The 57,671-nt window shown below is 42.6% G+C and carries 44 protein-coding genes and 1 pseudogene (1 of these 45 running past the window's edge); 27 read left to right on the top strand and 18 right to left on the bottom strand.

Features of this window, described 5'->3' with window-relative positions; genetic code table 11:
* Positions 1 to 282 precede the first annotated feature (282 nt).
* Positions 283 to 1,986: an NAD+ synthase gene (locus JMX13_RS04520; RefSeq protein WP_201610060.1), complete on the bottom strand. Its 1,704-nt coding sequence runs from the start codon at positions 1,984 to 1,986 to the stop codon at positions 283 to 285.
* A gap of 957 nt (positions 1,987 to 2,943) precedes the next feature.
* Between JMX13_RS04520 and JMX13_RS04525 the strand changes: the two genes are divergently transcribed.
* The 3 genes from JMX13_RS04525 (at position 2,944) to epmA (ending at position 6,479) form a co-directional block, all read left to right on the top strand.
* On the top strand, positions 2,944 to 4,104 hold the full coding sequence (locus JMX13_RS04525; RefSeq protein WP_201610062.1) for an AI-2E family transporter: 1,161 nt from the start codon (positions 2,944 to 2,946) through the stop codon (positions 4,102 to 4,104).
* A gap of 129 nt (positions 4,105 to 4,233) precedes the next feature.
* Complete coding sequence (locus JMX13_RS04530) at positions 4,234 to 5,346, top strand: 4-phosphoerythronate dehydrogenase (protein WP_201610407.1); 1,113 nt, start codon at positions 4,234 to 4,236, stop codon at positions 5,344 to 5,346.
* A 107-nt stretch (positions 5,347 to 5,453) separates the two neighbouring features.
* Complete coding sequence (epmA, locus tag JMX13_RS04535; RefSeq protein WP_201610064.1) at positions 5,454 to 6,479, top strand: EF-P lysine aminoacylase EpmA; 1,026 nt, start codon at positions 5,454 to 5,456, stop codon at positions 6,477 to 6,479.
* A gap of 131 nt (positions 6,480 to 6,610) precedes the next feature.
* Here the strand turns inward: epmA and JMX13_RS04540 are convergent, their stop codons facing one another.
* From JMX13_RS04540 to JMX13_RS04565, 6 genes are all read right to left on the bottom strand, one after another.
* The gene (locus JMX13_RS04540; protein WP_201610066.1) at positions 6,611 to 7,249 is read right to left on the bottom strand and encodes an NAD(P)H-binding protein; all 639 of its coding nucleotides are present in this window, start codon (positions 7,247 to 7,249) and stop codon (positions 6,611 to 6,613) included.
* Positions 7,250 to 7,513: 264 nt separating this feature from the next.
* Positions 7,514 to 7,963 (bottom strand): YaiI/YqxD family protein, encoded by a 450-nt coding sequence (locus tag JMX13_RS04545; RefSeq protein ID WP_021814375.1) that lies wholly within the window; start codon positions 7,961 to 7,963, stop codon positions 7,514 to 7,516.
* Positions 7,963 to 9,327, bottom strand: a complete 1,365-nt coding sequence (locus JMX13_RS04550) for a 5-(carboxyamino)imidazole ribonucleotide synthase (RefSeq protein WP_201610068.1) — start codon at positions 9,325 to 9,327, stop codon at positions 7,963 to 7,965. Before JMX13_RS04550 ends, JMX13_RS04545 begins: the two co-directional genes overlap by 1 nt.
* Before the next feature lie 290 nt (positions 9,328 to 9,617).
* On the bottom strand, positions 9,618 to 10,178 hold the full coding sequence (purE, locus tag JMX13_RS04555; RefSeq protein WP_201610070.1) for a 5-(carboxyamino)imidazole ribonucleotide mutase: 561 nt from the start codon (positions 10,176 to 10,178) through the stop codon (positions 9,618 to 9,620).
* A gap of 99 nt (positions 10,179 to 10,277) precedes the next feature.
* On the bottom strand, positions 10,278 to 11,243 hold the full coding sequence (locus JMX13_RS04560; RefSeq protein WP_201610072.1) for a metallophosphoesterase: 966 nt from the start codon (positions 11,241 to 11,243) through the stop codon (positions 10,278 to 10,280).
* A gap of 170 nt (positions 11,244 to 11,413) precedes the next feature.
* Entirely contained in the window at positions 11,414 to 12,022 is a 609-nt protein-coding gene (locus JMX13_RS04565) for a rhomboid family intramembrane serine protease (protein WP_201610080.1), read from the bottom strand.
* Positions 12,023 to 12,521: 499 nt separating this feature from the next.
* On the opposite strand from JMX13_RS04565, the gene JMX13_RS04570 reads away from it, so the two are divergent.
* Positions 12,522 to 14,189, top strand: a complete 1,668-nt coding sequence (locus JMX13_RS04570; RefSeq protein WP_201610082.1) for a hypothetical protein — start codon at positions 12,522 to 12,524, stop codon at positions 14,187 to 14,189.
* Between the two features lie 562 nt (positions 14,190 to 14,751).
* A complete protein-coding gene (locus tag JMX13_RS04575; RefSeq protein ID WP_201610084.1) occupies positions 14,752 to 16,431 on the top strand; it encodes an OmpA family protein in 1,680 nt (559 codons plus the stop codon).
* A gap of 126 nt (positions 16,432 to 16,557) precedes the next feature.
* On the opposite strand, the gene nagZ is transcribed toward JMX13_RS04575, so the two are convergent.
* Positions 16,558 to 17,628, bottom strand: coding sequence for a beta-N-acetylhexosaminidase (gene nagZ / locus JMX13_RS04580; protein WP_201610086.1), 1,071 nt, complete (start codon positions 17,626 to 17,628; stop codon positions 16,558 to 16,560).
* A 661-nt stretch (positions 17,629 to 18,289) separates the two neighbouring features.
* Here nagZ and JMX13_RS04585 point away from each other — a divergent pair.
* On the top strand, positions 18,290 to 20,500 hold the full coding sequence (locus JMX13_RS04585) for a carboxy terminal-processing peptidase (protein ID WP_201610088.1): 2,211 nt from the start codon (positions 18,290 to 18,292) through the stop codon (positions 20,498 to 20,500).
* A gap of 530 nt (positions 20,501 to 21,030) precedes the next feature.
* Here JMX13_RS04585 and JMX13_RS04590 read toward each other — a convergent pair.
* Positions 21,031 to 21,516 (bottom strand): FKBP-type peptidyl-prolyl cis-trans isomerase, encoded by a 486-nt coding sequence (locus tag JMX13_RS04590; protein WP_149490575.1) that lies wholly within the window; start codon positions 21,514 to 21,516, stop codon positions 21,031 to 21,033.
* Between the two features lie 352 nt (positions 21,517 to 21,868).
* On the opposite strand from JMX13_RS04590, the gene JMX13_RS04595 reads away from it, so the two are divergent.
* Positions 21,869 to 23,773: a M61 family metallopeptidase gene (locus tag JMX13_RS04595; protein ID WP_201610090.1), complete on the top strand. Its 1,905-nt coding sequence runs from the start codon at positions 21,869 to 21,871 to the stop codon at positions 23,771 to 23,773.
* 167 nt (positions 23,774 to 23,940) lie between these two features.
* Here JMX13_RS04595 and JMX13_RS04600 read toward each other — a convergent pair whose 3' ends face one another.
* From JMX13_RS04600 to JMX13_RS04610, 3 genes are all read right to left on the bottom strand, one after another.
* The gene (locus JMX13_RS04600) at positions 23,941 to 24,306 is read right to left on the bottom strand and encodes a glutathione S-transferase N-terminal domain-containing protein (RefSeq protein WP_201610093.1); all 366 of its coding nucleotides are present in this window, start codon (positions 24,304 to 24,306) and stop codon (positions 23,941 to 23,943) included.
* Positions 24,307 to 24,439: 133 nt separating this feature from the next.
* The gene (locus JMX13_RS04605) at positions 24,440 to 25,231 is read right to left on the bottom strand and encodes a DUF305 domain-containing protein (protein ID WP_201610095.1); all 792 of its coding nucleotides are present in this window, start codon (positions 25,229 to 25,231) and stop codon (positions 24,440 to 24,442) included.
* 245 nt (positions 25,232 to 25,476) lie between these two features.
* Positions 25,477 to 26,103, bottom strand: a complete 627-nt coding sequence (locus JMX13_RS04610; RefSeq protein WP_201610097.1) for a pseudouridine synthase — start codon at positions 26,101 to 26,103, stop codon at positions 25,477 to 25,479.
* A gap of 473 nt (positions 26,104 to 26,576) precedes the next feature.
* On the opposite strand from JMX13_RS04610, the pseudogene JMX13_RS04615 reads away from it, so the two are divergent.
* Positions 26,577 to 26,870, top strand: a pseudogene (locus JMX13_RS04615) (isocitrate/isopropylmalate family dehydrogenase); the annotation flags it as partial.
* Positions 26,871 to 27,099: 229 nt separating this feature from the next.
* On the opposite strand, the gene JMX13_RS04620 reads toward JMX13_RS04615, so the two are convergent.
* Positions 27,100 to 29,319, bottom strand: a complete 2,220-nt coding sequence (locus tag JMX13_RS04620; RefSeq protein ID WP_201610099.1) for an NADP-dependent isocitrate dehydrogenase — start codon at positions 29,317 to 29,319, stop codon at positions 27,100 to 27,102.
* Between the two features lie 903 nt (positions 29,320 to 30,222).
* Between JMX13_RS04620 and JMX13_RS04625 the strand changes: the two genes are divergently transcribed.
* The 3 genes from JMX13_RS04625 to glyA all read left to right on the top strand — a co-directional run bounded on the left by JMX13_RS04625 (position 30,223) and on the right by glyA (position 33,801).
* Complete coding sequence (locus JMX13_RS04625; protein WP_201610101.1) at positions 30,223 to 31,566, top strand: GNAT family N-acetyltransferase; 1,344 nt, start codon at positions 30,223 to 30,225, stop codon at positions 31,564 to 31,566.
* A 77-nt stretch (positions 31,567 to 31,643) separates the two neighbouring features.
* Positions 31,644 to 32,144 carry a chorismate--pyruvate lyase family protein gene (locus JMX13_RS04630; protein WP_201610103.1) on the top strand — a complete coding sequence of 167 codons (501 nt, stop codon included), beginning with the start codon at positions 31,644 to 31,646 and terminating at the stop codon, positions 32,142 to 32,144.
* Between the two features lie 400 nt (positions 32,145 to 32,544).
* Positions 32,545 to 33,801: a serine hydroxymethyltransferase gene (gene glyA / locus JMX13_RS04635; protein WP_201610105.1), complete on the top strand. Its 1,257-nt coding sequence runs from the start codon at positions 32,545 to 32,547 to the stop codon at positions 33,799 to 33,801.
* Between the two features lie 110 nt (positions 33,802 to 33,911).
* Here glyA and JMX13_RS04640 read toward each other — a convergent pair whose 3' ends face one another.
* From JMX13_RS04640 to JMX13_RS04655, 4 genes are all read right to left on the bottom strand, one after another.
* Positions 33,912 to 35,183, bottom strand: a complete 1,272-nt coding sequence (locus tag JMX13_RS04640; protein WP_201610107.1) for a sodium/glutamate symporter — start codon at positions 35,181 to 35,183, stop codon at positions 33,912 to 33,914.
* 78 nt (positions 35,184 to 35,261) lie between these two features.
* The gene (locus JMX13_RS04645) at positions 35,262 to 35,654 is read right to left on the bottom strand and encodes a barstar family protein (protein WP_201610109.1); all 393 of its coding nucleotides are present in this window, start codon (positions 35,652 to 35,654) and stop codon (positions 35,262 to 35,264) included.
* Between the two features lies 1 nt (position 35,655).
* On the bottom strand, positions 35,656 to 36,426 hold the full coding sequence (locus tag JMX13_RS13750) for a ribonuclease domain-containing protein (RefSeq protein WP_201610119.1): 771 nt from the start codon (positions 36,424 to 36,426) through the stop codon (positions 35,656 to 35,658).
* A 176-nt stretch (positions 36,427 to 36,602) separates the two neighbouring features.
* The gene (locus JMX13_RS04655; RefSeq protein WP_201610121.1) at positions 36,603 to 37,904 is read right to left on the bottom strand and encodes a glutamate-5-semialdehyde dehydrogenase; all 1,302 of its coding nucleotides are present in this window, start codon (positions 37,902 to 37,904) and stop codon (positions 36,603 to 36,605) included.
* 520 nt (positions 37,905 to 38,424) lie between these two features.
* Here JMX13_RS04655 and JMX13_RS04660 point away from each other — a divergent pair.
* The 9 genes from JMX13_RS04660 (at position 38,425) to JMX13_RS04700 (ending at position 47,720) form a co-directional block, all read left to right on the top strand.
* On the top strand, positions 38,425 to 38,757 hold the full coding sequence (locus JMX13_RS04660; protein WP_201610123.1) for a hypothetical protein: 333 nt from the start codon (positions 38,425 to 38,427) through the stop codon (positions 38,755 to 38,757).
* Between the two features lie 358 nt (positions 38,758 to 39,115).
* Positions 39,116 to 39,913 (top strand): ABC transporter ATP-binding protein, encoded by a 798-nt coding sequence (locus JMX13_RS04665; RefSeq protein WP_201610133.1) that lies wholly within the window; start codon positions 39,116 to 39,118, stop codon positions 39,911 to 39,913.
* A 284-nt stretch (positions 39,914 to 40,197) separates the two neighbouring features.
* The gene (locus JMX13_RS04670) at positions 40,198 to 40,998 is read left to right on the top strand and encodes a transporter substrate-binding domain-containing protein (RefSeq protein WP_201610135.1); all 801 of its coding nucleotides are present in this window, start codon (positions 40,198 to 40,200) and stop codon (positions 40,996 to 40,998) included.
* Positions 40,999 to 41,119: 121 nt separating this feature from the next.
* Complete coding sequence (locus JMX13_RS04675) at positions 41,120 to 42,058, top strand: transporter substrate-binding domain-containing protein (protein WP_201610137.1); 939 nt, start codon at positions 41,120 to 41,122, stop codon at positions 42,056 to 42,058.
* Between the two features lie 130 nt (positions 42,059 to 42,188).
* Entirely contained in the window at positions 42,189 to 43,142 is a 954-nt protein-coding gene (locus JMX13_RS04680) for an ABC transporter substrate-binding protein (RefSeq protein WP_201610139.1), read from the top strand.
* Positions 43,143 to 43,607: 465 nt separating this feature from the next.
* Positions 43,608 to 44,357 carry an ABC transporter permease gene (locus JMX13_RS04685; RefSeq protein WP_201610141.1) on the top strand — a complete coding sequence of 250 codons (750 nt, stop codon included), beginning with the start codon at positions 43,608 to 43,610 and terminating at the stop codon, positions 44,355 to 44,357.
* Positions 44,358 to 44,369: 12 nt separating this feature from the next.
* Positions 44,370 to 45,095 carry an ABC transporter permease gene (locus JMX13_RS04690; RefSeq protein WP_201546203.1) on the top strand — a complete coding sequence of 242 codons (726 nt, stop codon included), beginning with the start codon at positions 44,370 to 44,372 and terminating at the stop codon, positions 45,093 to 45,095.
* An 85-nt stretch (positions 45,096 to 45,180) separates the two neighbouring features.
* Positions 45,181 to 45,906: a fumarylacetoacetate hydrolase family protein gene (locus tag JMX13_RS04695; RefSeq protein ID WP_201610142.1), complete on the top strand. Its 726-nt coding sequence runs from the start codon at positions 45,181 to 45,183 to the stop codon at positions 45,904 to 45,906.
* 344 nt (positions 45,907 to 46,250) lie between these two features.
* Entirely contained in the window at positions 46,251 to 47,720 is a 1,470-nt protein-coding gene (locus JMX13_RS04700) for an alpha/beta fold hydrolase (RefSeq protein ID WP_201610145.1), read from the top strand.
* A 145-nt stretch (positions 47,721 to 47,865) separates the two neighbouring features.
* Here JMX13_RS04700 and JMX13_RS04705 read toward each other — a convergent pair whose 3' ends face one another.
* Complete coding sequence (locus JMX13_RS04705; protein ID WP_201610153.1) at positions 47,866 to 48,846, bottom strand: Hsp33 family molecular chaperone HslO; 981 nt, start codon at positions 48,844 to 48,846, stop codon at positions 47,866 to 47,868.
* A 408-nt stretch (positions 48,847 to 49,254) separates the two neighbouring features.
* Between JMX13_RS04705 and JMX13_RS04710 the strand changes: the two genes are divergently transcribed.
* The 7 genes from JMX13_RS04710 to JMX13_RS04740 all read left to right on the top strand — a co-directional run.
* Positions 49,255 to 50,238 carry a glutamate/aspartate ABC transporter substrate-binding protein gene (locus JMX13_RS04710; RefSeq protein ID WP_201610155.1) on the top strand — a complete coding sequence of 328 codons (984 nt, stop codon included), beginning with the start codon at positions 49,255 to 49,257 and terminating at the stop codon, positions 50,236 to 50,238.
* Positions 50,239 to 50,346: 108 nt separating this feature from the next.
* Positions 50,347 to 51,093: an amino acid ABC transporter permease gene (locus JMX13_RS04715; protein ID WP_201546208.1), complete on the top strand. Its 747-nt coding sequence runs from the start codon at positions 50,347 to 50,349 to the stop codon at positions 51,091 to 51,093.
* The gene (locus JMX13_RS04720) at positions 51,090 to 51,761 is read left to right on the top strand and encodes an ABC transporter permease subunit (RefSeq protein ID WP_201546209.1); all 672 of its coding nucleotides are present in this window, start codon (positions 51,090 to 51,092) and stop codon (positions 51,759 to 51,761) included. Before JMX13_RS04715 ends, JMX13_RS04720 begins: the two co-directional genes overlap by 4 nt.
* Positions 51,762 to 51,941: 180 nt before the next feature.
* A complete protein-coding gene (locus JMX13_RS04725; RefSeq protein ID WP_201546288.1) occupies positions 51,942 to 52,661 on the top strand; it encodes an amino acid ABC transporter ATP-binding protein in 720 nt (239 codons plus the stop codon).
* A gap of 207 nt (positions 52,662 to 52,868) precedes the next feature.
* Entirely contained in the window at positions 52,869 to 54,125 is a 1,257-nt protein-coding gene (locus JMX13_RS04730; RefSeq protein WP_201610157.1) for an FAD-dependent oxidoreductase, read from the top strand.
* 356 nt (positions 54,126 to 54,481) lie between these two features.
* On the top strand, positions 54,482 to 56,236 hold the full coding sequence (locus JMX13_RS04735; protein WP_201610166.1) for an AMP-binding protein: 1,755 nt from the start codon (positions 54,482 to 54,484) through the stop codon (positions 56,234 to 56,236).
* A gap of 125 nt (positions 56,237 to 56,361) precedes the next feature.
* Positions 56,362 to 57,671: the 5' portion of a carboxyl transferase domain-containing protein gene (locus JMX13_RS04740; RefSeq protein WP_201610168.1), read on the top strand. It continues 301 nt past the right edge of the window; only the first 1,310 of its 1,611 coding nucleotides appear in the window; its start codon is at positions 56,362 to 56,364; its stop codon lies off the right edge, out of view.

The raw sequence follows: 57,671 nt of genomic DNA on the forward strand, positions 1-57,671 counted from the left end.
GTAGAGAGCCATGTTTGAAATAGTCTCTATATTTTAAGGCTTTTGAACTTACTTTTCCAGATTAGGGACACGCCCTAGTAGATAATGAAAATATTTATCGATAAAAACTAAAAAAGCTGGGTAAGAAGCACCCAGCTAATTATAAAACACTTGAATGATATTATATAAAATTATATAAAAACTGAAAGTTATCCAACCTTTTAGTTTGTCATTTAAATAGACGTTACTCTAAAAAATAACGGCATATCTAAAAGGTTGTAATGATAAATCAGTGGTTAAAGCCTAGCCTTTGATTGACCATTTATTCACCAGTGGATAACGGCGCTCACGACCAAAAGCTTTATGGCTAATTTTGGTACCAATCGGTGCTTGCGAGCGTTTGTACTCGCTGTTATCAACCATTTTAATGACTTTGGCGACCAGGTCAGCATCAAAGCCTTTATCGACGATATCTTGATATCCCATATCTTCATCGATATACGACATTAAGATACCATCTAAAACATCATAATCAGGCAGGCTGTCTTGGTCTTTTTGATCAGGACGCAGCTCAGCCGATGGTGGACGCGTAATCACGCGCTCAGGGATAACCGGCGTATCTTCTAAGCGGTTACGGTAGCTAGCAAGTTTATATACTTGCGATTTATACACGTCTTTTAGCACATCAAAACCGCCAGCCATATCACCGTATAATGTTGAATAACCAACAGCTAACTCTGACTTATTACCCGTGGTGATAACCAAATGACCGAATTTATTAGACAGTGCCATTAGCACCACACCGCGTGCGCGCGCTTGGATATTCTCTTCGGTAGTATCAGCAGGTGATTTATTAAATAATGGCGCTAAGGTATGACGGATGCCTTCGACCGCATCAAAAATTGGGCAGACCGTATAAGAAACGTTTAAGCGACGGGCCTGTGCTTGCGCATCTTCTAAGCTGATTTGTGAGGTATATTCGTATGGCATCATCACCGCATATACTTTATCAGCGCCTAGCGCATCGACAGCGATACACAAGGTCAAGGCTGAATCAATACCGCCTGATAAGCCAACAATAATGCCAGTGAATCCCGAAAGATTGACGTAATCACGTAAACCAACGACTAGCGCTTGGTACATCTCCGACTCACGGCTTAATGATAAAGGCGTTTTTGCTTGCGTATCAAATTTTGCCGTCTTTACGTCAAATGTCGCTAGCATGAGCTGATTCATAAAGCGCGACGCTTCATGTGCAACGCTGCCATCGGCTTGAATTGCCATAGAGCCACCGTCAAATACCAAATCATCCTGACCGCCAACGGCATTCAGATAAATGAGCGGTAAATTATTTTCGCGGCTACGTTTGGCCAGCATGGTTTTACGGTTGTCTTGTTTTTCAATCTCAAATGGCGAAGCGTTTAAGCTCACAACCAAGTCAGCGCCTTGTTTCTTAAGCTCGGCAATCGGACCTTTTTCCCACAAATCTTCGCAGATAAGCAGACCAATAGTAATACCTTTATAGTCAAATAAAACTTGATTGCGACCTTTATCGAAATAACGACGCTCATCAAATACGCCGTAATTTGGCAAGATTTGCTTATGATAAAAACCTTTCTGATGACCGTTGTGCAAAATTGCTGCTGAGTTAAAGGTACCATGATGGTCAACATGCGGGTAGCCAACAATCATCACGATGTCATCTATATCACTCAAGCTTGATAGCGCGCTTTTGATACGGCCCGATAAGCTTGGGCGTAGCAACAAATCTTGCGGTGGGTAGCCCAATAATCCTAGCTCTGGGAAGATGATGACATCCGCACCTTGCTCACGAGCTTGTATTGCAAGCGTGCGCATTTTTTCAGCATTGGCAGTGATATCGCCCACTAAAAAATGGGATTGTGCTAGCGCAAAAGTAACGCTTTCTTGCGGTTTAGACGCCGTATAGGTGTCATTTGACGAACTAGAATTGGGGTTATCAGTATCTTTTGTAGTGTCTTTTGACATTGTTATTGTTCCTATCAATAGGTTGTTTAAATGTGTTGAATCTGTCTTGGTTTCAAATAAAACCAGATCAAAATAGTTTTTAAAATTAATGCAAAATATAAGTATATACTCATGCTCTCAAAACACGATTCTTGAATAGTGAATCTATGCTAAGCACAACGCTTGGATAGGCATTAATACAATGCGCATCGACAATACCAAAATATGCAACGCTGCTCTAAAAGGCAAATTATTAAGACCGTTTAGAGTAGGGGGCAAATAAGGATTGTAAGAGGTAATTTTCAAAACGCTACGTTTGATAATGACAGAAATAAATAAGGTCACACCAACTTGGCAGCATTTAAGCGTTCAAATTAATCCCTTTAGTATAACATCAATTATCCGTACAAATAGAACTGAGCATTGATTTAGCGCGCCAGTCATTACAGTAGAAGTCAGTAGAAAAAGCAAAAAGGCGATAAATAGCTATTGTTTTAAAGGAATGGTTTTACTTGATGACTTCCAACAGTAAATATCAATATTCGTGCCTACTACGTAAAGATAATTGTAAGTAAAGGTTACAACATAGCCTTATTTATCTAGTGTGCTTTGAGGCATAATAAGCCGTTGCTATGGTTTGGTTTTACGCTGTAAATATAGACGGGTAATGTAGGCGGATATCGAATAAATACTGTTTTTATCAGCGCAAGCTATTTTTATAGATTAATACTGTTTTTATAGCTGATTAAGGTGTTTGTCAGAGCGCTCTATGGTACGGTAGCGTTATTGTTGGCGTGATTTGTCGCAACTATTTGATACTTAACTTATCAACCAAACCTATTGCTCAAAATTTACACTGCAAAATACTATCTAATGGATATAGATAATGGACATAATCTGTGATTTCTATCCACCTATTTATAAACTTTACAGCAGAGCCGAATTGGCTGTGTGCTGCCCGCTCTTGGTTTATACGCTATGATCGAAAACTGGACAAAAGAATTTATTATTCAGCGCTTATTGGCCATTACTTTGCTAGTTGTGCTGATTGTATTGTGTTTCCAAGTCGTACAGTTTTTTATTGTACCGGCACTGTGGGCAGCAATTTTAGCGTATGTCACCTTTCCTATTTATAATTTTTTTCATCAACGAGTTCGTTTTAGCTCAAATCTTAGCGCCGCAATTATGACGGTGAGCATCATACTTATGATTGGTGTGCCGCTCGTCGTCGGTGTTTTTATCTTGCAGCAAGAAGCGCTAAGCCTGATTACTAATTTAGTCTATCGTATCAAAGTTGGCTATTTAGACGTGCCTGACTCGATAAAGGACTTGCCAATCATCGGTCAGCAAGTCAAAGATGTGCTATGGAGAATCAATAAGAATCCTGAAGGGACGTTAGAAGCCTTTCGTCTGTGGGTGCAGTCGCATCTATATTATGGCAAAGTGGCATTTGATGTGGTATTCAGTGGTTTGGCTAAGCTTGGCATGGCGCTGATGACACTGTTTTTCTTTTATCGTGATGGCACCAGTTTGGTACGTCAAATCCGTCAAGCGCTACGCAATGTTATTGGTAATCGCATCGATGGTTATATTGATTCGGTCGGTACGACCACGCGCGCAGTGGTTTATGGCATTGGTCTGACCGCGTTGGCACAAGCACTCCTCGCTGGTATTGGTTATTATTTCGCTAGTGCGCCAAGTCCTATTTTACTGACCATCGTCACTTTTATCATTGCTTTAATTCCCTTTGGCACGCCGTTTGTTTGGGGCGGAGTATCTATTTGGTTATTAAGCCAAGGCCATACCGTAGAAGGTATCGGTTTAGGGCTTTGGGGCATATTGGTCATCAGTTGGGTTGATAATCTTATCCGTCCTATCGTCATCAGTGGCGCGACCAAAATCCCTTTTATCATTATTTTTATCGGAGTATTGGGCGGTCTTACGGCGTTTGGTTTCGTTGGGTTATTCATCGGTCCTGTGGTATTGGCAATTGGCCTTGCAGTATGGCGTGAGTGGATATCACAGCATAAGAATGAATTATTTGCTGAGCATGAAGTGATGTTGGCTGACGGTCGAAAGTTACCTAAAGTTGATGTGCAAAGTGAAGATGAAACAGTAACTTCTACTGACAACTTATAAATTCAAAAGAGAAATGCATAAAGTTCGCTATAAAAATATACGTTTCTAATAATTCGATTGTTGATAATAAACCTTTATAAATAGGGATGTTTAAAGATGCCTAATGCCAGCATTATGACTAATGAAAATATTCGTCCTCTGACCATCGTTGCCGATAGCAATATTGCCAGTCTCGATGAATTTTTTAATGCATCGACGCTTGGGCAAGAGACTATGCGCACGGTGAACATTATTACCGTCGCTGGACGTGCTATCAATGCTCGATTGCTCGCCGAATGTCAACCTGATGTACTATTGATACGTTCAGTGACGCGAGTGGGCGAGCCTCTACTGGCTGATAATAAGAGCGTTAAGTTTATCGGTTCGGCGACTATCGGCACCGATCATGTCGATCAAGACTATTTGGCAGCGCGTAATATAACCTTTGCCAATGCTACTGGCTGCAGTAAGCATTCGGTTGCGCAATATGTATTAACCGCTATCTTAACCTTGTGCCCGCAGCATTGGCAGCCATCGATAGCGCCAGTGACATTGGGTATTATCGGACTGGGCAATATTGGTAGTACTCTTGCTCAATATGCCTATGATTTAGGTTGGCAGGTATTGGGTTACGATCCGCTACTGCCTGCATCGAATATTAATAATGCCAGCTTTGAGCAAGTATTGAGCCAAAGTAATGTGATTAGCTTGCATGTGCCACTGACTGATAAGAGGGATGATACTCACCCGAGTGGTAGCGATTATCCAACACGGTATCTAATCGATAAAAATGCATTAGATGCAATGCCGTCAGAGACTTTATTAATCAATAGCGCGCGCGGGCCTGTGATTAATGCAGCTGAATTAGAAGCAGATATTAAGTGTACTGGACGCCAAGTGGTGCTTGATGTGTTTGAGCATGAGCCAGAAATTTCTGAGCAGTTGCTATCCAAACTTGCGATTGCGACTCCGCATATCGCCGGTTATACGGTCGAAGGTAAGCTACGTGGTACGCAAATTATCTATGATGCGCTCTGTGAGAAACTGGCCGTCAGCCCTGTGCAGTCTATGCACACACTATTACCACTCAATATGTTTTTATGGTCTGAGCTAAAGACACATCCCGAAAGGCTAATTAAGTTTTATGACATTATGCAAGATGATGCCTCACTACGAAGCAAGTTAGCTGATGGGCAAGTAAAGGGTATAGACTTTGATCAATTGCGCCGAGATTATCACTTACGCCGTGAATGGCAATCGTAAAAGTTAGGCACTTTTAAAAGTTAGCTAGTTTTAAAGGTCAGGCAAGCTTAAAACCTAAAACACCATTTCAAAATCTATTTTTTATTCTTAAATGACAGTAAATAATAATGAACCAAGCAAGCAATTCTTCTTTGAAACCTAGCTATGCGCCGACCATGACCGTATCAATGGCACAAAAACGTGCGCAATTTATGAGTGATATTCGGCAGTTTTTTGCCACGCGTCAAGTGCTCGAAGTACAGACGCCATTGTTATCACAAGCAGGCAATACCGATACTTTTTTGCAGTCAGTTGCCGCGCAGGTTACTTACCAAGATAAACCTTGTACCTATTATTTGCATACTTCGCCTGAGTTTGCCATGAAGCGCCTACTTGCCAGCTGGCAGGTGCCCATTTATCAGATTTGTCCGGTATTTCGAGATAATGAGATGGGTATCCGTCACAATATTGAATTTACCATGCTCGAATGGTATCAGCCGAACTATAGCCTGGATGATATGGCCGCTGAATTGGGCGAGCTACTGGAAGCGCTTTACGGCTATCCGATTGTGCTAAGTCATTACCGTTACGTCGATGCTTTCATGGATTTTGTGGGTATTCATCCGCTGACTGCCGGTATTGCGGCACTACAAGCCGTGGCAGAAGATAAAGGTTTAACAGGCTTTGATTTTAATAGTACAGAAAGCGGCGCAGCCAACAGCGAAGAGGGTATTCGCCAAAGTTGGTTAGATTTATTATTTAGTCATGCGGTCGAGCCAAATCTGGGTCACGATTTGCCGACGTTGATTATAGAATATCCACCTGCAACTGCGGCATTGGCGAAAACGGCGGTGGATAAAGACGGTAATACAGTCGCTAAACGTTTTGAGCTTTATATTAATGGTATTGAGATTGCCAATGCTTATGATGAACTGGCAGATGGGCAGGCCTTAGGGGAACGTTTTGAGCGCGACAATCAATTACGCCGGCGTCATAACTTGCCACAAATGCCAATTGATGAGCATTTATTAGCAGCGTCTGATGACTTGATACCTTGCAGCGGTATCGCTGTTGGTATTGATAGGTTGCTTATGGTCATCACAGGCGCTAGCAGCTTAGAGGACGTGATTCCTTTTCCCAGTGGTTTGGCTTAGTCTTAGTCGCCCTGTAATAAATATAACGCAGCCGCCGTTTTTTCCGATAGCCAATCATAATAAAAGCGAGTAAACCGGAAGTCTTACTCGCTTTTTCTTTCTGTACATACTATATAGTTGCATGAAATTTACTATAACTGTGCAATCGCTTCATTAATTACGGTTTCACCGTTGTGCATGCTAAAAACTTTCTTAGTCGTATTGTCGGCATCAAGTACCGCAGCTAACGTCGTAGCCACATCTTCAATTGAGTTCTCACCCGCATTGTCATCGTTGATAGTGATTTTACCAGTCGCTGCAAGCTCTTTTAGCGCACCTGCTTGCACAATAGTGTAATCAAGGCTGCTGTTATTGACTAACCACTGATCAGCGTAATGCTTGCAGATATAGTATTCTTTTAGGTCAGCAATACCAGGGCTGTCCCACTTACTGGTGTCTAATGAAAATACCGTACTCAGCATTATATAGCGTTTGATACCTTTATCTTCTACGGCTTGCATGGTCTTAACCGCGCCGTGTAAATCGACTTCTAAGACGTCCTTACCACCAGAACCGGCGACAAAATAGACGGCATCAATATCTTGCTCGATTTGATGTTGAATAGCCTCTTTTTTAGCAGTAATATCTAAATCTAACTGAATATAATTGTCATCATTAAATAGTTTTTCATCTTGACGGGTTGTGCCTATCACTTCATGGTTATCTGCTAATAACTGCTTAACCAAATCTGTACCGACTCGACCACTGGCGCCAATTACTAAAATTTTCATTATCATTCCTGTTTTTATATGCGTTTTATATACGTTAACGTCATCTTAAAACCAGTTGTTCAAAAACTAAGTGTTTTAAAATCTGCATATAGCGTAACAAGAATGACGAGCACAATTCGTTATGAAGCGTGCCGTTTGCATGGTATTTGGTTATGGAGTGTATACGGTTTGCAAGCCTGCTATTTATAAAAGCTGCTATTTATAAGAATAAGAAAGTTAGAACAAAGGTTAGAAAAGTTAGCTGTCAAATAATGAGTAAGAAAATTAACGCACCAAGCGATTAAGACCATCGGCAAAGGCTTTTTTATCACGGTCGCCATAGGGTTTTTGGCCGCTCATTTCTTGCAGCTCGAGCACGCCAGTGCCGCGCATGGTATCCATAAAATCACGCATATTGAGCTTTTGCTTGATATTGTTTTTATCATAGACCATCCCGCGCGTGGTCAAAACCATACCGCCTTTATCTAAAATATCATTTGCCAAAGGGATATCGCTAGTGATGGCCAAATCGCCAGGCTGGATTTGTTCGACGATATAATCATCGGCTTTATCAAACCCTGATGGCACCACGGTCATAACGAGCAGCGGTGATTTGCGTAATTTAATGGGCTGATTGGCGACGAATATCGCCATGGTTTGCGTACGTTCAGCCGTTTTGATAATCAAGTCTTTGGCAATCAGTGGCACTGAATCAGCATCTACCCAAATCTGCATTATTTCTTGGCCTTATCTGTGTTTAATAATGCGTTTATATCTCCTAAAGCCTCTGTTTGGCTGTCTTTAACATTGATATCAACCTCTTCTACAGCGTGGTCTATTTCCGCGTTAGTTGCTTGCTCTAATGTTTTTGCTGGGTTCTCAGTAACCGTAGGCGCTAACTTTTTATCAAGACCGACTTTATTGGGTAAGACAGCAACCAGTTTAGCAAGGGCAATATCTAAGTCAGCAACGTCGTTTGGCATTAAGGTAATATGCGCAATCTTACGATCTTCACGCTCCGCCTTATGGTAGCTATGATAATGCGCCCCATCTATGTTTAACACCGCGCTGATATCAGGATACTGCCCCAATACATTAAGCATAATCGCTGGGTGGACGTTGTCGGTATCGCCCAGAGGCAGATTGACCACAGCGCGGATATGATTCTCAAATTGGCTGGTAATCGCGCCTTCGATACTCCAATGTCCAGAGTTGTGGACGCGCGGGGCAATCTCGTTGGCAAGCAGATAGTCGTTACCACGAGTATCTTTGCTCACAAACAGCTCAAGCGCCATCACACCAACATAACCTAGATGATTCATCACAGTGGTAATGGCATCGGTTGCTTGTTGAAACAAATGGCTGGTACCAACGGCTGGCGCGCGAGTTTTGGCCAATATGCCATTATGATGATGGTTTTCGACCAAATCATAGCAGCGTACTTGACCATTTTGCGCGCGTGCAGCAATGATAGACACTTCACGGCTAAAGTTAATAAAGCCTTCTGCAATAAGTGGCGCAGGCGTTGGCGTCAGTGCGCTTTTACCACTAACCGCATCTTTAAGCTCATGCCAAGCTACGTTAATATCGCTTTCTTCTTTAATAACAAACTGACCTTTGCCATCATAACCGCCGCGGCTGGTTTTTAGGACAATAGGCAAGCCCAGCTCGTCACAAGCGTGCTTTAATTCTGCCTCAGAATTGACCGCCATAAATGGCACGGTGGCGATATCAAGCTCATTAAACATGTGCTTTTCTTTTAAGCGATCTTGGGCGATATCAAGGGCAATCGGTGGCGGAAACATGCCTTGTTTGCTACCAGATTTTGATAGGCTAGCCAATTGCTCAACTGTGGTAGTAGGGGTATTTTCAAACTCTAAGGTAAAGACGTCAGCTGCGGCAATAAATGCTTCTAATTGCTCGCTATGAAAAACTTTTCCGTATAGGCTGGCAGGACATTCGGCATTGTCTTCTAAAAATACACACTGATAACCGAGCGGGATGGCGGCTTCGGCGAGCATCATACCAAGCTGACCGCCGCCTAAAATACCGATGGTACGAATGGTTTGGGTAACAGGATAAGCGTTCGCTGTAGTCATGGTAGGCTCTTTACATTAAAAATGAATAAGGGGTTTTGATTATTAATATCTGGAATTTACGGTATAAAACTTATGCTAGTAAAATAGGAAAAGGTGCACTGTATGCACCTTGTGTTTAGTAGAACGCATCTGATCAAAAATATCAAGTTTAGAGCATTGCTTGTTAGATTTGGTATTCAGGTTTGATATTTAGCGTAAAGAATCAGATGATTGTGCTCAATATTTTTTTGTTAAAATTGCATTTCTGTTAATGAGGTTTTTTGCCAAAACTTAATGCAATCTGGCTAGTGTTACTGATTAATAATACCCGGTGTTGGACTAGCAAGGATGGTATCGGTTTGCGCTTGACGCATATTATCCAGCTTAGTCGCAATTGTTTCATCGTGCAATGCTAATACCTGAATAGCAAGGAGAGCAGCGTTATACGCGCCAGCCGCACCAATTGCTAAGGTCCCAACGGCCACGCCTTTTGGCATTTGCACGATAGAGAGTAGGCTGTCCCAACCACTGAGCATCGATGATTTTACAGGCACGCCAAAGACGGGTAGCGGCGTTTGGCTAGCGCACATACCGGGCAGATGAGCCGCACCGCCAGCCCCAGCGATAATCACTTGTAAACCGTTACCTTTAGCACTTTTGGCGTAATCAAACAATCTATCAGGTGTACGATGCGCTGACACCACTTCACATTCAAAGGCGATATCAAAGTCGGCAAGTAGTTGCGCCGCTGCACTCATGGTTGCCCAATCAGACTGTGAGCCCATGATAATACCTACTTTTGGCTGACCAGCAGGAGAGGTGATTGGACTAATTTGTTCAACAGTAGTAACGGTAGCCGATGTAGTGCTCATGCTTTGATATCCTCAAAAAGACCATCATACAAAAGTTTTGCTGCCTTCGTAAAGCCAAGTTTGCTGTTTAATGGCAAAGCGGGCTAAATAACGCTGATTTTATACGTTTATCTTTGAGTCTTCATCATGGCGATATTGTACAAAATTATAAGCTTTAAGCGGTAATGGCTGCTCGGTATCGAGCTGATAGCAGGTTAGATAACCGCTATCAATCGCTGCTGAATAATCAGTACAAGCGACCTGCGGGCTAAGGGGTTGCGGCGCGCCGGTCAGCCAATAATGACCAACGAATACCGGTTTATGGGTTTTAAGGGCAAACTCGATATTTTCCGCTAGGGCATCACTTGGTATTTGCGCCAATCCTGAGCTGGGTGCACGGGCAATCTCGTGAATGGTGCGTTTATTCAGCTCATCAAGCCACCAGCGTACGCGTACTTGCGAGCGTGCCGCACCATCTTTATCGACCATGACTAAACCATCGGGTAACGCGGTTTCTACGCCTTTTAGCACGCGCTCAAGCGCTTCATAAGCAGGGCTATGCTTTTGCGCCGTGGCGACAACGGCTGCGGTCGTCAAGCAATTATCGGCAGTCAAAAGCGGCTTTAATACTGCCATGCTATCGACATCCCAGCAAGCGTGTACAAAGCAAGCATAGTCAGTCTCAAGCCACAATGGAATCTCATAAAAGCGCTGCAGCCAATATTGATGCGCTTTTGAGCCAAAGGGTACTTCGGCTAAAAATGCTTCATGCTGGCGCACATGAACATCGCTATGTGAGCGTAAATAGCGCTCAGGTTGCTCTGGGTCAGGCATGGCAAAGGCTAGTGCATTATATTCATGATTTCCCATCACCGCATCGGCAACATCTGCATCTAACATAGCAAATACTATCTCTAGCGACGCTACTTGCTGCGGTCCACGGTCAATGAAATCACCAATGAATAGCGCCCGATGACCAGCTGGCGGTACAAAATGAGTGCCATTATGAACATAGCCCAACTGCTTTAGTAGACCAACTAACTTGTCGGCATAACCGTGAATATCACCAATCACATCTATAATCATAATAATTATCAAATTCTTAAATATTTTATTGAATGTAAGTTTGCGCAAAACGCTTAGCGGAACTAATACTGGCTCAAGTATTTAAACTGCCCTCATAAACCAAGCTTTCATTTCGATATTCATTATTGAACTTTATTTATAAGCTTGATTACTCGGTTTTACTATTTAGCTTAAAACCCAGGAGACAATAGCGCATTTAAAAAGTGCGGTAGAACTTGAGGCTCTAAAATAATAGTTGCAACTATCCCAAACGCGCCGCCCCACATGTGTGCCATATGATTGATATTTGAGCCGCCGCGTTTATCGGCGTAAATACTATAAGCAATATAAGCAACTGCAAACAATATCGCTGGAATAGGGATAACGGCAAATAGATAAATCTTTTCCCACGGTGCTAGTAGAATAAAAGCAAACAGTACCGCCGATACGCCGCCTGACGCTCCAAGGCTTAGATAGCTAGCACTATTTTTGTTTTTAATATAGCTTGGAATCATCGCGACAACGATAGCCAGCACATAAAAAACCACGAAACCATAACCGAATAAAAATGGCTGATACAGACCTTCGATCGCACGACCAAAAAAGTATAGGGTGAACATATTAAACAGCAGATGCATTCCATCAGCATGAATAAAACCATGGGTCACAAAGCGATCCCATTGACCATTATTCACCGCTGGCGGATAAAAAATCAGCCGATTAAACAAGGTTTTGTTTTGCCATGCCAATAGACTGACAATAACGGTAATTATGATAATAAGCGTCGTATGGTTAAACAAAGGAGAGTCCTTAGGCCGAGCCTGATAGAAGGCATTGTTATAGAGCGTAGTGCTTAAAGACCAAATAAGTTGGATACGTAATAGCTAAATATGGTTGGTGATAAATAGCTAAAGCTGAAACCAACAGTGATGCTAAGGCAAAAAACCAATAGACGACAAAATTATGCTTTAATAATCGTTTATATTGAATAATATAACAGCGCAACAGGCAACTAAGTAATGCTTCGTATACTGACCGTAAAGTTTAACGACAGAATGAAAATTAACCAAAAAACAAGCAAATAGTAAGCGATATTTATTTAGATTTATAACCATTTAAATAACAATAAAGCGTTATATAAATAGCAGGCAATTTATATGCCCCTATTACTTGTTAACGGCTGGCCAGTTAAACGCGCAGTTTCATAACCGTGCTATAGTCTACAGCGTATAAAACTGAAGTCAAAAAAAGAAATCGCTGCTACATATCCTAAATCAACGCCGACAAAGGCAACAACTTATGAATATCATCGACCAATTAGAACAAACAGTGACCTCAGCGGTGTTGGGTGGCTATAGTAATGACGGCAATATTAGCGGCGTCTACGTTAATGACGACAATACTGGTCAAGTTGATAACGGCAGCGTGTCTCATGTTAGCTTATTAGAACAGTTTTATGCCATGTTGGCGGCGCGTTTGGCGTTACCCCAAATTTGCTCGCAGTTACTGCGTGATGATGAGCCGATTGCTAATGACAATATGGTAGAGACACCGTTATTTGAGCAGTTATGGCAAGCACCAAACTCGCGCCAAACCATTATCCAAGAGCTTGCAGCGACCCATCATGTTGATGAGGTGACTACCACGAAGCTTATTATGAATGCAGCACCTTTGGCTTATCGCGAGCTTAAAGTAATGGCAAACGGACAGTTTTTGCCGGCATTTTTGCAAAGCCAACAACCGTCATTTCGTCATTACCTGCCGATATGGTCGGCTCCATTGATTACCGCGGCGCAACATGATGAGGATGAGCTGTTTAATGCTCAAAGCGCGGTAGCAGATATAACAGACGCTCCTGTTTCATTAAATAAGTATGATGCCACTGCAGCAAGTAGGATGACTTCTTCTGCGAACGTGGTAACAGAATCAAACCTAGCAATAGAACCAAACGAGGCAGCAGAACTTGCTAATGAAAGTTTTGATAACAGTCTAGATACGAGCGCTATTCATGCCAATCCTGCTGAGCACCACTTAGCAGAAAACGGCAGTCTTAAGCGCCAGAAAGTACGGACACGTAACCAACGCAATGATTTATTGATAAGAGTGTTTTTATTACTGGCGGCAATTACAGCGATTGGGTTGGTATGGGCATTGTTAATTAAGCCTAATAAGGCAACGCCTGTAGAGCCAGTTGTGACTGCGCCTGCTGTAATAGCGCCTATCGCTGAGCCGCCAGCGCAAACCTTAACGCCGGTTGAGCTTATCGTTGGCGTAGATAATAGTGGCAATCTTTATACCTGCACTGCCTCTGTCGGTGATGTTGCACTCCAAGATACGCTGCAACAAGCGCTTAATAGTAGCTTTGGTGAGCAGGCGGGTATGTGTCAATTTACAGTGCAAGAAGGCATTGCGAATAATATTGCCAATATGCCTATAAAGGTACTACCCAATATTTTGACACTGTTAAGAGCGACCCCATTTGCTCGTTTGCAGCTGCAAAATGATCGCATGATGTTGGAAGCGCCAGATAGCATGCAGCTGCAGCAACTGGCTACAGATATTCGTACTTTAGTACCTACGATGATGGTTGATAGTACCGCGCCGCTGCCATTATCTAATAATGACGGTATGGGAGCTGCTGATATGAATGGCGCAAACAATCAGTACGATGTTAACAACTACAATGCTAATAACAATGTTAACGGCAATAATGATTATCAAGCTACGGACGATGATACAGGTGATAGCGTGATGCCAGCACCGGCGCGCAATAATGATTTTAATAATCCGCCTATGTATGACCAACCTAGCAATAACGCTGCCATGAATAACGTTCCTATGAATAATGCGCCTGTAAATAACGAACGTCCAGCATCTACCAGGCCGCCGGGACCTTTCTCAGAATCTGAAGTTGATGATATGGCAAGCAGTGTTATCGTGGCGGAACCTGCCCAAGTCAGAAGATAATTAAAGTTAGAATAAGACTACAATAAGAGATGTATAGGAAGTAATGAACTCAAAGTAAATAGCTAAAAGGAGGGCAGTAGCAATAATTAACTGTCCTCCTTTTTTCTGCTTATAGCTAAGTAGACATGGTAGGAATAAAAATTGTCATAATAAATGCTTGTTGAAAATGACTGCTTAGCTTACGGAGTAGCGAGATTTCGTCTGTTTATATGTTAGTAATTTGTACTTTAAGGGTATCGCAGTTACGTGTAACAACTGAAACATTACTTAACGTAGCAATTGCACAACAGCCTATTGATTGTGAATGCATCCTTAATACTTTTATAATAACAAAAGTTGAATACAGGTGGCTTAGGTATTGTTAGACATTGATTGCTATGGTTTCTTATTAATTATGAATAATCAGCTGTCAGTCATTAAGCGCTTATTAATTCAGTATCTATCAATTCAATACCAACAATTCGATATCAACACGCCAAATTTTGAGAATTTATTTTATATAACAAGCTACTCTTATATATAGCAAGCTACTAAAAATAACGATTAATTGAGGAATGACACTATGGATATTATCAGTCACTTAACGCGGACGGTGAGCCCTGCAGTATTAGGAGATGACCGCAATCCTGCGAAGAAAAATTTACTTGAACAGTTTTATGCTATTTTTGCCGCGCGCCTAGCGGATAACGACACTTATAGTCGTTTTGCTAATGAAAATATCGCCCGTGACGATCAAGGATTTTATGACCGCGTATGGACTGACGGTGCGCACCGCGATCAAATCGCTCGTGAGCTTGCTGGCAAGCATAACGTCGATGCCACCGCTGCTCGTGGTCTTATTGCGATGGCGGCGCCGTTGGCCTATCATGAAATAAAAAGCTTGGCAGGCACAACGCCGGTACCACAGTTTCTAAATGACAATCTTGCCAGTTACCAGCATCATATTCCTGTATGGGCAAGTACGGTTCTGCCTGCTGGTATGATTGCTGGAGCACCTGCTGGTGATCGTCTGTCTGATACGGTCAGCACTGACCCTATCCGCCGTGAAGAGGAAGAAAAAGGCAGCTTTATGAAAGCGCTGCTACCGATTATTGGTCTTATTATCTTGGGTGCATTGGCGTGGGCACTGCTAAGAGGTTGTCAAGACAACCCTGAGCCAGTCGGTACGCCAGTTGCTACTGAGCAGCAAGCAGCCAATGACGGGCAAGCAGTGGTTGCCGCTGATATTGAACCTGCATCATTGCGTATCGCCACTGGTGAAAACAGTGAACTATACGCTTGCCGTATGAACGTTGGTAATGAGACGTTACAGAGCAATGTTATGGACGCTTTGACCGCCACATTTGGTGATGAAGCCAATAATTGCCGTGCAGACGTCGATGATAACTTCTCAATTGATATGCCTGCAGCCGCTCAGCTTGCTTCTATTCTCCCTATCGTTAAAAACGTACCAAACGCCAGTATGTTGATTAAAGGCGATACTATTACCGTGAATGCGCCTGATGCTGCGGCATTAGATAAAATGGTTGCCGATTTACAAGCGGCTGCACCAGCTATGACGGTAAAAGCAGAAGGTCCGCTAAATGAGCAGAGCGAGATTGATAATAGCTTAACAGCGTCTCAAGCTGCGATGGATAATCTTGGTCAAGATCCTGATCCTCGCGATGTAGCTCGTGCGCTAAGTCTACAAGTAGTGAATTTTGAAGTAGATAAAGCGGTAATTCCAGAAGTTAACAAGCCATTGCTGAACAATACCGTTAAAATTATGCAACAAGTACCAAATATGAAGCTGATGATTATTGGTCATACTGATAAAACTGCTGATGCTGCTTATAATATGAAATTATCACAAGAGCGTGCGCAAGCGATGAAGGATTACCTAGTCGCGCAAGGTGCTGATCCAAGTAAGCTGATGACGAAAGGTATGGGTGAGACGGATCCAATTGCTGATAACGCCACTGATCAAGGTCGTTTCCGCAACCGCCGTATTGAATTTGTCGTCTATGATGAAACAGCCAATGCAAACGATGGTATGGTCATTAGCAAAAGTGCGCTTGACCCAGATTTAAATCCTTTAGATAGCGATAATGATGATCTAATGCCTGATGCTGATGATCGCGGTGTTAATACCACTATGCCAAATCCAGACTTGAATCCGCTAGATCGCAATAATGATGATTTATTACCAGATTCAGATGATCCAAGCCGTGGTACTGCTCTAGACCCAAAGGCAAATAATTAATAACCATTTATCAATTATTTATAAGCTTAAATGACCTATTAATATAAAAAAACCGCATCTTAATAAGGTGCGGTTTTTATTTTGCCTAAATTCTTTATTGATTGCGCCTTTAGCGTTTAACAAAGATTATTTATAATTAGTAGGGTCTTTTAACTCAGCTTGCACTTCTGGTTGACTAGGGAAGAAAGTCTGCAATATGTTGTCTTTTGCCTGTTGCCAATAATCAAACTGCTGGCAAGTCGATTCAAGATCGCCTTGCCAAACAGGTATCTGCCCACACATGGTCTTGATACGTTTTTGGTCAGGATAGGGCAGCTCTTGTGCCGCTTTGGCCGCTTCGTGAGCAGCAACGCGATCATTACAGACTAAGGCAATATCGCAGCCTGCTTCAATCGCTGCTTTGACGCGGGCGCTAACATCACCGGCAGCTTGTGCGCCGGCCATCGACAAATCATCAGAAAACAAAACCCCATCAAAATTAAGCTGCTGACGAATAATGTCTTTGAGCCAAATTTTTGAAAATCCTGCGGGTTTATTATCGACTTGTGAGAAAATCACATGCGCCGGCATTAAGGCATCAAGCCAAGGCAACGTCTGTGCAAAAGGCTGCATATCGCTATTGATAATCTCATCTAAGCTGCGCGAATCGATGGCTTCTGCTACATGTGAATCAGGCGCAATGGCACCATGACCTGGGAAGTGCTTACCGGTGGTTGCCATACCGGCGTTTTTCATCCCACGCATAAACTGGCTTGCCAAGGCGATAATCGATTGCGGCTCCTGATGAAAGCTACGGTCACCGATAACTTGGCTGATACCATCTCTGTCGAGCACCGGCGCAAAGCTTAAATCAATACCAACTGCCAATACCTCTGCCGCCATCAAATAACCACAATCGTAAGCAAGGCTCAGGGCGCGGTTAGGATCTTGATTAAATAATTCACCAAGCCTGCCCATAGCCGGCAATGGCGTAAAACCGTGACGTAATCTAGCAACGCGCCCGCCTTCTTGGTCAACGCCAATCAAGATATCAGCATTGTGATAGCGTATATCGTCACACAAGGTTCGAACTTGCGCCGCGTCTGCTACATTGCGAGCAAATAATATCACCCCGCCGACTTGTGCTTGTTTGATTAAACTGACATCTTCAGCAGTCAGTGCGGTACTATCGATATCAATCATTAAGACGCCGTACATTGCGTGATCCTTATTAGGTTAGATGTGGTTATATTATCGTTTAAGGTTATATTATCGCTTAAGCTTAAAAAGCATTGAATAATGACGCGCATTATTTATGGTCACTATTTGCAATCGCTGCTTAGTGCCATATTGGTTATATTATGACAGTTATTATAAGATGAGCATAATGTCGAGGCTGAATTGATTTAAAAGATATATTTTGATGAATTAATTATTTATTAAGTTAGAGCAACGAATGTGATTGATAGAAGCTGTGGTCGTTAGTAAGTAGGAAATAACGACGCTGCGGGTAAGATTGTTTATACAGTTTGAGACAGTGACGTATTTATAGCTATGCTAGTATTGATTGATTTTTTAACGATAAAACTAAAATGACTATCATGTGTTTACGCGCTTTTAATGCTAGCGTATCGCATGGTTTAATGGTAAATATAACAGAGTAAAAAATAGCCGGATTTTATGGATAGCCGTTTATTAGATAACTTTTAATAGGAATAAAAATTATAGTCATTTTAGGGTAATTTGGATAAAAAAAGGCGAGTGAAACTCCTACAAATAGTAGGATAAGCCGCGCGCCTATTCGTGTATCCGATGTATATATAATGGACTATGAAGCATATTTTGCATACTTTTCACTTAAAATAATTAGGTATATATGATGAAAAAACAACCAGCACAGTGGTTACTCAGTGCAGCGTCAGTGGGTATCGCTGGTCTTATTCTTACCCAAAGCTATGGCACCGCAATGGCTGATAGCAATACTGCAGGCTTTAAGGCCACGCCTGAGCAACAGGTCACTACCCGTCAGGTAGCGGCATTGCTAGATCGTAGCCATTATCTCAATCAGCCACTTGATACCGCAACGGGTAGCGAGATTCTATCCATGTATATCGATAGCCTCGATCCAAACCATACCTTGTTTTTGCAATCTGATGTCGATGAATTTAAGAAAAAATATGCCGATGAGTTTGGTGCGCGCCTAAAACGCGGCGACTTATCTGCGGGTGTAGAAGTGTTTGAGCGTTATCGTACACGCTCTAACGAATACTTTGCCTTGACAAAAAAGCTGCTAAAGACAGATCTTGATTTAACCAGTAAAGATAGCATCGTGCTTGACCGCGAAAAGCTCAGCCACTTTAAAACTAAAAAAGAGCAGCGCGATTATTGGAAGCGTCAGCTTAAGTTTCAGCTGATGAGTATTACCTTGGGTCAAGAAGATGAGAAAGCGAAAGAAAAAGTCTTCTTAGATAATCCCGATATTACGCGCGGGCAAGACTTAGTACGTAATGATGAGCGTACGCCGAGTGAGATTTTGGTGAATCGTTTATCACGCCAGCAAGAGCAGCTTTCGCGTCTGAAAGACGATGAAATCATGGAGACTATCTTAAATACGGCAATGTTGACTTATGATCCGCACAGTAATTATTATGCGCCGATTCAAGCCAACGAGCTGCAAATTCAATCGAGTCTGCAGTTAGAAGGGATTGGGGTTTCTATTCGCCCTGACCGTAAAAACCCTGATTATACTCGCATTGTCACCTTGGTAGACGGTGGTCCAGCGGCTAAATCTGGTCAGATTAAACCCAATGATTTGATTGTCGGTATTGCCAAAGACGGTGAAACCATGATCGATGTGGTTGGTTGGTCAACGCGTGAAATTGTTGGTTTGATTCGCGGTAAACGCGGCACGTCGGTGACTATCAAAGTCCGTCAACCGAATACCCCTGATGCGAGCGCCCGTAATGTAACCGTGGTTCGCGATATTATTCAGCAGGAAGAGTCGGGCGTGAAGAAACGCGTCGTTGAAGTACAACGTCCTAATATCGACAAAACCCCAAAACGTATCGGTGTACTTGAGATACCAAGCTTTTATCTCAACTATCGCGCCCGCCGCAATGGCGAAGAGTACCGTAGCGTCAGTGATGATACCGAAAAAGCCCTCAAAGCGTTAAATAAAGAAAATATTGACGGTCTGGTGGTTGATTTGCGTAATAACCCAGGCGGCTCGCTCGATGAAGTTGCCAAGATGCTTGGCTTCTTTATCAAAAGTGGTCCACTGGTACAGATTCGCGACAATCGCGGCAATATTCAAGTCTACCGCGATGACGATGGTGGCGAGCAGCTTTATGATGGCAAAGTCGTCGTTATTACCAATCTAGCGTCTGCCTCTGCTAGTGAGATTTTCGCTGCAGCGATTCAGGATTATGGTCGTGGTTTAGTTGTCGGTAGTACAACGACGGGTAAAGGCTCGGCGCAGATTCAGCTTGATAGCTTGGCTTTAGGTACAGCAACGCTAACGCAGCGTAAGTTCTACCGCATCACTGGCGGCAGTACGCAAAATAAAGGCGTGGTTCCTGATATTGAATTGGTCAATATTTACGATGATGCAACCTTTGGCGAGCGCGCCCAGAAAAAAGCCTTACCTTGGGATACTATCAGAACCGCTCCTTATAAGCCTGAAGGTAAATTTTCTGCCAATACGTTAGCAACGTTAAATCAGCAATCAAAAATCCGTCAGCAGCAAAACCCACATTTTGCTTATCTATCAACGCTAAACGATATTCGCGATATGGAAGATGAGAAAAAACCAATTCCGCTCGATATCAATAGCCGCCGCGCTAAGATGCAGCTGATAGAGAAGCGTTCGTTGGAAGCTGAAAATAAGCGTCTTATTGCAACGGGTGAGCGTCCTTATGCTAACTGGAATACTTATCAAGCAGCGATGGATGCAAAATTTGAAGAGCGCAGTCAGATGAAAGAAAGTGAGCGTCCTGAGTTACCTGAGGATGAGGCGTTCATTAAAGAGGCCGCTTATATCATGCTTAGCGCTGATGCAAAAGTGCAGGCTAGCCCAGAAGAAAAGCTATAAAGAATCGCATCTTTTGAGCGCTGCCCATTCCTAATAAAAATGCGTGTAAGCATATGCTTACATGCATTGACGTTTAGACCTCTTACTAACCTTGGGTGAATCTGCGATTATAACTGTACGGCACGATTGAACGAAAAGGTTCATAGGTACTAGGGATTGGTATCTTAAAGGTCGCATCAAGGATAGATGGTTTGCTGATTAGGGATGATAAGGCTAGATGCCTGAACGTTATAAGATGCTCCGGGATTAAGTATCTAATAACATTAACATGGATGGTTAGTGATAAAAGCCGCATAATGCTTGTCGTTATGCGGCTTTGTTACGTCTATAATCTTTATAATGCTTATAAGAGTAATTTTTCAGAAAGCGACTTATGCGACAAAATTTTTATTAAAATTAGTGCGAAAAAAAGGTCAGTAGATTGCTCTACTGACCTTTTCTAATTAAACGAGAATACTATCGTTAATAAATAAGTATTCGTCTAATTATATTAACCATGCTAATAATGCTACGCTAAACTCAAAAAGAGATTAGTGCTCAACGCCACCAGCGCCATGGATATGGCCATGGTTTAATTCGTCTTCAGTTGCTGCGCGTACTTCTTGAATTTCAACATCAAACGTCAAACGCTTACCAGCCAATGGATGGTTTGCATCAACCGTCACTTCTTTGTCGTTTACATCAGTAACGGTAACCAACATAACTTGACCGCCCGCTTCTGACTGAAACTGCATACCAGGCTGGATATCTTCAACACCTTGGAAGTTTTCACGTGGTACATGTTGTACCGCTTGTTCTTGATATTCGCCGTAACCATCAGCAGGCTCTACAACGGCATTGACTCTTTCGCCAGCAGATTTGCCTTCTAGTTGTTGCTCAAGACCTGGGATGATGTTGCTATGGCCATGTAAGTAAGCAAGCGGTTGACCTTCTGGAGACTGGTCAAGGATATTGCCTTCGTCGTCTTTTAGGGTGTAGTTGAACTTGACGGCAGTGTCTTTTGCGATAGTAGTCATAAATTATCCTAAATATGTCGATATTAAAATTTAAATACGGTTGGAATAAACCTAAAAAAGCCAATCAGCCAGCCAAATAGCCACGTCATTAGTCAATTATCATCAGTTTATTAGGGTAACTTTAGCAGTTAGCATCTTTAATTGCGATGCCTACTATCGGTTTCAAGGTTAAAAGCATAAAAAATGCCACTTAATTGGCTAATTAATGTAAATAAATATGATTTTTCTAATTTTTGCTAGCTTTAACGTCAGTGGTTTAAGGTTTGCCAGTTGCGTTTTTGCATAATGACTCCTACCATAGAGACGACCATAACAATAAGAATAGTGACAAACATAAGGATAAATAACGATCATGACTGCATCTTCTCAAGCTTTAACGGTTAATACTTTGAACCAGCAAACTGCCAATATCTTTTACCAATTCGACTTTGCGCGCTTTTTAGAGCATTTAGTCGACGTATCGCTTACCTTTACCGCCGATACTGACGCGCCAAGTTTGTGGTTGCCAGCATGGATACCGGGTAGCTACTTAATGCGTGAATTTGCACGTAATATCACCGCGGTACATTATCGAATAATGGATGATGAACGGTCGGAGGTGTACCGCGCAATAAAGACAGATAAAAACACTTGGCAACTGCCACATGCTAAAGCGGAGCAGGTAGTAGACGTCAGCTATGAAGTGTATTGTTATGATTTATCCGTGCGTACCGCTTATGTTGACCAGCAACGTCTTTATGGCAATTTTACCTCGCTTGCCTTAGCGATTGAGGGAAAAGAGCGAAAAGCAATAGAAGTTGATTTAATCTTGCCAGCGGCATTTTTGGCCGACAAAGACGATAGCCGTGTGCGCTTGGCATGCGGACTTGAAGCAATACCATCACAGAGTGCTAAGCTGCGAATATATACTCTACAAGCAGACAGTTATCACGAGCTTATCGACTATCCGTTTGAGATTGCCGAACAAGATACCTTTGATTTCATTATTCAAGATGATAAGCACCAGACGACTAGCCACCATTTCTATCTAGCAGGTAAGCATAGCGCTAATATGGGACGCTTGCAGCAAGACCTTACTCAAATCTGTCAAACCTATCTAGATTGGCTTGGCGATGCGCCATTTGATGATTACACCTTTATGACCTTTGCCAGTGGGCAGGATTATGGAGGTTTGGAGCACATCAATTCGACCAGTTTGATTACCCCGCGTCGCGATTTACCCAGTGTTGCTGAGCCAAAAGTACCAAGCGCCGATTATCAACGCTTTTTGGGCTTATGCAGCCATGAATACTTTCATGCGTGGTGGGTGAAAACGGTGCGTCCAGATGTGATGTTGGATGTGGATTTACGCCGCGAAGCCTTTACGCCATTGTTATGGGTGTTTGAAGGTTTCACCTCTTATATCGATGATTTTATGTTGCAAGCTTCAGGCGTGATCGATAAGGCAAATTATCTTAAATTATTAACCGAGCAAATCAACCGCTATTATCAAACCCCTGGGCGCGCGCATCAAAGCGTTGCCGAGTCGAGCTTTGATGCGTGGATAAAGCTATATCGCAATGATGAAAATACTGGCAATGCAGGTATCAGCTATTATAATAAAGGCGCTTTGGTGGCGTTATGTTTGGATTTAACCTTACTGGAAAAAAGTGATGGTCGTTATCGTCTGTTTGATGTGGTCAAAGCCTTTTATGAGCAAGCGAAGCAAAATGACAATCAGCGTATTGGTATCAATAGTGCCGATATGGGAACGGTAATCGCGCAATTTATACCGTTAGCAGATTGGCAAGATTTTGAGCGGCGTTATGTCAACGGCGTTGAAGAGTTACCGATGCAAGAGCTACTTGCGGCAAACGGTATCACAGTGCATAGCAACACTAAAGAAACGGCTGATAAATCTCTACCGTGGGGCATGAGGTGTACGGAAACGCCAGCTGGACTTAAAGTGAATCAGGTAAGGCGTGCAAGCGCTGCTGCTAAAGCAGGCATATCTGCCCATGATGTCATCATTGCTCTTGATGGTATCAAAGCTGACAGTAAGCAACTGGCTGCTGTATCAATGGCGCAGTCTGAGACTGACTGTCATTTATTCCGTCGTGACGAGTTGATGTGTGTCAGCGTAACAGCGAATGTGGCAAGTGAAATAAGAGATAGCCAACAAGATAAAGTAGGCACAGCCAGTCCGCATAAGGTGAATCTGAAACTGGAAAAGTTAGGGTTTGATCAATGGTTGACGCCTGACTTTGCTAAATCTTAATTTGTTAAGTCTTAAAGGGATAGCTTTTTTAAATCAATGCATAGTAATAGTAGGCAGGGTTAGTAAAGAATGCGCGTGACTTGATATGATAAATAATCTGATAAATAAATGCTCGGGTTACATTCTTGCTAACCCGAGCCGATAGTGCCTTTCACTGATCAGTAATATTAGCCAAAGCGTTGCTGTAAATAAGCAATAATATCATTCGATTCATACATCCACTGAACGTCACCATTTTCCTCAATACGTAAGCAAGGTACTTTGACGCGCCCGCCATTATCTTCAAGCTCACTGCGAAGTTCTGGATTTTTTTTGATATCTCGAAATTCGATAGGTAAATTTAATTGATGCATTTTACGTCGTACTTTTATACAAAAAGGACAGGCATAAAATTGATATAGCGATAAATTTTTACAGGCAGCAGTCACTTGCGCTTGCTGTTCCTGACTGCGTGCAATGGGCTTACCTTGAGTCAAGACACTGATAGCAGCAATGATTCGTCCTAAACCTTCTCTTATAAGATTAACTAACATACAGACCTCTATAAATTATATCGTGTGAGAGATGATACCACTTCCTGGTTCAAGTATTCAGTTAAGCGGTAATATCTGTAAATCAAAAATCTATAATAAGTTAGCTTATTCTTGAAAGTTGTCTATCTAGCATCTACTGAGCACTATCAGTTAGATTAGTAATCTCTTTGCCATCAAATGATATTCTGCCAATCCAATCTTGCATTATTTCGATTTCAGGCTCTTTGGCATTGATAATATCTTGTGCCAATTTACGCATTTCTTCATCAGTACCATATTGGAGCTGTACTTTTGCCATATCGACCGCGCCAATATGATGCGGCAGCATACCGCGCGCAAATGCCATATCAGCCTCAGGATTGGCAATACCGAGCATCATATCACTATGCATGGTATTCATCCCTTTAGCATAGGCCGCTTGCATGGCCTTAGTATTGGGTTTGGGTTTGGGCGCATCAGGGTGGCTGGCCAGCCATTTATTCATAATATCGATTTCAACTTGCTGTGAGTCGATGATGTCTTGGGCTAACTTACGCATGGCTTCGTCAGTCCCATATTTTAGCTCAATCTTTGCCATATCTACCGCGCCACGATGATGACCAAGCATCCCTTTAGCAAAGGCGGTATCGGGATCATTATAGCCAATACCAACCATCATCTCATTATGCATACTGGTCATCGACTTCGTATAGTCTTTTAGCATGTCCGTCATTTGTGCTTCGTCTACTGCATCGCCAGTCTCAGTCATATCATGGCCAGCATGTGCGTCCATATCATCAGCAGCTTCAGACGGCTCAGAGGTGGTTGATGTCGTCTCTTCTACCGGTATTACCTCAGTATCTTCTGTTGCTGGCTGACAAGCGCTTAGCAGCAACGCAGCGGACATGCTAGTGGCAAACAAGGTAAAACGATGAGAAGCGATCATGATATATCCTTACTATCAATAAAAGTAACAAACCATACAAAAAATAAGCAAGCTGCACGCGATATCCGCTAAATTAAATATAGACATCGCCAAAAGATAACATGGTTTTGCAGCTTAACAGATAAACCTTACTCGTTCGAGACGCTATGTTTAACAAGTCGTAATATGTTTAACGAACATAATAGCAAAGCCAATTTATGAGTGCCTAAATTTAATAGAAACAGACAATCTACTATACTGGCGAGCTAATCAATGACGCCTAGTTGCTGACAACGCTCACGACTTAAATGAATGCGCACAAATTCACCAACGCCAAGCGAACCAAGCTCAAATCCAGCGACTGACCAACGAATAAGACGCAAGCAAGGCAAGCCCACATGCGCAGTCATACGCCTGACTTGACGGTTTTTGCCTTCATAGATGGTCAGCATAAGCCATGAGGTTGGCACGTTTTTACGCTCACGAATAGGCGGATCGCGTTGCCATAAGTCAATCGGCAAGTCTACTTCGTCGACCAGTAACGCTGTTGCCGGTAAAGTTTTGCCATCTTTTAAATTCACTCCAGCAGCCAATTGCTTTAATTGAGCATCGCTTATTAAACCTTCTACTTGTACCAGATAAGTCTTACCTTGTTTTTGCTTGTTTTGTGCAAAATTCTTGATTGATGGCGGCTGGGTAATGGCTTTGTTAACCCGTCCGTCACTGGTCAAAATCAGCAAGCCTTCTGAGGTGGCATCAAGTCGACCAGCAATGCGAAGAGATTTATCGGTGAAATACTCTGATAAGGTACTGTGGTCATTATTGCTGTCATCACGAAATTGACTTTGTACTCCGTAAGGCTTATTGAATAAAATCAGGCTAGAGGTCGACATAAAATAGCATTTCCAAAAGATAAAAAACTGAATATAGGATAAATATAAGCAATATTAAAAAAGTAAGTGTTTGCTAAAAAAACGTACAAGTTATGGACTTGTTCTTATAATTATTAATAACCATGTTGTAATTGTGGTATTTATGATGGTGATAACTAAAAATCGCTCATGCAAAACAAAGATTATCAGCACGGCCGTTATCTTATTGCAATGACTAGGATAACTTATAGTTTCTTACCATTATCTAGTTTATAAAATGTATTTCTAATTATTCTAATAACTTTGTATTTTACAGCTAAGTAGCTTGGCAATTTTTTGCGGTAGCTTTGACTCTTTTAAATGATTCTTAAGAAATTATTAATCCTACAAGTAACAATATCTTTAAATATTACTTTTAATAGTATTATACATCACCTCGCCAAGCATGTCGGCTTAGCTATGTTCTGTTCAATAGGCCCCGCTCAGATAGCGCTATCGCACCGGGTGCCAATAAAGGCAGTTCAATCGCCGTTTATGAGGCAACTCATGACACAGCACCCAAATATGCCGGTCAAGATAAAGTCAATCCGGGGTCATTGATTCTATCTGCTGAAATGATGCTCCGAGATATGGGTTGGACAGAAGCTGCCGACCTTATGATCGATGGTATTAAAGGAGCGATTAAAAATAAGACCGTGACTTATGACTTTGAACGCTTAATGCCAGATGCTATTTTGCTCAGCAGCTCTGAGTTTGGTAAAGCCATTATTAAACATATGAATGCTTAATAAGTCAGGAAGTTACGCGACTGGTTAGCTAATTTCACTAAGTTATATTTTGAAAAGCCATCTACTTAATGTAGATGGCTTTTTTATGGTTGTTGAGTTATTTAGCCATAAAAAATACCCCAAAAGCCTGAGACCTTTGGGGTGTTTTATTGATTACGATTTTAGCAAAGCTTGCTAATTTTAATGTAAAGGCAATTACAACGAAGCACTAATTACAATGAAGCGCCTATTATAAAGAAGCAATGGCTTCGTTAAATAAAGGACTTGGACGCATGGCTTTCTCAGCTAGTTCTTCATCTGCTAGGTAGTAACCTTTTAGATCCATCGGCTTACCTTGAACTGCATTGAGCTGCTCAACGATAGCTGCTTCATTACTTTTAAGCTTTTGTGCCAGTGGTGCAAACTGTGCTTTTAGCTCGCTATCTTTGTCTTGAGCGGCCAACTCTTCTGCCCAATATTTTGCTAGATAAAAATGGCTGCCTCGGTTATCAAGCTCACCCGTTTTACGTGAAGGTGATTTGTCATTTAATAGCAGCGTTTCAGTAGCTCTATCAAGCGTATCTGCCAATACTTTTGCTTTGGCATTGTTGTCATTTTTGGCTAAATGCTCTAAAGATTCGGTCAAGGCTAAGAACTCACCGAGAGAATCCCAACGTAGATGATTTTCTTCAAGCAACTGTTGCACATGTTTCGGTGCTGAACCACCTGCGCCGGTTTCAAACAAACCGCCGCCTTTCATTAGTGGCACAACTGACAACATTTTAGCACTGGTACCTAATTCTAAAATTGGGAACAAGTCAGTCAGATAATCACGCAAAATATTACCGGTGGCAGAAATGGTATCTAGACCACGAGCAACGCGCTCCAAGGTATAACGCATCGCACGAACCTGTGACATGATTTCAATATGTAGACCGTCGGTGTCATAATCTTTTAAGTACATTTGCACTTTTTTGATCAGCTCGTTTTCATGTGGACGGTAAGGGTCTAACCAAAAGATAACCGGCGTATCTGATTCGCGAGCGCGGCGTACCGCAAGCTTGACCCAATCTTGGATTGGCTCGTCTTTAACCTGACACATACGCCAGATATCACCTTTCTCAACACGCTGCTCAAGCAATACTTCATTAGTTTCTTCATCAACGATACGAGCTATGCCCGAATCACTTGCTTCGAAGGTTTTATCATGTGAGCCATATTCTTCTGCTTTTTGTGCCATTAAGCCAACGTTAGGTACGGTACCCATAGTGGTTGGGTCAAAGTTGCCATGCCATTTACAGAAATTAATCATTTCTTGGTAAATACGCGCAAAGGTAGATTCAGGCATGACTGCTTTACAGTCATATAGTTTGCCATCAGCACCCCACATTTTACCGCCGTTACGAATCATAGCAGGCATAGAAGCATCGACAATCACATCACTTGGTGAATGAAAGTTTGTAATACCTTTTGATGAATCTACCATCGCTAGACGAGGACGATGCACTTGGCAAGCATGTAAATCACGCTCAATCTCTTCACGTAAGCTGGCTGGTAATTCGGCAATTTTTTCGTACAAACTCGCCATGCCGTTATTGACGTTGATACCTAACTCGTCAAATAATGCACCATGTTTATTAAAGGCATCTTTATAATAGGTTTTAACCGCGTGTCCAAAGACGATAGGGTGCGAGACCTTCATCATGGTAGCTTTTACGTGTAGTGAAAATAATATACCCGCTTCACGGCAGTCTTCCATTTCACGCTCATAAAATTCAAGCAGCGCTTTTTTGCTCATAAACATCAAGTCGATGACTTCTTTATCGAGCAAGGCAATACCTGATTTGAAGACATTAACCGTGCCGTCTTCAGCCACGCGCTCCATGCGTACGGTGCGGGCTTTATCTAAGGTAATCGATTGTTCGCCGTCATAGAAGTCGCCACTGTGCATGTGTGAAACGTGAGTCTGTGACCATTGCTTCCATTCGCCCATAGAATGCGGGTGCTTACGGGCGTAGTTTTTAACCGCTTTTGGCGCACGGCGGTCTGAGTTACCTTCACGTATGACAGGGTTTACAGAGCTGCCTAAGCTTTTACCATAGCGGCGACGGATTTCTTCTTCTTCTTCCGTTTGTGGCTCATCTGGAAAGTTAGGAATCGCGTAGCCTTTGCTTTGTATCTCTTTAATTGCCGCTTTTAATTGCCCCACAGAGGCACTGATATTTGGCAATTTGATGATATTGGCGTTTGGATCTTGGGTCAATTCACCAAGCGCAGCTAAGTTATTAGGAACGCGCTGCTCTTCCGTTAAATATTCTGGAAATTCAGCCAACACACGCGCGGCAACCGAGATATCACTGGTTTCAACTTCGATGCCTGCTGTTTGGGTAAATGCTTTTACAATAGGCAAGAATGATAAGGTGGCAAGCGCTGGGGCTTCGTCAGTTTTTGTATAAATAATTTTTGACATGTTAGTAGAGTATTCCTTGTTGTCATTAATGAGGTCAATAAAGCTGAAATATCATTTAATAGCTCTATACAGCCTTCATACAATAATGGGCTACGGGTCTAGTTCAAATACATCAAGTGTCGTCGTTTATCGCCATTCTAGAGTGTCAAGATTGCTAGAAAAATCTTTCATAAGCAGTGACTGACCTTTCTTAGGTTGGCCTTTCTTAAAAAGTCGCTGTAGCAAGCATGTATTTTATTAAAGGTCATTATTTAAAGGTCATCTTGACCATTTACTTCAAAGCTCTCAGACTAAAATGGTCTGAGAATGTATGACTGACACCATATTATAGTCGATCCACTATAAATTCGATATGATGTCAATCTTGTACATTGAACTAAGTATACTATTTTCGCTCATATCCTATGTATCTGAATTATATTAAGCTAGTAATAACCTTATTCTACCAGTCATCAGCCTCGATATCATCCTTTGCAGACAATTTGCACGCTTTTAATACTATTTTCTGCACTCATAGGCGTATTTCTCAAATACAGAGCTTGTTAAAGTATTAATTCTCTCAAAAGTAATTCCTTTCTTTAAAAGTAGCTCTTTAATATAGCTATTTCTCTAGCGTTCACCGTATTGCATAGTCTAACCTGGGCCTTAATCTGAATCTAAACTATAAAAATAAGATAACGCTTCAGAAACGAGTCAGTTAAGTTCTCTACACCTCTGTCGATATCGTTGTCGATGGTTTTTTTATGTTCCCTTTTTAAACTGTTTAGCTAAAGATATTTTATTTTACTTATCAGGTAAATTCATAAGTTTTTGCAAATTATGACAGTAAAGTTGTGATTATTTGATAGGCTAAACGTTAAAGAAAAACAATCTAAAAACCAGTATGGTGATAGTGTGGCAATTATGAATGTACAATATGCGTTACTCAGCGATAGCAGTTGGCAGCATTTGACCAATTGGCAAACGCCAGATACGCCTTTTATGTCGTTTGAGTTTTGGCAAGCATTGAGTGATACGGGCGCAATCGGCGAAAAAGCAGGTTGGTTGCCGATTTATATCTTAATCCATCGCTCAAACGATATAGCTAATGATGTAACTGAAGAAGCATTATCTTCGGCAAAGCTATCTGCAGAACAAATAGGTCAACCGATTGCCGTCATGCCCGTTTTTATTAAAGGTCATCATCAAGGCGAGTTTGTCTTTGACCATGCATGGGCACAAGCTTATGCGCAGTATGGCCTTGATTACTATCCGCGTTTGGTGACTAGCGCGCCTTATACGCCAGTGACCGGCGAGCGTTTATGGCTAGCGGAGGGTGAGGCGCTAGATGCTGATATTTTAAAGGTAGCTATCGCAGGGGTTGACGATATCGCTCAGCAAGTAGGGGCCTCTGGTTGGCATGGGTTGTTTGTCACGTCTGAGATGGCCGCTATCGCCAATACAGTGCTGCCGACCGATATCGATATAGAAAAGGCGCTTAACAGTCAAGCAAATGGCGATGAGGCAAAACCGATTGAATTACCGATATTAGAGCGCCAAGGCTGTCAGTTTTTATGGCAAAATAAAAACATCGGTCAAAATAATGAACCATTTGCAGACTTTGAGGCATTTTTGGCAACACTCAGAGCCAAAAAACGTAAAACCATCCGTGCTGAAAGACGTAAAGTCGCTGAGCAAGGTATTATATGCCAGCGCAAATGCGGCGCTGCTATCACTGAAAAAGATTGGAAAACGTTTTATCATTGTTATGTGATGACATACGCCGTACGAGGGCAGCAGCCTTATTTAACGTTAGATTTTTTCAAGAAATTAGCTGCTAGCATGCCTGAGCATTTGATGCTGGCGCAAGCGTTTGATACCAATGCTGATATTATCGCTAGTAGTTTGTTTTTATACGATAAGCCTGAGAGTAAAAACGCGACGCTTTACGGTCGTTATTGGGGCGCGCTTGGTGAGTATGATAGCCTGCACTTTGAGCTGTGTTATTATCAAGGTATCGAGTTCGCTATCGAGCAAGGCTTGACGTATTTTGACCCAGGCACCCAAGGTGAGCATAAGCTGATTCGAGGTTTTGTTCCGACCAAGACTCACTCATTGCACCGTATTTATGATGGGCGCTTTGTTCCAGCGATTAGTGATTTTTGTGCCAAAGATCGCATGCATATGGCGCAATATCGAGAGCAAGCATTTGAAGCCTTGCCATTTAATATTGATAATATGCCGACGTTTGATAGTACTGATGTTTGATAGCACTGATTAATATTTGATTTATTACTTCCTGCTTAGCAATTTTCCATTTAATAACTTCCTATCAGCCGTAAACTATGACCTCTAATCTCTGTTGTTCTGACCCGTTATCGCCTCCCATTGAGCTATTAGATTTTCTCAATACCGAAGGTTCTCTTACTGCCATGCTCGAGGTAAAAGCAGGGCAGCCGTTACGTGTCGAGCGTAGCTTTGAGGGTTATCGGTTATTATCTTTGGCACAAAAAAAGCAATTGGGCATGCAAGGTACAGCTCTAAACCGTCCATTACTAGCGTGGGTACGCGAAGCGCAGTTATATGGCAATAATGTACAGCCGTGGGTGCAAGCACAAAGTATATTTCCCTTAGCAAGTTTAAAGGGGCGCGCCCGCCGTTTACAGCAGTTAAAAAGTACGCCGATTGGCTATGTGTTATTTAAGCGCAGTCGCACCTTGCCCAATCAGCGTTCTATCCAAAAAACCGCAGATGGTTGGCAACGGCAGACACTTTATGATTGGTATGGTCGTAACATACTTATCAGTGAAACTTTTTTAGCGGCGTTTTTGTCTAGTGCTACTTAATGTCGATGCATGCATTAACTAATGTATCAATAAATAAAACAGTCACCTTAAAGTGGCTATTTTTTTATGGGCGATAAATAATTGTTTGACTAACAAATCAGCTAAGACTTAGAAGTAAGAAAGATAAAACAATGATTTCATTGCGCATTTATTTCTCTGATAGCATCATTTAAATCCTTCAGCTTACAGTGAGGTTTTTTTGCGCTCATGGCACAAAGTTTCATGCTACACTTAATCTGTAGCGATGATATCGATGCCTACTAGCATCGAATTTATCGCCAATTTGGACAAGTTAATAACAGGTTCATTGCCTTTGCTTGCCCATTTTCACCTCCTTTTATTACTCGCCTCTTTTCAATGAGCACTACCATTAACGATAGCCACTACCTAGGACATCACTATGTTTAAAGATATTTCTATCAAAGAATTTGATCCAGTACTTGCTGAAGCCATGGCCGCTGAAAGCGTTCGTCAAGAAAACCACATTGAGCTTATCGCTTCAGAAAACTACTGCTCACAAGCAGTGATGGAAGCACAAGGCACCGACCTGACCAATAAATACGCTGAAGGTTATCCTGGCAAGCGTTATTATGGTGGCTGTGAGCATGTTGACGTCGTTGAGCAATTAGCAATCGACCGTGCAAAAGAATTGTTTGGTGCAGAATATGTGAACGTACAACCGCATTCTGGTAGCCAAGCAAACTCTGCTGTTTTCTTAGCATTATTAGAAGCCAATGATACCATCCTTGGCATGAGCTTAGATGCGGGTGGTCACTTGACGCATGGCGCACATATCAACTTCTCAGGCCTGAACTACAACGCGGTACAGTATGGCTTGGTTGAAGAAACGGGTCTTATCGATTATGACGAAGTTGAGCGTTTGGCAAAAGAGCACAAGCCTAAAATGATTATTGCGGGTTTCTCAGCCTATTCACAAGTAGTAGATTGGGCACGTTTCCGCGAAATCGCTGACGAAGTAGGTGCTTATTTACTAGTCGATATGGCTCATGTAGCTGGTCTGGTCGCTGCTGGCGTTTATCCAAGCCCAGTACCATTTGCGGATGTGGTGACTACTACCACGCATAAAACCTTACGTGGCCCACGTTCAGGTATGATTCTTGCTCGTGATGAGAAGCTTACCAAAAAATTAAACTCAGCGGTATTCCCAGGCAACCAAGGTGGTCCTTTAATGCACGTTATCGCTGCCAAAGCGGTATCATTCAAAGAAGCATTAGAAGATGACTTTAAAACCTATCAGCAGCAAGTGGTCAAAAATGCGCAAGCGATGGCGAAAGTTATCATTGACCGTGGCTATGAAATCATCTCTGGTGGCACTGAAAATCATCTCATGCTAATCAGTCTAGTGAAGCAAGAAATGACTGGTAAAGAAGCGGATAAGTGGTTGGGTGATGCGCACATTACGGTCAATAAAAACGCCGTTCCAAATGATCCAAAATCTCCATTTGTGACCTCTGGTATTCGTATCGGCACACCAGCGATTACCACGCGCGGCTTTAATGAAGCACAAGCGGGTGAGTTGGCAGGTTGGATTTGTGACGTGCTGGACAGCCGTGGTGATGAAAAGGTTACTGCTGAAGTACGTGGTAAAGTGGAAGCTATCTGTAAAGAGCTACCTGTTTATGCTAAAAATCATTAAGCTTTAATTAAGACCTTTTAAAAGTTAGATATAAAAAAACCGCTTAGCTTTTGCTAGGCGGTTTTTTATTTCATGAATTATTTTTAATCTAACGACATTGCATCAATAGCTTAAAACGGTATCTTCGTAAATATCTGCAAGATAGTCGCGTTAACGATATCGACAAAGAAAGCACCAACCATCGGTACAATCAAAAATGCTTTAGGTGATGGTAAATAGCGATCGGTCACTGCCTGCATATTGGCGATAGCCGTTGGCGTTGCGCCCATACCAAAACCCGAATGTCCCGCTGCCAATACCGCCGCATCATAATCTTTGCCCATGATTCTAAAGGTGACAAAATAAGCATAACCAATCATGACGGCAGTTTGTACGAGTAAGATTATCAATACCGGTCCCGCCAAATCTGTCAACTCCCACAGTTTTAGGGATAACAGCGCCATGGCTAAAAATAGGCTTAACGAAGCATTACCAATCACATCGATAGCACGGTCGAACATATCAAAATTAAACACCATGGTCAGCGCATTACGGATAATAACACCGCCTGCTAATGCCCAAACGAAGGTGGGCAGCTCAAATGCGGTGCCCTGTGCAACGATGGTCATCAAATCGGCAAATGCTAAAGCGCCTGCAAACAATGCCAAACTTTCGATAGTAGAAGAGGCAGTAATCAGACGAATGTTATCAGGCTTCTCAAACATCTCTTCATGTCTATGATCGTCATCTTCGGTATGTTTGGTACTGTATAACGATTGCTTACCAGCCAGTTTTTCCACCTCGCTTGGATTTGGATTGACAGGTGTTGGTTTAAGTCCCATTTTATTGATCAATCGACGTGCAACAGGGCCACCAACCAAGCCACCTGCAACCAAACCATAAGTAGCAACGGCAATACCGAGGGTGGTGGCACCAACCACACCATACTGTTCTTCTAACACAACACCCCATGCACCAGCCGTTCCGTGCCCGCCTGTTAGAGCGATTGAACCTGTGACCAAGCCGAGCAGAGGATCAAGTCCAAGTGCACTTGCCATTGCTACGCCAACCACATCCTGCAAGATAATAAAAACGGAGACGACAATGGTGAAAATAAGTAATGGTGAGCCACCAGCTTTCAGGCGTCCAAAATCTGCACTCAGACCAATGGATGCAAAAAACATCAGCATGGTCGCAGTTTGTAACGCTTGATTGAAGCTAAAGGTATAACCCCATATTAAATTAAGAGCATATACAATCGCAGCAGCAACCAGGCCGCCTGCGACAGGCTCTGGAATATTAAAGTCTTCTAAGAACTTGATCTTCTTGACCAAGAAGCGTCCAAGCAAAAGTACCAGTGTGGCTAATATCAGGGTGTAATAGCCGTTTAGGGTGATTTCCATATGTTAATCCTTTATATAAATATAAATTAACCTGAATTCGGGATAAATCTGTTTTTATCTCGAATTCAGATTCTTATCTTATGGGCGACTCAAAGAATCGTCGGACGCCACAATAATCCAAAGTTGCGGTTTGCCAAAATCTTTATAGGCGTCTTCAATGATGCTCTTAAAGACATTAAAGTCCTCAGTGTTGATTTTTTCTACCTTATTTAAGTAAAGCGTGAAATCTGTGATATCACTGTCGGTCAAACAATCCCAAGCGCTGTCCCAATTATGGGCAAAATAGCTCGGGAAATTGGCGGCTTTTGCTAAGCTTTTCAACAAACTTTCTTTATCTAAAACATCGCCAATTGGAATGTTAATCGCGTGCTCAGGAATGCTGTTAATAAGCGCTTCATCTTTTTGGACAATGCCATTTTGATTGTTTTTGATAATGCTGTTTTTATTTACATAGTAAATCGCTTGGCTCATATCAGTTCACCTGCAATTGTCGAAAGCTATCGTAATGGTCAACGGTCAAATAATAGATGGTTGGTGGATGACCGCCGGTAACAATACGCCGTGCGCCGCGATGAGAAACGCCGGGCGTAGGCACGGTATATTCCTGATAATAGCCTTGCGACTGGGCAGGTAGCTTGCCTTCACGATTATAAAAGGTTGTGCCATCTTTATCAGGGTAAGGAAATGGCCCGCCTTGTTGAATCAGCGCCAGCGTCTTATCTATTTGCGCATCACCTGTGATAGCTACTGTACTAGAGCTAGTGGTTTTAGATACCGTCTGCGATATAGAAGTTGCTGGCGTGCTATCTGCAAATAAACTGGATTTTAAATCCCCAAAGAAAAAAACCGCCACAGCAATAAGGGCGATTAAACTCAATAAGGTAGAGAAACCGTTTTTCTTGTTTTGGCTGCCATGAGTATTTTTATGCCGATTGCTTTTCTGATGAGCGTTTCGATTGTTTTTGCGTTGAGCATTATCTACGTTGTGTTGTGCTGAATTAGTCACTGAATTTTTTGAATCGACAGTTTCTAAGATACTCAATTCATTAGAGGTGACTTCAGTCGCACGCAACTGATTTTTTTCATTACGCTGACTGTTAAAATAGACGCGTTGACCCTCGATTATAGGCTGCGATAAGCGCACGGTGCTGATATGAAAGAAGACATCTTCACTTTGATTGTCTACCTCAATAAAGCCATAGCCTTTATCGGCATTCCAGTGTTTAATCTTGCCACTTTGCATGGGCGCGGCTTCCTATAGCGGGGTTCTTATTCGGCAAAATAATTTTTATATGTCATATATAGCATATTTATCAATAATAAAAAAACGCCAGCAATGAAGCTGACGTTTTTTATTGATTATACTTGAATTGGGTCATAAATTATAGGGAGGAAATAATACGCTAGGTAGGTACTGAGCTAAGCGCGTGTTTCACCATGACCGTAGACAATCCATTTTTGTGAAGTTAAGCCCTCGAGCCCAACCGGTCCACGTGCATGAATTTTATCGGTTGAAATACCGATTTCAGCACCAAGTCCATATTCAAACCCATCAGCAAAACGGCTAGAGGCGTTAATCATGACGCTAGCCGAATCGACTTCGCGGATAAAGCGTTGCGATTTGGTGTAATTGTCGGTAATGATAACGTCAGTGTGCTGGCTGCCATGGGTATTGATATGCTCAATCGCTTCATCGATACCGGATACCACTTTAACCGCTAAAATAGGCGCAAGATATTCGGTATCCCAGTCCTCGCTAGTCGCCGCTGACAGATGACCTTTAAGGATAGCATTGTCATTTAAAATAGCCTGTGATTTGTCATCAAGGCGCAGTTGCATGGCGTCATCAGCTTTTATGATAGCTTCAGCAATCTTTGGTAATAACTCATTGGCGATAGCTTCATCGACCAATAACGTCTCCATGGTATTACAGGTACCATAGCGATGGGTTTTGGCATTGACGCTAACTTTAATAGCAATGTCGGCATCGGCGTCGCTATCGATAAAGGTATGACAGTTGCCATCTAGATGCTTAATGACAGGAACACGGGCATCACGGCTGATGCGTTCAATCAGACCTTTACCGCCGCGTGGCACGATAACATCGACATACTCTGTCATGGTAATCAGCTCGCCGACGGCAGCGCGGTCAGTGGTCTCTAACACTTGCACACTATGCTCAGAGAGACCGACCTTGTTTAGACCTTTTAAAATACATTTGGCAATCGCTTGATTGGATTCAAATGCTTCAGAGCCACCACGTAAGATAATGGCGTTACCGGACTTTAGCGCCAAGGAAGCGGCTTCTAAGGTCACGTTAGGACGCGACTCATAAATCATCCCGACCACACCGAGTGGCACGCGCATTTTACCCAAATGAATACCTGATGGCTGATAGGTCATATCCGTGACTGCGCCGATAGGATCGGGCAGCGCGGAGACGTCTTTTAAGCCTTGCAGCATACCATTGAAGCGCGCGTCGTTTAGTTCTAGGCGATCTAGCAAGGCGGCATCTAGGTTATGTTTTGCACCCTTATCCATATCGACTTTATTAGCTGCTAAAATATCGGCTTTGGCGTTTTTTAACTCATCATAGATTGCCATTAACGCTGAATTTTTATCGCCTGTATTGGCTGCCGCCAGTGCTCGTGATGCCGCACGTGCTTGCTGACCAATGTTTTGCATATATGCGGTAACATCTGTGGTATTCGATTGACTCATAAATTAACTTCCTTATAGTTATCAATAGAGGATTTCTGGATTAGTAATGTTAAATTCTAAATGATGAATCCTAGATTTTATAAAATGCTCATATATAGATTCAGGCATAAAGAAAAGCAGCTAAAGCCGCCAATTATCATCAGTAATCCACAAAAATATATTTTTTAGCACCTGACAGTTTTTTGAAAACTAATCGCGCTCTGCTATTTAACATAGAGTAGATGAGACCGATAGTAAAGTTGATTTTGTGAACAGAGACCGTTTATCAAGCACTGTAGAGTTTTCTTGGAAATCATTTTTTATTGTATTTATTAAATATTTGGATTGGTGTTTTTACTTGTACTTAAATTTTATCCGCAATAAATAGCATCTATAAATAAAAAGATAAGTAGCTAAAAGTTAGGGCGCTGTTACGTATTTTTAACAGAACTGCGCTGTAACTGCTAAGGTAGTACTTATAAATCGTGAGTATAGTGAGCGCTAATATGACAAACATCTATTACCTATGATGGAGAATGAAATGGCGATTGAAAATAAGGCTTATAAAAACTGGTTAACGGTTGGTTTGGTGGCAGCGGCATTAAGTATCAGTGCTTGCGGCAAAAAAGATGAAGCGCCGATGGATGTTCAACCAACAGCTGATGCGCAGACAGCGGTAGAAGATGAAGCCACTGGCGTTGCTACAGCAGGCAGCAATGATAACGTAGCTGTTGCCAGCGCGAATGACAGTGCTGCTGCCAATAATAACGAAGCGATGGCAGTCGGACCAAACGATGATGTGGCAGTAGCAACGGCCGATGATGCAGAAGTAATCGATGGTACTGGAAGCGAAGAGCACATTTCGACTTATTAATGCCGCAGATAAAACAGCGCTAACGGCGTTAAGATGATAAAATGAGGCCCATAACTGACTGTACGTTATGGGCCTCATTTTATAAAGGATATTGCTTGGTCAAAAGCTAACAGACAAAAGCGACAAGGTTTGGCTTTTTATTGCATTATAGGCGACAATATCGCGCCTTTATTGAACCCATCATAACGTTATCGAAATAATGTGACTAACACAGCACTACTAAAATACTGCTCGCTTTATCCGTATTATTACTAATACGGATAAAGCGGTTATTAATAGAGTTATGTATTATAGAGCTGTTTGATAGCCCATTTTTTGTTCATGTTCTCACTCATATTTATTGGAAGTCTGCTAAACCATGCTTGATATTGCAAAGAATCCGACTCGCCCTATCGCCTTAGATTTACAAGACCTCCATAAAAGCTACGGCTCATTGGCTGTGCTAAAAGGAGTGTCGCTCACTGCCTATGATGGCGACGTCATCTCTATTTTAGGCTCGTCTGGCTCTGGTAAGTCAACCTTATTACGCTGCATTAATCTGCTTGAAAAGCCCAATCAGGGTCGTATCATCATTGGTAAAGATGAGCTGATACTGAAACCTACTAAGTCAGGCGAGTTGCAAGCGGCAGACATCAAGCAGTTAGAGAGCTTACGGGCGCGCGTTGGTTTTGTTTTCCAGAACTTTAACTTATGGCCGCATAAGACCATTTTGCAAAATATTATCGAAGGGCCAACGCAAGTCCTAAAAATTAAAAAAGACCAAGCGATTAGCGATGCGGAAAAACTGCTCGATAAAGTCGGTTTGCTTGATAAAAAAGATGCTTATCCAGCAAATTTATCAGGCGGTCAACGTCAGCGTGTGGCGATTGCGCGTGCCCTTGCGATGCAACCGCAAGTATTATTATTTGATGAGCCTACTTCAGCACTCGACCCTGAACTGGTCAATGAAGTGCTCGCCGTCATGCGTGAGCTGGCAGAAGAGGGGCGTACCATGCTGATTGTTACCCATGAGATGCGTTTTGCTCGTGAAGTATCGAGCAAAGTGGTGTTTTTACATCAAGGTGTTATTGAAGAGATTGGTACGCCTGAGCAGGTCTTTGATAATCCAAAGTCCGAGCGCGTCAAAGACTTCATGGCAGCGCACCGCCAAAACTAAAATACAGTGTTCAATTGCTTTAATTTTAATGGTTTTTAAACGCTTAAAACGCCAAAATTGCTTATTCGTAATTTTCTTAGATCGTTTATTGCTCAATAATCACAGTCGGTATGCAAAACGTTTGTTTTTGATATTTGAGTCAGGTATTATCAAAAGGTTTACAGGCAGTTGCTCATAATGCCTGCCTGTGTCTTCTGTGCATTGAATTGCCTTTCTGGCAGGGACGTCAGAGAACAAAATATCAGAACCCTATATTAAAAAATCCATCAGAATTTAAGGAATGTATGATGTCGAATTCTCGCCTATTGTGGTCATCGATGACCGTTACCGCCGCGCTAATGCTTGGTGCTTGTAGTCAGCCAGCAAATGATGCTGCTGATACCAACGCTGATGCCTCTGCCGCAGAAACGGCTGGCAAGACCATTCGTATCGCCACCGAGGGCGCATACCCTCCTTTTAACTATACCAATGCCGATGGCAGCTTAGCGGGTTTCGATATCGATGTTGCCAATGCGTTATGTGCGCAAATGCAAGCCAAATGTGAAATCGTTGCCCAAGATTGGGACGGTATCATTCCAGGTTTATTGGCGCAAAAATATGATGCGGTCATCGCTGGTATGTCTATTACGGCTGAACGTCAAGAAAAGGTCGATTTTAGCGAGCCGTATTTTGCTAATACCATGGTTTGGCTAACCGATACCAAAGGCGGCTTTGACCCTAAAGCCATTAAAGGTCTAACCCTTGGTGGTCAACGTTCAACGACACCAGGTGCGTATTTACAAGACAATTATGAAGGCAAAGACGGTAATAACGTTAAGCTCTATGATAATTATGACAATGCTTATTTAGACCTAAAATCTGGTCGTAGTGATGCGGTACTTGCTGAAAAGGTCTCTGCCAAATCATGGTTAGCGGACAATCCAGAAGGTTTCGGTATCGTGGGTGATGAGATTGATAATGACGATAATATTGCCATTGCTGTCCGTAAAGGTGATCCAATCAAAGACAGCTTTAATAAAGCACTGAGCGAAATCCGTAGTAACGGTGAGCTTGCTCGTCTTGAACAGAAAAACTTCGGTCAATAATTTGCTTGCTACGCTTTGCTAACAGTCTTGAATAGGCTGTTTTAAAAAGCGTTAATCAATCAATGACTTGACCCATTGCGGATTAATACACAGCTGGTCAATATATTAAGGAATAACCCCTATGATTACTTCAATGACATCATCAATAAGCAAAAAAGCCTTGTGGCTTACACCCCTTAGTGCGGCGATGCTTATGCTTACGGCCTGTAATAACAGCTCAGCACCAGTTGAAAGTACTGAAACAGCTGCCGCTACTGAGGCGCCTTTAAACATCAAAATCGCCACAGAATCAAGCTATAAACCTTTTAGTTATACTGATGCTGATGGCAAATTAATCGGCTATGAGATTGAGCTGGTTGACGCTTTATGTGCGCAAATGAAAGCCAAATGTGAAGTCATCTCACAAGATTGGGATGGCTTAATTCCAGGTCTGAACGCGCAGAAATTTGATGCAGCCATCGCTGGTATGTCAATCACTCCTGAACGTAAAGAAGTGGTCGAATTCAGCGACCCATACTTTCATACTGGTATCATCCTAATCGGTAAAAAAGGCGATGATATTAGCGTAGAAGGTTTAAAAGGTCAGCCGATTGCCTCACAGCGCTCAACGGTGGCGTCACAGTATCTGCAAGAAAAACACGCCGATTCTGACATTAAGCTTTATGATACTCAAGATAATGCTTATCTAGACCTGACCTCAGGTCGTGTGCGTGCCATGATGTCTGATAAAGTTACTGGTATCGATTGGCTGAAAACTGAAGCCGGTAAAGACTACGAAGTCAAAGGTCAAGAAATCAGCACCAGTGATGATGCGATGGGTATTGCTTTCCGTAAAGGCGATCCATTAGTTGCTAAGTTTAATAAAGCATTGACTGAAATAAAAGCCAATGGCACTTATGATCAAATCACGGGTAGCTATTTTGGTACCAGCTCAACAGCGGCGGCACAAAAAGCCGTAGCGACTGACGGTGTCAAAGAAGTGGTGGTCGTTGATGATGGTAATGTCGATGCAAATGCGGTAATTGCCAAAGAAGAACAAGCAGAAGCGGCGACTAATTAAGATAGCTTTTAACAAAGTTCTATTAGATAAGCGCTGGTTTTAATAAAGCACGTTTTACCTAAAACGTGCTTTATGCCATTTATAATATATTACTAATTAATAATACCAAGCAACAACATCCAGGATGATTATGAGCAACCATCTTCTCTCAGCCAGTATATTTATTACCTCCACTACTAACTCATCTGCTAGCAAGCATTTTTTAAATACAAAACCGATGCTAGCGTTAGCGGCAATGTTAGCTTTGGCAGGTTGCAGCAACGGTCAAAACGAGTCTAACGAAACCGCTAGCTCAGAGACGACTAAAACATCAGAAGCAACAGAAAATAATACTGCGGCGGCAGATGATAATGTGCTGCGTATTGGTACCGAAGGCGCTTATGCACCCTTTAATTATACCAATGCTGATGGGACGCTTGGCGGCTTTGATGTTGAAATCGCTAATGCTATTTGCGCTGATATGAAGATGACCTGCGAAATCATGGCGCAAGATTGGGACGGTATTATTCCTGGGCTTAAAGCGGGTAAATACGATGCCATCGTCGCGGCAATGTCGGTGACGCCTGAGCGCGCAAAGCAAGTTGCCTTTACTGATACGTACTTTAGCAATGCGTTGGTATTTTTAGCCAAAAAAGACAGCAGCTTTGATCCAAACAATAGCAGTGATATCAATGCACATTCTATTGCGGCGCAGCGCTCGACCATCTCTTCACAGTGGTTAGAAAACACTTATCCAAAAGCCAACATGAAGCTTTATGATACCTTGAGTAATGCGTTTTTGGATTTAGGTGCAGGTCGCGTCGATGCCATGATATCTGACAAACTGCCGGCACTAGAGTGGCTTGGCTCAGCGTCAGGTAGTGATTATGTGCTGAAAGGCGATGAGATTGATATTAATGATAACTTTGCCATTGCCGTGCGTCCTAATGATGAAGCACTACAAGCAAAAATTAATCAATCATTGGCCAATTTAAAATCCAATGGCACTTATGATAAAATCAATCAAAAGTATTTTGCTATACCAGTAAGTGCGACGTCAACACCAGCAGCAACGCCAACAACAGTAGATAGCGCCGCACAATAATGATTTGATACTAGATGGTTTGATACATCAGTATCATGAATAAATACTGTCTTAATAAGCAAATATATTTAAGCATAAATATATTTAATCGAAAGACATCACCATAATAGTGATGTCTTTTTTGTTTTCTATAGCAAATTAGTACGTTCTAAGTGTGATTGACGGTCAACTTTTATCAAATCTCACGGATTTATTTGATATTTATGCGGAGAAGTACCTATTTAGACAGCGCTTTTACATGTCAGTATTAACATAGCTGGTGGCGAATATGATAAAATCAGCGCTCATTTCTACTGTGTCAATTACCGCCGCAATAATTGTATTTATCTGACGTCATTCTATGACATAAAAGGCCAAGCTCTATTTGGTCTAGCAGACGATTATTGGCAGCGCTCAGCTATTGATGCTGATTCTTTTAACTCATATTTTGCAAATTGCTAATATAAAGAGACTGAGTGGATAATTGTGTTTGATTTACAAGGATTTGGCGCGCTATTACTAAGCGGCGCAACCGTCACCATAAAACTTGCCATGACCAGCTTGGTCATCGGTATGGCGTTAGGTTTGCTCGGTGCCACAGCAAAGCTGTCTAATATTTGGCTGCTGCGTAAGCTTGCGACGGTCTATACCGCCACGATGCGCGGGATTCCTGAACTGCTATTGGTGCTGTTTATCTACTATGGTGGCTCTATCGTGCTGATGAGCATCCTCAAAAAGTTCGGCTATAACGACTATGTCGAGATTAGCGCTTTTTGGGGCGGGGTGATGGCATTGTCTATTGCGTTTGGTGCTTATGCGACTGAAATTTTTCGCATGTCGATTCAAGAGATTCCAATAGGGCAGCGTGAAGCGGCGCAAGCGATAGGGATGCGTCCTTTTCAGACATTTTATCGTATTACTTTGCCGCAAGTATGGCAAATTGCGCTGCCAGGCCTGGGGAATTTATTTTTGGTGTTGCTTAAAGATACGGCCTTGGTCTCGGTTGTCGGTCTCAAAGATATCATGTATCAGTCCTCGCGTGCAGCGCAGTCGACACAGCAGCCGTTTACCTTTTATATGGCAGCGGCGATTATTTATTTGGGTCTGACGATGTTGATTACTGGCTTTATGATTTGGCTTGAATGGCGCGCCAATCCGGCGGCGCGTTATGCCAAAAAGCTCAGCCGTCAAACTAGCCCCCATCAAACCACTCACAGTCAATCGACCATAGGGTAGAGGAGAGATACTATGGATTGGAATTGGCAGGTCATTTTTGACCATATCCCTGATTTATTAAATGGCGCGGTATTAACCGTACAGCTGGTGGTATTTTCAGGCATTATTGGGCTGTTTTTTGGTTTGATTTTGGCGTTATTGCGGTTGTCTAAAAATTGGCTAGTGCAGGTATTACCATTTTTATATATTTTCTTTTTCCGTGGCACGCCGCTGTTGGTACAGATATTCCTGATTTATTATGGCCTTGGGCAGTTTGAAGCGGTACGTAACTCGTTCTTGTGGGAGCCGGTCCTTAGCCAAGCGTATTGGTGTGCGATTATTGCCTTTACTCTAAATACTAGTGCGTATTTGGCAGAGATTATTCGCGGTGCTATCCAAAATATCCCTGTTGGTGAGCTTGAAGCCGCCGATGCGATTGGCATGTCAAAATGGCAGAAGCTGACCCGTATTACTTTACCGCGTGCTTTTGGTATCGTGATTCCTGCTTACAGTAATGAAGTCATCTTTATGCTAAAAGGCAGTGCGCTGGCATCAACCATTGCTTTGATGGATATCACGGGTGTCGCTCGTACGATTAGTGCGCGTACTTATACCTTGATGGAGTTATTCTTTGCTGCTGGTATCGTTTACCTATTGCTGTCATGGGTTATCTTGTTTAGCTTTAGATTGTTCGAAAAACGCATGAACCGCCATGCCAGCTATGTGCCACCTGATGTCATGACCAATACGATTCCTTAATTATATTGATAATAAATATAAAAGTGGCAGCACTTATAAAATAAAGAAATAACTATAATTTTATAAATTTCCATGAGAGTCTAATATGAGCCAATCACCACATATGTCTTTAGTCGATGCGATTGCTGCGGGAGTTAGTAATGATAATACTGCCGACAGCATTCATCATACCAACGAGCGTTTACGTGCAGCTATTGGTAAAGTGGTCTGCGTCGGTCGTAACTATGCGGCGCATGCTCAAGAATTATGTAACGAAGTACCTAAAGCGCCGATATTATTTATGAAGCCTGCCTCTTCGGTGGTGTCTATCCGTCAGGGCGTGGTCTGTCCAAATCCAGCGCTGTATGGTGAAACGCATTACGAGGCTGAGCTATGTATACAATTATCAGCAGACTTGTCAGCAGCAACGATTGAAGAAGCCAAGCAAGCGATTGGTGGTGTAACCTTGGGCTTAGATTTGACCTTGCGCGAGCTGCAAACTGAGCTAAAGGAAAAAGGTCATCCATGGGAGCGTGCTAAGTGCTTCGATGGTGCTTGCGTACTTGGCGATTGGCTTGACCCAAAAGTATTCGGTGATTTCAAAAATGTGCATTATCAGCTAACTATTAATGATGCGCTCAAGCAACACGGTGATAGTGCCTTAATGCTATTTCCTGTTTACGAGTTATTGGCAAATATCAGTCATGCCTTTAGCCTGCAAGCAGGCGATGTGATTATGACTGGTACGCCAAGCGGTGTGGGCGCATTGCAAGTGGGTGACCAATTAAGCTTAAAACTGGGCGCTCATGAATGGCAGGTAGAGGTTAAATAAGCTATTGGTTAGCTGTGAATGATAAATTGTATGAACCACAATGCCTTTAATGGCAATGCTTTCAATGATAATTCTTTCAATGATAATGCTGTAAATAACAAGCCTGCTAATCATTATCAAAACCTCAAATAATATTTGGGGTTTTTTTATGCTAAAAATTTAGCATGATAGTTTTATATTTTACTGATTAAAACATTGAGAAAAAACCGTAAATAATACATTTGCTAATACACTTATAACCATCCTGACAATAAATATACGGGATAGTTAAATCATTCTCTTCTGTTTAGAGCATTTACAGGCTAGTATGGAAAACCTCCTTAATCGCTTGATGTATCAAAACTATGCTCAATCCAAGACCTTTAGAAAGCATTCACGATTTATTTGCCACTACTCGGCGTTCCCCTGATAGCGAAGCGGGTGCTGATGAAGATTTTCAAGGCGATGTCTATGAAGAGCTGGCGAAACTTGAATATATTTATGTCGATGAGCTAAGCGCAGAAACGGTCGATACCAGCTATAGCAAGCCGCATCAGCCCATATCTTTGGTTGATTTCTTTGAGGGTTTGGCTCAGCTTGCAACCATGGGCGTGGTGGAAGTCACTGATATTGTAGAAGCTATCCATCGTGAGATTTTATTGCGGCCTTTAGGGCGGTTTAATCAAGGCAGTCTTGACCGATGGCAGCGCGGTATCACTGGTCGCATTTATGGTACGGTACGCCAAGCAATGCAATTGGTCGGTAATAATCTTGCCACCGGACTGCGGCTTTATAACACCGTTTTAAAGCCTAAAAAAATACAGCCCTTACCAAAAAACCTCCGCCGTATGGTCAATATCTTAAATGGTGTCATGGGCGATCACCTTGTCACGCATCATAATCCATTGGCAGTATCGATGGTGCTATATGATAAATACAATGGTGTGCAAACCGATACATTGTCAGGGCGAGTGGTTATTTTATGCCATGGGCTTTGTATGAGTCATTTGAGTTGGCAGATATCAGACGAAGGTGATTTGGCTGAAACGCTGAGCAGCAGTCTGCCAAATACCACGGTATTGTATTTGAACTATAATACCGGTCGACGTATCTCCAGTAATGGACGTAGCTTTGCAAAAGTCTTACAAGATTTGGTCGAAAATAATCCCGATATTACCCAGCTTGATTTAATCGGCCATAGCATGGGTGGTTTGCTGAGTCGTAGCGCGCTGTTTTATGGTAAAGAGCAAGGGTTTAGCTGGGTCAAACGTGTTGGCAATCTTATCACTTTAGGCTCGCCGCATCATGGCGCAAGCTTGGAGCAGATTGGTCATTTCGTCCAAGATAAAATCGCTAAGCTGCCTTTTGCAGGTTCGCTGGCAAAACTGGGTGATTTGCGTAGCGCGGGTATTATTGATTTGCGTTATGGCAGTATTCGCGATGCGGACTGGAAATCTGCCGAAGGTCGCAGTGTGCTGCCGGCAGAATTTCGCCATCCGACACGCTTGCCTTTGCATGTGAATACCTATTTGGTGGCGGCGGCTCTGGTTGAGGTGCATTATAAATCTAAAACCACAAGCTTACTCGGCGACGGACTGGTTTCGGTAGAGTCAGCGCTTGGCGAATATACCGAAGAGCATACGTTGAATGTGCCAGAGGGTCATAAGGCGATTTTTTATGGCGTCAATCATATGAACTTAATTTCTAACGATAGGGTACATCAGCAAATCGTTACTTGGTTATTAGCTAATAGGCAGGGGGACGTGCATGAAGCGAAATATGCACTTGAAGACCGTATCTACTCTTATCCAGAAATAGACGAAGTTGCAGATTAAGCATTCTTAAACTCATTGATATAATGGTTAATAAGTTTAGAGCAATAAGCCTAGCATTATAAAAACGAAAAACCCTCAAGCTTCAAACTTGAGGGTTTTTTGAATTAAGAAAAATCAAATAATCACAAATAAATATAATTAAACACTACTCAGCGAAAATTGTCGCCACATCGTCTTTGTTAAATTTATAGACTTCACCGCAAAACCCGCAATCCATCTCAAAAGTGCCACCTTGCTCATCAACGATATCTAAAGCTTCAGTTTCGCCAATTTGCTCAATTGCCATTTCACACTTCTCGCGTGAGCAGGTGCAACCAAAGGATAAAGAGACAGGGTCGGGGGCAACGACTTTTTCTTCATGATATAAGCGATAAAGAATCTCATTGGTATCAAGTGTGGTCAGCTCTTCTGCTTTTAGCGTCCGCGTCAATACACTTAAGCGCGTCCACAAATCATCATCGATACCGGCGTCTTGATTTTGCTCAACTTCATAGGTTTCTTTAGCGGTACGAGGTAGCATTTGTACCAAGATACCACCGGCTTGCAAACCATCAGATGCCAAGTTAATCAGCGTCGGAATCTGCGCCGATTGTTTTTGATAATGGGCCAAGCAATCAGCTAAATTGTCATGGCTGCGCTCAACGATACCTTGATACGGCTCACCACCATCAGGCTGAATATTAATAAACAATACGCCTTGACCAGCAGCGCCCAATTCAGCAAACGCTTCTTTAGCATGGGTCATATTTTCCCATGCTTGCACTTGCTCGTCAGTGTCGCCTTTCCAGCTGGCAAGGGCACGAATGATACCGTCTTGGTCGCATTCTGCCATCGCCCAATTGAGCAAGCTATCGCTATCCGATGATTGCAATTGAATCGATAAACGACCATTAATTTTAACCGTACTAATGAGCAAGCTTGCTGCCGTCAGCATCTCACCCAATAAGCGCTTAATCGCTTCTGGGTAAGGCTTTTGCGCAATCGTCGTCGCATAGCTGCGCGATAGGCGTACCACATCGCCGCGTACTGGTGAATCTTCGATAAAAAAGCGTTGGCGCACATCGTTATCATGGCTATTGGCAACCGCTTGGCTATCTGTATTTGGGGCTTGAGTATCTTGTGTCATAGGTCATAGCTAGTATTAAGAAGTTGTTAGCTTTATGGGGATTAAACGTTATTTATCAATCATAGCGGTTGGGTTATTGGTTTAATTTAAGTGATTCATAAAGGATATATGCTGGTATTAATTTTTTAAATAACGCTAAGTTGATGGGCACTACTGCCTAATTTATTGAGTGTTTATTGATGCTACAAAACCTAAAGCCTTAAAATATCAGTCTCATTAAAAAAAGTTTACCCCCACCGCTCAAATTGTTGTACAGTAACATTAAGTTGCATAGTGATAACTAACAGCAACAAGCACGGATGCATGGTGGAAAAGTCATTTAATGACTAATATAAAGTCGAGTAATGGCTTAAACAACGCCAAAGTCCCCTCTTAATCTTGTGATAATGTGATAAAAGGATGTATCTCATGAGCTACTTAATCTCAAAACCTCTGACTCTGGTTGCCTTTATGGCCCTTGGTTTGGCGGGCTGTAATAATAGCAATCAAACCACTACTGAGGCGACGCCAGCAGATGGTGCAGCTACAACAGAAGCGGCCGCGAATGCCAACGGTACCTTACAAAAAATCAAAGAGTCAGGTACTATCGTGGTCGGTCACCGCGATTCTTCTATTCCGTTCTCCTATATCGCTGATGATCCAAATCAGCCAATCGGTTATGCGCATGATTTAGAGATGAAAGTGGTGGACGCGGTCAAAGAAAAACTTAATATGCCAGATTTAAAAATCCGCTATAACTTAATCACCTCACAAACCCGTATCCCATTGGTACAGAACGGCACAGTAGATTTCGAATGTGGTTCTACGACCAATAATGAAGAGCGTCAAAAGCAAGTGGCATTCTCTAACGGCTTCTTTGAAATCGGTACGCGTCTATTAACCAAAAAAGATTCAGGTATCACAGGCTTTGATGATTTAAAAGGTAAAACCTTGGTCACGACTGCCGGTACGACGTCAGAGCGTTATATTCGTGAATACAACGATGACAAAAAAATGAATATCAATATCATCTCAGCAAAAGACCATGGCGAAGCATTCCTCATGTTAGAAAACGGTCGTGCTGATGCCTTTATGATGGATGATGTATTGCTGGCTGGCGAAAAAGCCAAAGCAAAAAATCCGGATGAATGGGTTATCGTTGGTGAGCCACAATCGTTTGAGATTTATGGCTGTATGATGCGTAAAGACGACCCAGAATTTAAAGCGGTGGTTGATGAAGCCTTAGCCAATGTCTTTAAGTCAGGCGAGATTAATACTATCTATGACAAATGGTTTATGAATCCTATTCCACCAAAAAATGTTAACCTAAAATTTGAGATGTCAGATAACTTAAAAGCCTTGATTGCCAATCCACACGATAGCGATCAGCCAAAAGTTGCCACTGCACAATAACGTTCCTTGTCCCTCAACATAGCATGCTTACGCCTTCAGATTGTTTGTCAAGTTTCTTGATAGCAGTCTGAGGCGTGGGCTTTTTAACCGTTGCTCGGAGAGACAATTATGAATTATAGCTGGAACTGGGGTGTGCTCTTTGAGCAAACCGGAATCGGTAGCGAGCTGTATATCCATTGGATGATTACGGGTCTCGGCTGGTTGTTATTGATTGGTAGTATCGCTTGGGCAATCGCCATGGTGGTTGGTACCATCTTTGGTATTATGCGCACCTTACCGAATAAAGGCGCGCGTGCTATTGGCACCGCTTATGTGACTTTTTTCCGTAATATCCCTTTATTAGTACAATTATTTTTCTGGTTTTATATCGCTCCCGGTTGGTTGACGCCGTCCATCCAAGAGTGGTGGTATAAAGACTTGTCTCCTAACACTTCAGCCATGCTGTCAGCCAGTATCGGTCTTGGTTTATTTACTGCGGCACGTATTGTCGAACAGGTGCGTACTGGTATCGAGTCACTGCCTAAAGGACAGATCAACGCTGCCTACGCGCTCGGCTTTAGTATTCCGCAAGCATATAAAGAGGTGCTGCTGCCACAAGCCTTTCGGGTTATTTTGCCACCACTAAGCTCGGAGCTGACCAACTGCTTTAAAAACGCCTCGGTTGCGTCTTTGGTAGGGGTCATGGAGCTAATTAGTCAGACTAAAACCATCAGTGAATATACCCAAAATAGTCTCGAGATTTATACCTATGCGACGATTATTTATCTGGTATTTAACTTATCGTTGATTGCCATTATGGGACTGATTGAACGTAAATTGCGTGTGCCTGGGCTGATTGCAGGGAGTCAAAAATGAATATGATGACCGAACTTGCAACCGCTTATCCCGGTTTGATGGGTGGCATGCTAACGACTTTAAAAGTATTGTTTTTAGCAATCTTAGGCGGTATCAGCTTAGGAACGGTATTAGCTTTGATGCGCTTGTCTGGTATCAAAGCGCTTGAGATACCCGCTAAGCTATACGTCAATTACTTTCGTTCTGTACCGTTATTATTAGTGCTGCTATGGTTTTATTTTGCGGTGCCAATGATTTATTTTTGGATCGCTGGTAAATATCTGCAACTTGATACCGCTTTTACCTCCTGCGTAGTCGCTTTTATGATGTTTGAAGCGGCATACTTTTCAGAGGTGGTGCGCGCGGGTATTCAATCTATTGGTAGTGGGCAGGTCAATGCTGCAAAAGCGCTTGGTATGACTTATGGGCAAACGATGCGCTTGATCATTTTGCCGCAAGCGTTTCGCAAGATGTTACCGCTGATTTTGCAGCAATGTATTATTTTATTTCAAGATACGACCTTGGTTTTTGCCATTGGTTTAACAGATTTTTTCCGCGCCGCTTATGTACGCGGTGAGCTGATGGGATTACTGACGCCATATATACTTGGAGCAGGGGCGGTTTATTTTATCATCAGTTTAAGCGCTTCTGTTGGTGTGCAACAACTGCAAAAACGCTTAAGGTTTTAAGGTTTTGCTAGATCAGTATAGAAACCTGCGTAAGAATAGTTTTATTAATAATTGTGAAAATAATGTGGTTAGGAGCCAGTGATGAATGAGCCGGTGATAAATAATGCTGACACGTATATAAATGAATTTGGCGGACTGGTCACCGACAATGGTCATGCAAGCGATGAGATTGTCATCAAGATGACCGATGTCAGTAAATGGTATGGCGATTTTCAGGTGATGACTGGCTGTACTGCGCATGTCCATAAAGGCGATGTCGTGGTGGTCTGTGGTCCATCGGGTAGTGGTAAGTCAACGCTCATTAAGACTGTCAATGGATTAGAGCCTTTTCAAAAGGGCGAGATAATGGTGAGTGGTATCTCAGTCGGTGCGCCGAAGACCAATTTGCCCAAGCTACGTAGTCAAGTTGGGATGGTGTTTCAGCACTTTGAGCTGTTCCCGCATCTGACGATTATTGATAATTTAACCGTTGCCCAAATCAAAGTATTGGGTCGTAAAGAAGACGAAGCTAAGAAAAAAGCGATGGCTTATTTAGATCGCGTTGGGCTAACAGTTCAGGCGGCGAAATATCCAGCTGAGCTGTCCGGTGGTCAGCAGCAGCGCGTGGCGATTGCCCGTGCCTTAGCGATGGATCCGGTGGCGATGCTCTTTGATGAGCCAACTTCAGCACTTGATCCTGAGATGATTCAAGAAGTGCTCGATGTGATGATTGAGCTGACCCGTGATGGTATGACCATGATGTGTGTTACTCATGAGATGGGTTTTGCTAATCAGGTTGCCAATCGGATTATCTTTATGGATGAAGGTCATATCGTCGAGAACTGTAGTAAAGATGAATTCTTTGAAGGCGCAAAAAGTGACCGTGCGCAAATGTTCTTATCAAAGATTCTGAATCATTAGGATAGCAGTTTAATATTTTATCTCTAGAAGCGTCTACTTATAGGCGCTTTCTTATGCCCGTAGTATAAGAATAGAATAGCTTAATAAACCCTAATATTAAGATAAATAGCCATATCAGTAACTATATGAGTGAATGGCTGTTTACTGATACAATAGCGGTCAATATGTCAAAAATTAAAATAATTCATAAATGATATTGGAGCTAATATGAGTGTAGAAAATCTATCAGTAGCGGCAAGCAAAGCATCTAAAGGTATTGTCATCATTGGCGCAGGCTTAGCAGGCTGGCACGTTATTGATGCCATTCGTGCTAAAGATAAAGAAGTGCCAATCACCTTAATCACGACAGACAGTGGCGACCGTTATCACAAGCCGATGCTGACGATGGCAATAAGTCAAAATAAACAAGCATCAGATTTGGTACGTGCGACAGGTTCTGATGCAGCAAAGGCGGCACAAGTAACGCTATTGGCTAACACGCAAGTGACGGATATCGACGCTGCTGCTCAAACCGTACAGCTTATCTCAGCGCTGCGTTCAGATCCTGTCTATACCAATTATGCAACCATCAGCTATGACAAGCTGGTGTTGGCAATGGGCGCGCATCCTATCTTTCCTAAGAGCTTACCAGAAGATTTGGTCTGGCATGTCAACCATATCGAGCGCTTTGGGCAGCTACAAGAAAAGCTAGCAACTGGCAGTCAGCATATTGCGATTGTTGGGGCGGGCATGGTCGGTACTGAGATTGCTGAGGACTTGCTAAAGGCAGGTCATGAAGTAACCTTGATTGATTTAAATGATGCGCCTTTATCACAAATGTTACCGGCAAAAGCAACCGCGCGTATTGCAGAGGCGGTGAAATCACAAGGTATTAACTTTTTAGGTGGCTATCAAGTAACGGATGTTATTCGTATCAATGATGGCAGTAATAACGGCAACAATGATGGAAAGTTACAAGTTAGCTATGAGCCGCTTGCTTCTAATGAAGAAAGTACAGAATCTAAGCAATCTGATATATTAATCGTTGACCATGTGATTGCCAGTACAGGTTTGACCGTTGATGGTACATTGCCAACCGCCGCTGGTGTTGAGTTTAATCGCCGTACTGGCATCGAAGTAGATGCACCAACGTTACGTACTACTACCGATAATATTTATGCGATTGGTGACTGCATGTCTATCAATGGCGTTGCTTGTCGTTATGTCGCGCCACTGCGTGCACAGGCAGCGACGATTGCTGATGATGTTTTGGGATTAGAGCATAGTGGCTATGAGCATAAACCACCGATGATTCGTCTAAAAAATAAAGCGATTTCGGTGATGGTAACTGGCGTACCGCAAGCGGATGGCAATTGGCAAGTAACCACTGAAAGTGATGATGAGCTCATCATGGAGTTACTCGATGATAACGATGCGGTTAGCGCAACAGTCACTATTAAAGCGCCGCCAATAGTATTAGCGTAACAATTTTAAAAGTGTCTCTAACTTATCGTCTTCACTTTTTGAGCTGACTTATATTTTTAAGTTATGATTTTTAAGTTGAGAATGTTCTAACAGTTATTGCTAATTGAAAAGCCAGCCACCTATCGATAGAGTGACTGGCTTTTTTGTGTCAAATATCAGTCATATTTTTATGCTATCGTTAATAAAGCTATTATTGTTAGAAGCTAATTAAATGATACATATTGTATTACTATTATTGACAGCTTTCGATTTAAGGGGGTATAGTAGCTAACGCCAGTCAAGACCTGTTCAAGGAAGAATGAAGAGGTCACAGGCGACCAATAAGCACCATAAAAAGTAAAACGAAAGGACTCGTTATGACGCAAAATATTGATTTCGATACTATCTTAGCTAACATTCCTAGCATCAATATGGGTGCACGCTCGGCAAATGCACCACTCACCCAAAGCTATGATAAAGGCCCTGATGTGCCGCTGATAGAAGCGACCATCGGCGATTTTTTTGATGCTATCGTCTCTAAATATCCTGAACGCGAAGCACTGGTCGTGCGTCACCAAAATATCTGCTGGACTTATCGTGAGCTACAGCAGCAAGTCAATCAGCTGGCAAGCAGTATGATTGAGATGGGACTTGAGATTGGTGATCGTATTGGTATTTGGTCGCACAACAATGCTGAATGGCTGCTGATGCAATTAGCCACCGCGAAAGCAGGCGTTATCTTGGTCAATATCAATCCTGCCTATCGTACCTTTGAGCTACAATATGCGTTGAATAAATTGGGTTGTTCAGCATTGGTACTGATGCGCCATTTCAAAAGCAGCGACTATGCGAGTCTGATTCGCGAGCTGTGCCCTGAGATTTATCATAAAGATTATACCCAGCTTGATTTGGTCGAGATTCCGACGATTGAGCGCATTATTTGGATTGATGAGCCAAACTCTGATGAAGAGTTTAATTACATGCAGAAGTTTTCGGCTTGGATGGCTGAAGGTGATACCAACGATCCGCGTGTTGCAGAGCGCCAAGCCCAGCTCAGAAACACGGATGCTATCAATGTACAGTTCACTAGTGGAACAACCGGTACACCAAAAGGTGCCACCTTAAGCCACCGCAATATCCTGAATAACGGCTATTTTATTGGTGAGGCTATGAATCTCACTGAAGAAGATAGATTGTGTATTCCGGTGCCTCTGTATCATTGCTTCGGTATGGTACTTGGTAACTTGGCTATCCTGACGCATGGCGGTTGTATCGTCTATCCGAACGATGGATTTGATCCGCTAACAGTACTGCAGACGGTAGAAGAAGAAAAATGTACCGGTCTGCATGGCGTTCCAACGATGTTTATCGCTGAGCTTGACCATCCTGAATTTAAAAATTTCGATTTATCCACTTTGCGTACTGGCATTATGGCAGGCTCTAGCTGTCCGATTGAGGTCATGCGTCGCGTCATCGATGAGATGCATATGAAGGAAGTGACCATTGCTTATGGCATGACCGAAACCAGTCCCGTATCTTGCCAGACCAATGAGCATACGCCACTTGATAAGCAAGTCTCGACCGTAGGACTCGTGCAGCCAGCGCTTGAAGTCAAAGTCATCGATACCGAAACAGGTGAGATTGTACCTTTAGGGGAGACTGGCGAGCTGCTGACTCGCGGTTATTCGGTGATGAAAGGTTATTGGGGCAGTCGTTTTAAAACCCGCGAAGCTATTCAAGACGGCTGGATGCATACGGGTGATTTGGCAACCATGGACGAAGATGGCTATGTCAAAGTCGTCGGTCGTAGTAAAGATATGGTCATCCGTGGCGGTGAAAATATCTATCCAGTAGAAGTCGAGAACTATCTCTATCGCCATCCCAAGATTCGTGATGTACAAATCGTTGGCATCCCAGATAAGCGTTATGGTGAAGTGTTGGCTGCTTGGATTATTCCTAAAGAAGAGGGCTGCTTAACCGAAGAAGAAGTGCGCCAATTCTGTAGTGAGCACATTGCCCATTATAAAGTACCGACCTATTATCGCTTTGTGACTGAGTACCCGATGACCATCACTGGCAAAATTCAGAAATATAAAATCATTGAACAGATGAAAGAAGAATTGGGTCTATAAAAACTTGAGCTGTTTTATTTCTTATTTTACTAATGACTTATATTAGTAAAGACTAAAATAACCAGCAGTTAGAATAACTCTTATAAAAAATTACTCGCATTGACGCATTAAAGAAAAGGGATATCATGAGCGCTATCATAACCAGTAAATTGAGTCCAAACGCCGCTGAATTTCAGCAAAACAGTGCCGCTATGCAAGAAGTGGTTGACGACTTATATGTGCACTTGCGTAAAGTCGTCCAAGGCGGATCAGAGCGTGCGCGCGCCAAGCATTTAGCGCGTGGCAAACTCTTGCCTCGAGAGCGTGTCGAGCGTTTACTTGATGTCGGGACACCATTCTTAGAAGTGGCGCCGATGGCGGCGCATGATATGTATGGCGAAGAGATTCCAGCGGCTGGCGTGATTGCTGGTATTGGTCGTATTAACGGCACTGAGTGTATGGTTGTTTGTAATGATGCCACCGTAAAAGGCGGTACTTATTACCCAATGACGGTCAAAAAACATCTGCGTGCACAAGAAATTGCGCAAGAAAATAACCTACCTTGTGTGTATTTGGTGGACTCGGGTGGCGCTAACTTACCCAACCAAGATGACGTATTTCCTGATAAAGAGCACTTTGGGCGCATCTTTTTTAATCAGGCCAATATGAGTGCGGCGGGTATTCCACAGATTGCCGTGGTCATGGGCAGCTGTACGGCTGGCGGTGCTTATGTGCCGGCGATGAGCGACGAATCTATCATCGTTAAAGACCAAGGAACCATCTTTTTAGGTGGCCCGCCATTGGTCAAAGCGGCAACCGGCGAAGAAGTTACGGCCGAGGACTTGGGCGGTGGCGATGTGCATACGCGTCTGTCAGGCGTGGTTGATCACTTGGCGCAAAACGATACCCATGCGTTATCGATTGCCCGTAATATCGTCAGTCATTTAAATCGCCCTGCCAAGCAAGTGCCCAATCAAATCAAACCACGTCCACCACGCTATGATGCCAAAGAGCTATATGGCGTCATTCCAACAGATAAGCGCAAGCCCTTTGATATCAAAGAAATCATCGCCCGTATCGTCGATGACAGTGCTTTTGATGAATTTAAAGCACGCTTTGGCACGACGCTGGTTTGTGGTTTCGCGCATATCGAAGGTATGCCAGTCGGTATTATCGCCAATAATGGCATCTTATTCAGCGAATCGGCGCAAAAAGGCACGCACTTTATTGAACTGTGCTGTAAGCGTAAAATCCCGTTGGTATTCTTGCAGAATATCACTGGATTTATGGTTGGCCGTAAATACGAAAATGAAGGTATTGCTCGTCATGGTGCCAAGATGGTCATGGCGGTGGCTAATGCCAAAGTACCAAAATTCACCGTCATTGTCGGCGGCTCATTCGGTGCTGGCAACTACGGCATGTGTGGACGTGCTTATAGCCCACGCTTCTTATGGAT

It is taken from the genome of Psychrobacter immobilis (assembly GCF_904846285.1).
Taxonomy (GTDB): domain Bacteria; phylum Pseudomonadota; class Gammaproteobacteria; order Pseudomonadales; family Moraxellaceae; genus Psychrobacter; species Psychrobacter immobilis_D.

Coding starts and splice junctions, on each gene's coding strand:
- epmA (WP_201610064.1), top strand. CDS start 5,454: ATGAACCAAGCAAGCAATTCTTCTTTGAAACCTAGCTATGCGCCGACC.
- JMX13_RS04595 (WP_201610090.1), top strand. CDS start 21,869: ATGACTGCATCTTCTCAAGCTTTAACGGTTAATACTTTGAACCAGCAA.
- JMX13_RS04645 (WP_201610109.1), bottom strand. CDS start 35,654: ATGAGCCAAGCGATTTACTATGTAAATAAAAACAGCATTATCAAAAAC.
- JMX13_RS04585 (WP_201610088.1), top strand. CDS start 18,290: ATGAAAAAACAACCAGCACAGTGGTTACTCAGTGCAGCGTCAGTGGGT.
- JMX13_RS04700 (WP_201610145.1), top strand. CDS start 46,251: ATGCTCAATCCAAGACCTTTAGAAAGCATTCACGATTTATTTGCCACT.
- JMX13_RS04655 (WP_201610121.1), bottom strand. CDS start 37,904: ATGAGTCAATCGAATACCACAGATGTTACCGCATATATGCAAAACATT.
- JMX13_RS04525 (WP_201610062.1), top strand. CDS start 2,944: ATGATCGAAAACTGGACAAAAGAATTTATTATTCAGCGCTTATTGGCC.
- JMX13_RS04670 (WP_201610135.1), top strand. CDS start 40,198: ATGATGTCGAATTCTCGCCTATTGTGGTCATCGATGACCGTTACCGCC.
- JMX13_RS04610 (WP_201610097.1), bottom strand. CDS start 26,103: ATGTCGACCTCTAGCCTGATTTTATTCAATAAGCCTTACGGAGTACAA.
- JMX13_RS04660 (WP_201610123.1), top strand. CDS start 38,425: ATGGCGATTGAAAATAAGGCTTATAAAAACTGGTTAACGGTTGGTTTG.
- JMX13_RS04630 (WP_201610103.1), top strand. CDS start 31,644: ATGACCTCTAATCTCTGTTGTTCTGACCCGTTATCGCCTCCCATTGAG.
- nagZ (WP_201610086.1), bottom strand. CDS start 17,628: ATGTACGGCGTCTTAATGATTGATATCGATAGTACCGCACTGACTGCT.
- JMX13_RS04720 (WP_201546209.1), top strand. CDS start 51,090: ATGAATATGATGACCGAACTTGCAACCGCTTATCCCGGTTTGATGGGT.
- JMX13_RS04665 (WP_201610133.1), top strand. CDS start 39,116: ATGCTTGATATTGCAAAGAATCCGACTCGCCCTATCGCCTTAGATTTA.
- JMX13_RS04675 (WP_201610137.1), top strand. CDS start 41,120: ATGATTACTTCAATGACATCATCAATAAGCAAAAAAGCCTTGTGGCTT.
- JMX13_RS04545 (WP_021814375.1), bottom strand. CDS start 7,963: ATGCAGATTTGGGTAGATGCTGATTCAGTGCCACTGATTGCCAAAGAC.
- JMX13_RS04625 (WP_201610101.1), top strand. CDS start 30,223: ATGAATGTACAATATGCGTTACTCAGCGATAGCAGTTGGCAGCATTTG.
- JMX13_RS04710 (WP_201610155.1), top strand. CDS start 49,255: ATGAGCTACTTAATCTCAAAACCTCTGACTCTGGTTGCCTTTATGGCC.
- JMX13_RS04680 (WP_201610139.1), top strand. CDS start 42,189: ATGAGCAACCATCTTCTCTCAGCCAGTATATTTATTACCTCCACTACT.
- JMX13_RS04735 (WP_201610166.1), top strand. CDS start 54,482: ATGACGCAAAATATTGATTTCGATACTATCTTAGCTAACATTCCTAGC.
- JMX13_RS04540 (WP_201610066.1), bottom strand. CDS start 7,249: ATGAAAATTTTAGTAATTGGCGCCAGTGGTCGAGTCGGTACAGATTTG.
- JMX13_RS04640 (WP_201610107.1), bottom strand. CDS start 35,183: ATGGAAATCACCCTAAACGGCTATTACACCCTGATATTAGCCACACTG.
- JMX13_RS04695 (WP_201610142.1), top strand. CDS start 45,181: ATGAGCCAATCACCACATATGTCTTTAGTCGATGCGATTGCTGCGGGA.
- JMX13_RS04620 (WP_201610099.1), bottom strand. CDS start 29,319: ATGTCAAAAATTATTTATACAAAAACTGACGAAGCCCCAGCGCTTGCC.
- JMX13_RS04705 (WP_201610153.1), bottom strand. CDS start 48,846: ATGACACAAGATACTCAAGCCCCAAATACAGATAGCCAAGCGGTTGCC.
- JMX13_RS13750 (WP_201610119.1), bottom strand. CDS start 36,426: ATGCAAAGTGGCAAGATTAAACACTGGAATGCCGATAAAGGCTATGGC.
- JMX13_RS04730 (WP_201610157.1), top strand. CDS start 52,869: ATGAGTGTAGAAAATCTATCAGTAGCGGCAAGCAAAGCATCTAAAGGT.
- glyA (WP_201610105.1), top strand. CDS start 32,545: ATGTTTAAAGATATTTCTATCAAAGAATTTGATCCAGTACTTGCTGAA.
- JMX13_RS04690 (WP_201546203.1), top strand. CDS start 44,370: ATGGATTGGAATTGGCAGGTCATTTTTGACCATATCCCTGATTTATTA.
- JMX13_RS04570 (WP_201610082.1), top strand. CDS start 12,522: ATGAATATCATCGACCAATTAGAACAAACAGTGACCTCAGCGGTGTTG.
- JMX13_RS04605 (WP_201610095.1), bottom strand. CDS start 25,231: ATGATCGCTTCTCATCGTTTTACCTTGTTTGCCACTAGCATGTCCGCT.
- JMX13_RS04590 (WP_149490575.1), bottom strand. CDS start 21,516: ATGACTACTATCGCAAAAGACACTGCCGTCAAGTTCAACTACACCCTA.
- JMX13_RS04725 (WP_201546288.1), top strand. CDS start 51,942: ATGACCGATGTCAGTAAATGGTATGGCGATTTTCAGGTGATGACTGGC.
- JMX13_RS04560 (WP_201610072.1), bottom strand. CDS start 11,243: ATGATTATAGATGTGATTGGTGATATTCACGGTTATGCCGACAAGTTA.
- JMX13_RS04520 (WP_201610060.1), bottom strand. CDS start 1,986: ATGTCAAAAGACACTACAAAAGATACTGATAACCCCAATTCTAGTTCG.
- JMX13_RS04575 (WP_201610084.1), top strand. CDS start 14,752: ATGGATATTATCAGTCACTTAACGCGGACGGTGAGCCCTGCAGTATTA.
- JMX13_RS04600 (WP_201610093.1), bottom strand. CDS start 24,306: ATGTTAGTTAATCTTATAAGAGAAGGTTTAGGACGAATCATTGCTGCT.
- purE (WP_201610070.1), bottom strand. CDS start 10,178: ATGAGCACTACATCGGCTACCGTTACTACTGTTGAACAAATTAGTCCA.
- JMX13_RS04550 (WP_201610068.1), bottom strand. CDS start 9,327: ATGACTACAGCGAACGCTTATCCTGTTACCCAAACCATTCGTACCATC.
- JMX13_RS04715 (WP_201546208.1), top strand. CDS start 50,347: ATGAATTATAGCTGGAACTGGGGTGTGCTCTTTGAGCAAACCGGAATC.